This window comes from Streptomyces sp. NPDC037421 (assembly GCF_055602105.1).
Genome location: NZ_JBVJWV010000003.1, coordinates 392,867 through 437,992, shown reverse-complemented (window position 1 = coordinate 437,992; position 45,126 = coordinate 392,867). Strand labels below are relative to the sequence as shown.

The 45,126-nt window shown below is 72.9% G+C and carries 42 protein-coding genes; 16 read left to right on the top strand and 26 right to left on the bottom strand.

Annotated features, from left to right (window positions below; translation table 11 throughout):
• Nucleotides 1–321: 321 nt before the first annotated feature.
• Nucleotides 322–1,089 carry an NPP1 family protein gene (locus ACZ7IF_RS07480; protein WP_470964565.1) on the top strand — a complete coding sequence of 256 codons (768 nt, stop codon included), beginning with the start codon at nucleotides 322–324 and terminating at the stop codon, nucleotides 1,087–1,089.
• A gap of 3 nt (nucleotides 1,090–1,092) precedes the next feature.
• Here the strand turns inward: ACZ7IF_RS07480 and ACZ7IF_RS07475 are convergent, their stop codons facing one another.
• The 4 genes from ACZ7IF_RS07475 to ACZ7IF_RS07460 all read right to left on the bottom strand — a co-directional run bounded on the left by ACZ7IF_RS07475 (nucleotide 1,093) and on the right by ACZ7IF_RS07460 (nucleotide 3,567).
• Nucleotides 1,093–1,596, bottom strand: a complete 504-nt coding sequence (locus ACZ7IF_RS07475) for a GNAT family N-acetyltransferase (protein WP_470964562.1) — start codon at nucleotides 1,594–1,596, stop codon at nucleotides 1,093–1,095.
• A 128-nt stretch (nucleotides 1,597–1,724) separates the two neighbouring features.
• Nucleotides 1,725–2,159 carry an Rrf2 family transcriptional regulator gene (locus ACZ7IF_RS07470; RefSeq protein ID WP_470964559.1) on the bottom strand — a complete coding sequence of 145 codons (435 nt, stop codon included), beginning with the start codon at nucleotides 2,157–2,159 and terminating at the stop codon, nucleotides 1,725–1,727.
• A 106-nt stretch (nucleotides 2,160–2,265) separates the two neighbouring features.
• Nucleotides 2,266–2,574 (bottom strand): hypothetical protein, encoded by a 309-nt coding sequence (locus tag ACZ7IF_RS07465; protein WP_470964555.1) that lies wholly within the window; start codon nucleotides 2,572–2,574, stop codon nucleotides 2,266–2,268.
• 129 nt (nucleotides 2,575–2,703) lie between these two features.
• Entirely contained in the window at nucleotides 2,704–3,567 is an 864-nt protein-coding gene (locus tag ACZ7IF_RS07460; RefSeq protein WP_470964552.1) for a hypothetical protein, read from the bottom strand.
• A gap of 319 nt (nucleotides 3,568–3,886) precedes the next feature.
• Between ACZ7IF_RS07460 and ACZ7IF_RS07455 the strand changes: the two genes are divergently transcribed.
• The 4 genes from ACZ7IF_RS07455 (at nucleotide 3,887) to ACZ7IF_RS07440 (ending at nucleotide 8,466) form a co-directional block, all read left to right on the top strand.
• A complete protein-coding gene (locus tag ACZ7IF_RS07455; protein WP_470964549.1) occupies nucleotides 3,887–4,768 on the top strand; it encodes a DUF4436 family protein in 882 nt (293 codons plus the stop codon).
• A 184-nt stretch (nucleotides 4,769–4,952) separates the two neighbouring features.
• A complete protein-coding gene (locus ACZ7IF_RS07450; protein WP_470964547.1) occupies nucleotides 4,953–6,491 on the top strand; it encodes an SDR family oxidoreductase in 1,539 nt (512 codons plus the stop codon).
• 84 nt (nucleotides 6,492–6,575) lie between these two features.
• Nucleotides 6,576–6,713 carry a hypothetical protein gene (locus ACZ7IF_RS07445; RefSeq protein ID WP_470964544.1) on the top strand — a complete coding sequence of 46 codons (138 nt, stop codon included), beginning with the start codon at nucleotides 6,576–6,578 and terminating at the stop codon, nucleotides 6,711–6,713.
• A 124-nt stretch (nucleotides 6,714–6,837) separates the two neighbouring features.
• Complete coding sequence (locus tag ACZ7IF_RS07440; protein WP_470964541.1) at nucleotides 6,838–8,466, top strand: peptide ABC transporter substrate-binding protein; 1,629 nt, start codon at nucleotides 6,838–6,840, stop codon at nucleotides 8,464–8,466.
• Nucleotides 8,467–8,831: 365 nt separating this feature from the next.
• Here ACZ7IF_RS07440 and ACZ7IF_RS07435 read toward each other — a convergent pair whose 3' ends face one another.
• The 5 genes from ACZ7IF_RS07435 to ACZ7IF_RS07415 form a co-directional block, all read right to left on the bottom strand.
• Nucleotides 8,832–12,377 (bottom strand): NB-ARC domain-containing protein, encoded by a 3,546-nt coding sequence (locus tag ACZ7IF_RS07435; protein ID WP_470964538.1) that lies wholly within the window; start codon nucleotides 12,375–12,377, stop codon nucleotides 8,832–8,834.
• Nucleotides 12,374–12,811 carry a hypothetical protein gene (locus ACZ7IF_RS07430; protein ID WP_470964535.1) on the bottom strand — a complete coding sequence of 146 codons (438 nt, stop codon included), beginning with the start codon at nucleotides 12,809–12,811 and terminating at the stop codon, nucleotides 12,374–12,376. Before ACZ7IF_RS07430 ends, ACZ7IF_RS07435 begins: the two co-directional genes overlap by 4 nt.
• A 499-nt stretch (nucleotides 12,812–13,310) precedes the next feature.
• Entirely contained in the window at nucleotides 13,311–13,967 is a 657-nt protein-coding gene (locus ACZ7IF_RS07425) for a CE1759 family FMN reductase (RefSeq protein WP_470964532.1), read from the bottom strand.
• Nucleotides 13,964–15,064 carry an LLM class flavin-dependent oxidoreductase gene (locus ACZ7IF_RS07420; RefSeq protein WP_470964529.1) on the bottom strand — a complete coding sequence of 367 codons (1,101 nt, stop codon included), beginning with the start codon at nucleotides 15,062–15,064 and terminating at the stop codon, nucleotides 13,964–13,966. The genes ACZ7IF_RS07425 and ACZ7IF_RS07420 overlap by 4 nt, the downstream gene beginning before the upstream one ends.
• Nucleotides 15,065–15,200: 136 nt before the next feature.
• Nucleotides 15,201–16,355 (bottom strand): oxygenase MpaB family protein, encoded by a 1,155-nt coding sequence (locus ACZ7IF_RS07415; protein WP_470964526.1) that lies wholly within the window; start codon nucleotides 16,353–16,355, stop codon nucleotides 15,201–15,203.
• A 206-nt stretch (nucleotides 16,356–16,561) separates the two neighbouring features.
• On the opposite strand from ACZ7IF_RS07415, the gene ACZ7IF_RS07410 reads away from it, so the two are divergent.
• Nucleotides 16,562–17,644: a PI-PLC domain-containing protein gene (locus ACZ7IF_RS07410; protein WP_470964523.1), complete on the top strand. Its 1,083-nt coding sequence runs from the start codon at nucleotides 16,562–16,564 to the stop codon at nucleotides 17,642–17,644.
• A 68-nt stretch (nucleotides 17,645–17,712) separates the two neighbouring features.
• Here the strand turns inward: ACZ7IF_RS07410 and ACZ7IF_RS07405 are convergent, their stop codons facing one another.
• The 3 genes from ACZ7IF_RS07405 to ACZ7IF_RS07395 all read right to left on the bottom strand — a co-directional run bounded on the left by ACZ7IF_RS07405 (nucleotide 17,713) and on the right by ACZ7IF_RS07395 (nucleotide 20,822).
• Nucleotides 17,713–19,308, bottom strand: a complete 1,596-nt coding sequence (locus ACZ7IF_RS07405; protein WP_470964520.1) for an NAD(P)/FAD-dependent oxidoreductase — start codon at nucleotides 19,306–19,308, stop codon at nucleotides 17,713–17,715.
• Nucleotides 19,309–19,452: 144 nt separating this feature from the next.
• Nucleotides 19,453–19,992, bottom strand: a complete 540-nt coding sequence (locus ACZ7IF_RS07400) for an EF-hand domain-containing protein (protein ID WP_470964517.1) — start codon at nucleotides 19,990–19,992, stop codon at nucleotides 19,453–19,455.
• 143 nt (nucleotides 19,993–20,135) lie between these two features.
• A complete protein-coding gene (locus ACZ7IF_RS07395; protein ID WP_470964513.1) occupies nucleotides 20,136–20,822 on the bottom strand; it encodes a hypothetical protein in 687 nt (228 codons plus the stop codon).
• 224 nt (nucleotides 20,823–21,046) lie between these two features.
• Here ACZ7IF_RS07395 and ACZ7IF_RS07390 point away from each other — a divergent pair, with 224 nt between their 5' ends.
• Nucleotides 21,047–22,504 carry a TerD family protein gene (locus tag ACZ7IF_RS07390; RefSeq protein ID WP_470964510.1) on the top strand — a complete coding sequence of 486 codons (1,458 nt, stop codon included), beginning with the start codon at nucleotides 21,047–21,049 and terminating at the stop codon, nucleotides 22,502–22,504.
• A 507-nt stretch (nucleotides 22,505–23,011) separates the two neighbouring features.
• Here ACZ7IF_RS07390 and ACZ7IF_RS07385 read toward each other — a convergent pair.
• The 4 genes from ACZ7IF_RS07385 to ACZ7IF_RS07370 all read right to left on the bottom strand — a co-directional run bounded on the left by ACZ7IF_RS07385 (nucleotide 23,012) and on the right by ACZ7IF_RS07370 (nucleotide 27,726).
• On the bottom strand, nucleotides 23,012–24,439 hold the full coding sequence (locus tag ACZ7IF_RS07385; RefSeq protein ID WP_470964507.1) for an amino acid permease: 1,428 nt from the start codon (nucleotides 24,437–24,439) through the stop codon (nucleotides 23,012–23,014).
• Nucleotides 24,440–24,559: 120 nt separating this feature from the next.
• Complete coding sequence (gene sigJ, locus ACZ7IF_RS07380) at nucleotides 24,560–25,462, bottom strand: RNA polymerase sigma factor SigJ (RefSeq protein WP_470964504.1); 903 nt, start codon at nucleotides 25,460–25,462, stop codon at nucleotides 24,560–24,562.
• Nucleotides 25,463–25,546: 84 nt separating this feature from the next.
• Nucleotides 25,547–26,647, bottom strand: coding sequence for a serine hydrolase domain-containing protein (locus ACZ7IF_RS07375; protein ID WP_470964633.1), 1,101 nt, complete (start codon nucleotides 26,645–26,647; stop codon nucleotides 25,547–25,549).
• 182 nt (nucleotides 26,648–26,829) lie between these two features.
• Complete coding sequence (locus ACZ7IF_RS07370) at nucleotides 26,830–27,726, bottom strand: alpha/beta hydrolase (protein WP_470964501.1); 897 nt, start codon at nucleotides 27,724–27,726, stop codon at nucleotides 26,830–26,832.
• Between the two features lie 119 nt (nucleotides 27,727–27,845).
• Here ACZ7IF_RS07370 and ACZ7IF_RS07365 point away from each other — a divergent pair, with 119 nt between their 5' ends.
• On the top strand, nucleotides 27,846–28,904 hold the full coding sequence (locus ACZ7IF_RS07365) for a helix-turn-helix domain-containing protein (RefSeq protein ID WP_470964498.1): 1,059 nt from the start codon (nucleotides 27,846–27,848) through the stop codon (nucleotides 28,902–28,904).
• 47 nt (nucleotides 28,905–28,951) lie between these two features.
• Here ACZ7IF_RS07365 and ACZ7IF_RS07360 read toward each other — a convergent pair whose 3' ends face one another.
• Complete coding sequence (locus ACZ7IF_RS07360) at nucleotides 28,952–30,736, bottom strand: virginiamycin B lyase family protein (RefSeq protein ID WP_470964495.1); 1,785 nt, start codon at nucleotides 30,734–30,736, stop codon at nucleotides 28,952–28,954.
• Between the two features lie 212 nt (nucleotides 30,737–30,948).
• Between ACZ7IF_RS07360 and ACZ7IF_RS07355 the strand changes: the two genes are divergently transcribed.
• Complete coding sequence (locus ACZ7IF_RS07355; protein WP_470964492.1) at nucleotides 30,949–31,782, top strand: class I SAM-dependent methyltransferase; 834 nt, start codon at nucleotides 30,949–30,951, stop codon at nucleotides 31,780–31,782.
• Between the two features lie 111 nt (nucleotides 31,783–31,893).
• Nucleotides 31,894–32,727, top strand: coding sequence for a class I SAM-dependent methyltransferase (locus ACZ7IF_RS07350; protein ID WP_470964489.1), 834 nt, complete (start codon nucleotides 31,894–31,896; stop codon nucleotides 32,725–32,727).
• A gap of 150 nt (nucleotides 32,728–32,877) precedes the next feature.
• Here ACZ7IF_RS07350 and ACZ7IF_RS07345 read toward each other — a convergent pair whose 3' ends face one another.
• The 4 genes from ACZ7IF_RS07345 to ACZ7IF_RS07330 form a co-directional block, all read right to left on the bottom strand.
• Entirely contained in the window at nucleotides 32,878–33,114 is a 237-nt protein-coding gene (locus ACZ7IF_RS07345) for a hypothetical protein (protein ID WP_470964486.1), read from the bottom strand.
• Between the two features lie 112 nt (nucleotides 33,115–33,226).
• Nucleotides 33,227–34,051 (bottom strand): DUF1206 domain-containing protein, encoded by an 825-nt coding sequence (locus ACZ7IF_RS07340; RefSeq protein ID WP_470964484.1) that lies wholly within the window; start codon nucleotides 34,049–34,051, stop codon nucleotides 33,227–33,229.
• A 124-nt stretch (nucleotides 34,052–34,175) separates the two neighbouring features.
• Nucleotides 34,176–35,012: a hypothetical protein gene (locus ACZ7IF_RS07335; RefSeq protein ID WP_470964482.1), complete on the bottom strand. Its 837-nt coding sequence runs from the start codon at nucleotides 35,010–35,012 to the stop codon at nucleotides 34,176–34,178.
• A gap of 112 nt (nucleotides 35,013–35,124) precedes the next feature.
• Nucleotides 35,125–35,994, bottom strand: a complete 870-nt coding sequence (locus tag ACZ7IF_RS07330) for a DMT family transporter (RefSeq protein WP_470964480.1) — start codon at nucleotides 35,992–35,994, stop codon at nucleotides 35,125–35,127.
• Between the two features lie 164 nt (nucleotides 35,995–36,158).
• Here ACZ7IF_RS07330 and ACZ7IF_RS07325 point away from each other — a divergent pair, with 164 nt between their 5' ends.
• Complete coding sequence (locus tag ACZ7IF_RS07325) at nucleotides 36,159–36,974, top strand: SDR family oxidoreductase (protein WP_470964478.1); 816 nt, start codon at nucleotides 36,159–36,161, stop codon at nucleotides 36,972–36,974.
• A gap of 72 nt (nucleotides 36,975–37,046) precedes the next feature.
• On the opposite strand, the gene ACZ7IF_RS07320 is transcribed toward ACZ7IF_RS07325, so the two are convergent.
• Nucleotides 37,047–37,274, bottom strand: a complete 228-nt coding sequence (locus ACZ7IF_RS07320; RefSeq protein WP_470964475.1) for a hypothetical protein — start codon at nucleotides 37,272–37,274, stop codon at nucleotides 37,047–37,049.
• On the opposite strand from ACZ7IF_RS07320, the gene ACZ7IF_RS07315 reads away from it, so the two are divergent.
• A complete protein-coding gene (locus tag ACZ7IF_RS07315) occupies nucleotides 37,252–37,506 on the top strand; it encodes a TetR-like C-terminal domain-containing protein (protein ID WP_470964472.1) in 255 nt (84 codons plus the stop codon). The genes ACZ7IF_RS07320 and ACZ7IF_RS07315 overlap by 23 nt on opposite strands.
• 689 nt (nucleotides 37,507–38,195) lie before the next feature.
• On the top strand, nucleotides 38,196–38,753 hold the full coding sequence (locus tag ACZ7IF_RS07310) for a pyridoxamine 5'-phosphate oxidase family protein (RefSeq protein WP_470964469.1): 558 nt from the start codon (nucleotides 38,196–38,198) through the stop codon (nucleotides 38,751–38,753).
• 24 nt (nucleotides 38,754–38,777) lie between these two features.
• On the opposite strand, the gene ACZ7IF_RS07305 is transcribed toward ACZ7IF_RS07310, so the two are convergent.
• Nucleotides 38,778–39,860, bottom strand: a complete 1,083-nt coding sequence (locus ACZ7IF_RS07305) for a mechanosensitive ion channel family protein (protein WP_470964466.1) — start codon at nucleotides 39,858–39,860, stop codon at nucleotides 38,778–38,780.
• A 205-nt stretch (nucleotides 39,861–40,065) separates the two neighbouring features.
• Here ACZ7IF_RS07305 and ACZ7IF_RS07300 point away from each other — a divergent pair, with 205 nt between their 5' ends.
• Nucleotides 40,066–40,515, top strand: coding sequence for an SRPBCC family protein (locus tag ACZ7IF_RS07300; protein ID WP_470964462.1), 450 nt, complete (start codon nucleotides 40,066–40,068; stop codon nucleotides 40,513–40,515).
• A 25-nt stretch (nucleotides 40,516–40,540) separates the two neighbouring features.
• Here the strand turns inward: ACZ7IF_RS07300 and ACZ7IF_RS07295 are convergent, their stop codons facing one another.
• Complete coding sequence (locus ACZ7IF_RS07295; protein WP_470964459.1) at nucleotides 40,541–41,050, bottom strand: hypothetical protein; 510 nt, start codon at nucleotides 41,048–41,050, stop codon at nucleotides 40,541–40,543.
• Nucleotides 41,051–41,340: 290 nt separating this feature from the next.
• Nucleotides 41,341–42,228 carry a TIGR03619 family F420-dependent LLM class oxidoreductase gene (locus ACZ7IF_RS07290; RefSeq protein WP_470964456.1) on the bottom strand — a complete coding sequence of 296 codons (888 nt, stop codon included), beginning with the start codon at nucleotides 42,226–42,228 and terminating at the stop codon, nucleotides 41,341–41,343.
• 230 nt (nucleotides 42,229–42,458) lie between these two features.
• Here ACZ7IF_RS07290 and ACZ7IF_RS07285 point away from each other — a divergent pair, with 230 nt between their 5' ends.
• Both ACZ7IF_RS07285 and ACZ7IF_RS07280 read left to right on the top strand, forming a co-directional pair.
• Complete coding sequence (locus ACZ7IF_RS07285; protein WP_470964453.1) at nucleotides 42,459–42,695, top strand: chaplin; 237 nt, start codon at nucleotides 42,459–42,461, stop codon at nucleotides 42,693–42,695.
• Nucleotides 42,696–42,794: 99 nt separating this feature from the next.
• The gene (locus ACZ7IF_RS07280) at nucleotides 42,795–43,883 is read left to right on the top strand and encodes a DUF7847 domain-containing protein (protein ID WP_470964450.1); all 1,089 of its coding nucleotides are present in this window, start codon (nucleotides 42,795–42,797) and stop codon (nucleotides 43,881–43,883) included.
• Nucleotides 43,884–43,915: 32 nt separating this feature from the next.
• Here ACZ7IF_RS07280 and ACZ7IF_RS07275 read toward each other — a convergent pair whose 3' ends face one another.
• Entirely contained in the window at nucleotides 43,916–44,677 is a 762-nt protein-coding gene (locus tag ACZ7IF_RS07275) for a CAP domain-containing protein (protein ID WP_470964447.1), read from the bottom strand.
• Between the last annotated feature and the right edge of the window lie 449 nt (nucleotides 44,678–45,126).

Sequence of the window (45,126 nt, the reverse complement as noted above, 5' to 3'; positions counted from 1 at the left end):
AACCTACCCCCCTCCCCCCCCGCCTGGTGGTTCTTCCCCCCCCCCCCCCCCTTCTCCCTCCCCCCCCCCCCCCCCCCCCCCCCCCTCTCCCCTCCCCCCCCCCCCCCCCCCCCCCCCGCTCCGGCCGGCGCCGCGCGATCCGTCAGGGTTGCACCCCAACTGCGCCTGGATGCCCGGATGTTGCCCCTGGCGGCCGCCGGGTGAAGAGGCGGCGCCGCGGCTCTTGTCGTGCCGTCGGGGTTCGCGAATGATGCTTCCGGCGCGCCCGCCGGACCGGCCGGGCTCCGCGCCACGCCGAACCCCGACCAGCCGGAGGCTGCTTTGCGGACGAGTCATCACATCCGGAGGACATCGGTGGCCGTGGGCGCCGCCCTCGCACTGGTCGTCGCCGTACCGCAGGTGGCCTTCGCCGCTCCGCCCCCGGCCCTGCCGGTGAACGCCGAGGCCGTCGAGCTGACCTTCCAGCCCGCGTACGACTACGACACCGACGGCTGCTACCCGACGCCCGCCATAGGCCCGACCGGGGTTCTGAACGGCGGCCTGAACCCCACCGGCGCGCTGAACGGGAACTGCCACGACGCCTCGGACCTCGCCAACACCAACGGCTATTCCCGTTCGACCTGCAACAACGGCTGGTGCGCCGTGGTGTACGCGCTGTACTTCGAGAAGGACCAGGCCATCCCCGGCATCAGCCTCGGCGGCCACCGCCACGACTGGGAGCACGTGGTGGTGTGGATCCAGGGCGACGAGGCGAAGTACGTCTCCACCTCCGCCCACGGCGACTTCAACATCCACGCCCGTGACCAGATCCGCTGGGACGGCACCCACCCCAAGATCGTCTACCACAAGGACGGCGTCGGCACGCACTGCTTCCGTCCGGCCAACACCAATGACGAACCGCCCGAGAACCACCGGGGCACCTGGCAGTTCCCTGCGCTCGTCGGCTGGTCGGGCTATCCCGCGACGCTCCGGGACAAGCTCAGTCAGGCGGACTTCGGCAGCGCGCACTTCGGCCTGAAGGACGGCTCCTTCGCCTCCCACCTCGCGAAGGCCAAGCCGGCGGGAATCCCCTTCGACCCGAACCAGTAGCGGTCAGCGGGGCGGGAAGCCTTCCTGGGCCAGGGCGTAGACGGTGCAGGGGCGGTCCAGGACGGTGTCCTCGCGCAGGCGCGTGAAGCCGAGGCGCGAGGCCACCGCGGTGGAGGCGGTGTTGCCGTGATGGATCATGGCGGTGATCTGCTGGAGCCGCAGCGTCCCGAAGCCCCACGCGAGCACCGCCTCGGCCGCTTCGGTGGCATAGCCGCGCCCCCAGTGGGCGCGGGCGAAGGTCCACCCGATCTCGGTCTCGTCGAACTGCTCCCACCAGTTGAGGCCGCTGCGTCCGATCAACTCGCCGGTGCTGCGGAGTTCGACGGCGCACAGGCCGTGGCCGCGCCGGTCCCACTGGTCCTGGATGGCGCGCAGGCGGGCCGCGGCCTGCTCCCGGGTGTAGCCGCCGACGAACCGGTTGACCTCCTCGTCGGCGTGCAGGCCCACCCACCAGTCGGTGTCGGCTTCGGTGAGCGGGCGCAGTCGGAGGCGTTCCGTGGTGATCACTTTCGTACAGTCCTCGATGTCGATGGGATGGCCGGGGTCCGGGGATTGGGTTGTAACAGAAATGGTTACGACAGCGGCCGAAAGGGAGGCCGGTCCCGGTGGACCGGCCGGCGCGGATCGCGGGTCGCTCAGGTTCCGGGAACCGCCGCTCTCGCCACGTCGGCGACGGTGACGGCCGCCAGTTCGGCCCTCATCGACTCCTCCGCACGGTCGTAGACCTCTCGCAGCACGGCCGGGATGCCCCGCGCGACGGGACATTCCCGGTTGGGCGGCGAGGAGTGCAGGGCGATGAGCGGCTCCGGCTCGACGGCGAGGTGGACGTCCCTCAGCGTGATCGATTCCGGAGCGCGCGCCAGCCGCCAGCCCGCGCCGTGCCCGCGCTGCGACTCCACCAGCCCGGCGTCACGCAGGCTCCCGAGGGTGCGGCGGATGACCACGGGGTTGGTGTTGACGCTGGCGGCGATCTGCTCGGACGTCACGATGCCTCCGGGCCGCTTGGGGCAGACCCGCGCCATCCAGGTCAGCGTGTGCGTGGCCACGGTCATCCGGCTGCTCGCACTCATGTAACCTCCCGCCGCCCGAATGCCACGGACCCCTCTGTCGTAACCAATTCTGTTACGACAGAGGGGTGTATGTCCAGCCGTCACCGGCCGGCGACGCCCGTCGGGATCAGCCGGTGCGCTGGTGGTCCACGAGGTCGCAGTCGGTGTACGCGGTCGGCCGGGTCATCAGCGCCGACAGCGCCCGGGCCAGCTCGTTGGTCTCGGGCGCGTCGCTGTTCGCCATGGCCGCGTCGTGGGAGTCGAACTCCACCACGGCGAGGTAGCGGTTGGGGTTGGCGCGGTCCTTGAGCAGGGTGCGGGCAACCGGGGTACCGCTGCGCCCCTGTGAGCGGGCCTGCTCCTCGTAGGCGCGCAGCAGCTCGCGCACCTCGTCGATGCGTTCCGTCTCGAAGTCGATGATCTGCGCGAACTTCATGGTTCTGGTTCCTCCGTGGTGCTGGACGGCGCCCTTCGCGGGTGAGCCTTGCGCCCAGCAAACACCGTCACGCGCGGCGCATCCGGGTCACACGCTCGGCGGCGCCGCGATTCCACGGGATCGGCGGGATCAGCTCCCCGTCGGGGCCGGCTTCGGCGGGTTGAGCAGGCCCTCCGGGGGACCCAGGGTGACGGGGGCGCCGGCGGGCTTGAAGGTGTGCATGACCCGCACCTGGACGCCGGTGCCGCCGATGTGAGTGAGCTTCATGGTCGCCTCGTACCAGGTGATCCGCTTCTGCTCGTCCAGCCGCAGGTCGACGTTGACCTCCTGCGGACTGTGGTCCGGGAAGGCGCCGGTCAGCATGGCGTGGCCGGCCTGGGACATGCTCGCGGCGTTGACGGAGACGTGCAGTTCGCGCCCGTCGGGCCCGGAGCGGGCGAGGTCGTCGAGGGCTCCGGGGGTGAAGGCCGCCAGCAGCCCTGCCGTCATCAGCGGGTTCGCGGCGCGCGCCCGCCAGGCCACGACGCCCATCTCGTCGCCCTTCTGCGCGAGCTGCCCCTGCGACCTGGCCACCCAGGCCGGCTTGCCCGTCTGGTCGACGGCCTTCCAGTACCGGACGTAGGTCTGCCCGCCCGCGTACCGGGCGGCGTCGGTGTGTCCGTCCTCCGTGAACTGCATGTCGTAGGCACCGCCCACGGCGGCGTCCGCCGCGTCCCCCCGGTACCGGCCGGTGCCGGGAATCGGGCTCGGGCTGCCGCCGAGGAGGTCCTTCGGCGGCGTGAGCAGCACCTCGGACGCCAGGCCCGGGGAGTCCAGCAGGGCCCGTCCCGCGCCGCGCACGGTGTCCAGGTCCTTGACCTGCTCCGCCGTCAGGCAGGTCTTGACGCCCTCGGGCATCTTGCAGGTGGACTCGCCGGAGCAGGCGGTCAGCGTGGCGAGCGCCAGGACGGCCGCCGCCGCCCACGCCGAACGCCGGAAGAAGGCAGCAGACATGTGTGTTCCGGTCCCCGTGTGTGGTCGGTCCGGGGGAAGCCGAAGCAGCCTGGTCCCCCGGCCAGGCCCCGCCAGGCTACCCGACCGGCCGCCTGGCGCCGGCCGCGGACGGACACCGCTCCCTGCCGACCGGGGCGCCGGGGCCCGAGCCCCCGCGCGGACGCGCCCGGCGCCTCCGCCGCCCACGTGATGGCCCGCAAGCCGGGACCTTCGGCGCGCACCGGCGCCGACACGCCACGGCCGGATGCGGCGGATCGCCGGGCCGGTGGACGAGGATCACACCGCGGCCACCGCCCCTCCCCATCCCGTCGGAGTCACCATGGCCCCCACCTGGGACCCCCGTCGCCCCCGCCGTTCCGGAGCGTCGATCCTGCCGGTCCTGCTCCCCATCGCGGCCCTGATCGTGGTGGCGGTGGCGGTGGGGTCGTGGCTCCAGTTCAGGGAACGGCAGGCGCTCGACACGGTCCACACGGCCGGATCCGCGGCCGCCGACCGGGTGGACGTGGAAGCCACCGTGCAGCGCGTCGACGCCTCGTCCAGGGAGCTGGTCCTGCGGGTCCGGGTCACCCCGCGCGGGACCCTCGGCGAGGAGGGCGGGACAGCCCCGGTGGCCGATCTCAGCCTCCAGACCTCCGCGGCGACCCTCGGCGACCTGGCGTTCAAGGCGCACGAGCGGATCGCGACCAGGGACGTACAGGTCGCGATGGCGGGCGGGTCGATCAGCGACTACCCGTTCGACACGTACGGGACGGACGTCGAGTTCTGGGCACAGCTGGGCGGCAGGCAGGTGCCGGTGCGGATGCTGTTCTCCAACAACGACCCCCTCTTCTCGGTGTCCGTGACGCCCTCGGACGTCCGGCAGGAGGCCGTCCTGGGGCTGGAACTGGTCCGGTCGGGCAGCCTGCTCGTCTTCGCGGTCTTCATGATGGGCGTGATGTGGGCGCTGGCGGCGTCCGTGCTCATCGGGGCCTGGTACCTGACGACCTGCGGCGAGGGCCTGGTCTGGCCCGCCCTCGCCTGGATGGCCGCCACCCTCTTCGCCCTCGCCGCGTTCCGCAACACCGCGCCCGGCACGCCCCCCATCGGCTGCGTGCTGGACTGGTTCGCCTTCCTGTGGGCCGAGACCGTCATCGCCCTCTGCCTGCTCGCCGTGGTCATCACCGGCGTCCGCGCCGCCCTCCGCCCGGACGACACCGCGTAGTGCGGGCCCCGCGCCCCGGTCAGCGGATCCCGGGCGCCGCCCGGAACGGGCCGAGGCCCTTCGTCGCGGCTGCCCGGGCCGCGCGCGCGACCGATGCGTTTTGCGCCCGCCCCGCACCCGGTCCAGGCTCGGAACGTGGGGCCCGCGTGCCCCGCCGCGAGGAGCTGAGGGAAGGAGCGGGCCCATGGCAGGTGACGAGCGGGGACGAGCCCTGACGGGTGGCCTGTGCCTGGTCACCGGCGCCACCGGCTACATCGGCGGCCGACTGGTGCCCGAGCTCCTCGACGCCGGCTACCGGGTCCGGGCGCTGGCCCGCTCGCCGGAGCGGCTGCGCGACCACCCCTGGGCCGCCCGCGCCCAGGTGGTGCGCGGGGACGTCACCGATCCGGGCTCGCTGGACGCGGCGCTGCGCGGGGTGGACGTGGCCTACTACCTGGTGCACGGACTCAGCGCGGGTCCCGGCTTCGAGGAGCGCGACCGGGCCGCGGCCCGCCTCTTCGCCGAGCGGGCCCGGCTGGCCGGTGTACGGCGCATCGTCTACCTCGGCGGGCTCACCCCGGCGGGCCTGCCCCCCGAACGGCTCTCGCCGCACCTGCGTTCCCGGGCCGAGGTGGGCCGCATCCTGCTGGCCTCGGGCGTGCCCTGCACCGTGCTGAGGGCGGCGGTGGTCATCGGCTCCGGCTCGGCCTCCTTCGAGATGCTTCGCTACCTGACGGAACGGCTGCCCGTCATGATCACGCCGAGCTGGGTGGGCACCCGGGTACAGCCCATCGCCGTCCGCGACGTGCTCCGCTACCTCGTCGGCAGCGCGGGCATGCCCCCCGAGGTCAGCCGTGCCTTCGACATCGGCGGGCCGGACGTCCTCACCTACGAGGAGATGATGCACCGCTACGCCGCGGTCGCCGAGCTTCCGCACCGGCGCATCCTGCGCGTGCCCATGCTCAGTCCGGGGCTCTCCAGCCTCTGGATCGGCCTGGTCACCCCGGTGCCCCGGGCGCTGGCCCGGCCGCTCGCCGAGTCCCTGCGCCACGAGGTGGTGTGCACGGAGCACGACATCGCCCGCTGGGTGCCCGACCCGCCCGGCGCGCCCCTGGCCTTCGACCGGGCGCTGGCCTTCGCCCTACAGCGGGTCCGCGAGGCCCAGGTGACCACCCGGTGGTCCTCCGCGTCCCTGCCGGGCGCCCCCAGCGACCCGCTGCCCACCGACCCCGACTGGGCCGGCGGCAGCCTCTACACCGACCACCGCAGCACGGGGGTGGCGGCCCCGCCGGCGGCGCTGTGGCAGGTGGTGGAGGGCATCGGCGGCGAGCACGGCTGGTACTCCTTCCCGCTGGCGTGGGCCGTCCGGGGCTGGCTGGACCGGCTGGCGGGCGGCGCCGGCATCCGCCGCGGCCGCCGCGACGCCAGCCGGCTGCGGGTGGGCGACGCGCTCGACTTCTGGCGGGTCGAGGAGATCGAGCCGGGCCGGCTGCTGCGGCTGCGCGCCGAGATGCGGGTGCCGGGTCTGGCCTGGCTGGAGATGTACGCCGAACCCGACCCGGCGGACGAGCGCAGGTCACGCTACCGCCAGCGCGCCCTCTTCCACCCGCGCGGCCTGCTCGGCCACCTGTACTGGTGGGCCGTGAGCCCCTTCCACGCGGCGGTGTTCGGCGGCATGGCCCGCAACATCGCCCACGCCGCCGAACAGGCCCCGCCCTCCCCGGGGCCCGGCCTGACGACCTAGCCGTCTCTTCCGGATCCTTGTGGGAGAGCCCGAGTACGTCCAGTAATCGGGTCCTCCTCCGCCTTGCGATGCACGGCAGTGGACTTGAAATCGCAGATCCAGACCCTGGACCGGTCCCAGCCGGTCCTGCCGGTGATGCCAGGGGGCCCTGAGCGCGCCGCCCACGACCACGTCCACGCCGGCACGACCACCCTGTCCGCCGCACTCGCACTGCCTGGCTGACTCCTACGGGTGAAAGCCCGGGAGGCAGGGCCGCAAACAGTCCAACCGGAGGTGTGGCGGACTCCTCAGGGGGTGACGTTGGGCCCGGGATGAGTCTTGGGAGCCCGAGCCCGGGAGGTACTCGATGCATGGAGCCGGCCAGGCCAGGCGGGCCGCAGCTGTGGTGGTTGTCGCCCTCGCGGCGACGGCATGCGGCGGTGGGACTGGTGGGGACAGCGGCGACGGCACTGACATCGTCAGCTCCTCCTGGAGTGATGCGCAGAACCCCCTGGAACCGGGAAACACCAACGAGTCGCAAGGCGGCAAGGTACTGGACATGGTCTTCCGGGGTCTCAGGCGGTACGACCCGAAGACCGGCGAGGCCAAGAACGTGCTGGCCGAGAAGATCGAGACGGCGGACAGACAGAACTTCACCATCACCGTCAAGGACGGCTGGAAGTTCAGCAACGGTGACCCGGTGACATCGCGGTCGTTCGTCGACGCCTGGAACTACGCGGCCGACGTACGCAACAAGCAGAAGAACGGATCACACTTCTCGGACATCGTCGGCTACGACGATCTGCACCCGGCCACGGGCGAGCCCAAGGCCAAGACCATGTCCGGCCTCGTCGTCAAGGACGACAGGACCTTCACGGTCGCCCTCAAGAAGAAGTACGGCACCTGGCCGCAGACCCTCGGCCATCATACTTTCTTCCCGCTGCCCAAGGTCTTCTTCACGAACCACGCCGGATGGCTCGCCAAGCCCGTCGGCAACGGCCCGTACACGGTGGACTCGTACGCCAAGGGCACCGTGCTGAAGCTTCGCAAGTGGGACGGCTACCCGGGCGAGGACAAGGCGCTGAACAGCGGCGTGGACCTGAAGGTCTACAACGACAGCAACACCGCCTACACGGACCTGCTGGCCGGGAACCTCGACCTCGTCGACGACGTTCCCACGCAGCAGCTGAAGCAGGTCGGGAAAGACCTCGGCGCCCGGTACATCACCGGGCCGGCCCTCGCCATCACGACCCTCGTCTTCCCGATGTACGACCCCCAGTGGAGCAAGGAGGGCATGGAGAAGGTCCGCAAGGGCATCGCGATGGCGATCGATCGCGACGAGATCACCCGGCAGATCTTCCACGGCGCCCGCACCCCGGCCAAGGACTGGACCTCCCCGGCCCTGGGCGTCAAGGGCGGCTTTTCGGACGGCGCGTGCGGCGAGGTCTGTACGTACAACCCCGCCGAGGCCAAACGCCTCATCCAGGAGGGCGGTGGCCTGCCCGGCGGCAGGATGACGCTGACCTCGAACGTGGACGCCGGCTCGCACCGGGAATGGATGGACGCCGTCTGCAACGGCATCAACAACCTCCTCGGCGAGGGCCCGGTCTGCACCGTCAACCCGATCGGCACCTTCGTCGAGTTCCGCAACCAGGTCACCGAGCACAGGGTCTCCGGGCCCTTCCGGTCCAGCTGGCAGGGCGACTACCCGTACATCCAGGAGTTCCTGCAGCCCCTCTACTACACCGGAGCCGCTGACAACGACGGGAGGTTCAGCGACACTCGCTTCGACAGTCGCGTCGACGCGGCCCACGAGGCGGTCGATGTCGACCGGGCGACCCGCCTGTTCCTGGACGCCGAGAAGGTCCTCGCCGAGCAAGTGCCGGTAATCCCGCTCTGGTACCAGGGCGGAGCCGCAGGCTTCTCGAAGCGCCTCTCGAACGTGACACTCAACCAGTACGGCGCCCCGGTCTACGACCAGATCAAAGTCGGATGACACCCAGGACCGCGGCACCCCACCAGCCAACTCGCCGATTCGCGCCGGCGTCAGGCGGAAACACCACGGCCGGTCGCCGCTGCCCGAACGATGCACGCAAACCGGCGGCCTTCGATGTGGGGTGCGGAGGGGAAGTCCGTCCCGGTCACCCGGCACCACCGCAGAAACGGGTCCCCTCACCGACCCCGTCACAGGCGAACTCGCCGACCTGGTCGAGAGCATGATCAGGGATTTCGACGCCGGCGGATCGGTCTCGCGTCGACATCCAACCCAGTCGGCCCGGATCAGCGCACTTCAGAGAGTCGCACGACCCCTGGCTCGGTGCGGGCCGCGATCCATTGCGTCGCACAGCATCGAGGACGTGATCACCCGTCGGGATTACCGCAGTGGAACTCGTAGACGTACACGCCCCGTGTACCGCCGACGACGACGCTGCGACCGTCGGGAGTCCAGGCGCAGGCGTACAAGACCCCGTCAGTGCGCATCATGGTGACAGCTCGTCCCGACCTCGGGTCCCAGACCCGCACCGAGCCATCGTCGCCGGCGGTGGCAAGCCGGGCGCCGTCGGGTGAGACCGCGACCCTGGTGACCCGGCCAGTGTGTCCGATGAGGCGGGCGATCTCCTGGCCAGTGACCCGGTCCCAGATCCATACCGTCGCGTTGTAGCCGCCCGTGGTGGCGAACCACATGCCGTCCGGTGCGACCGCCACGACCTCCACCCAGCCGACGTGCCCGGTGACACGAACGGTTTCCCGACCGGTGGCCCGGTCCCAGACTCGCACCGTACCGCTATCGCTGATGGTCGAGAGCCAGGTGCCGTCCGGCGCAATCGCCACCCGCCCCGGGTAGCGGGTGGCTCCCGGGAAGCGGGCGGTCTCCTGGCCAGTGAGCGGGTCCCAGATCCGCACCGTCCCGTCCGTGCCGGTGGTGGCGAGCCAGGTACCATCCGTGGCGATCGTCACCCCGGCCACCCGGTCAGTGTGGCCAGCGAGACGGATGATCTCCTTGCCCGTGGCCGAGTCCCAGATCCGCGCCGTCCGGTCGCTTCCGGCGGTGGCGAGCCAGGTACCGTCCGACGCGATCGCCACGTCGTACACCGGCCCGTCGTGTCCGGTGAGGCGGGCGGTCTCCTGGCCGGTGGCCGGGTCCCAGATCCGCACTGTGTCGTAGTGGTAGGTGGCGAGCCAGGTGCCGTCCGGCGCCACGGCTCCCACCTTCCCCCATTCTCCGGTGAGATGGGCGGTCTCCTGGCCGGTGGCCGGGTCCCAGATCCGCACCTTTCCGTCATAGCCGCAGGTCGCGAGCCAGGCACCGTTCGGCGCGACCACCACCGCTTCCACAGGACGGGAGTATCCGGCTGGGCGGGCGGTTGCCTCGCCGACAGCCGGCTCCCAGATCCGTACCCCTCCACCGCCGCTGGCAGCGAGCCACATGCCGTCCGGCGAGACCACCACCCCGTTGACCGAGCTGACGTCTCCGGGGAGACGAGTGATCTCCTGGCCTGCGGCCGGATCCCAGATCCGCACCGTCCCGTCCCGGCCGGCGGTGGCGAGCCAGGCGCCGTCCGGCGCGATCGCCACGTCGATCCCTAGGTCGGTGTGTCCGGTCAGGCACGCGGTCACCTGCTCGGTGGCCACGTTCCAGACACGCACCGTCTTGTCGTCGCCGGTGGTGGCGAGCCAGGTGCCGTCCGGCGCGATCGCCACCCCCCTCACCGCGCCGGTGTGTCCGGCGAGGCGGACAGACTCCTGGCCGGTGACGACGTCCCAGATCCGCACCGTCCCGTCGCCACAGGCGATGGCGAGCCAGACGCCGTCCGGCGCGATCGCCATCCGGTGTACCAGGCGTGTGCGTCCGGTGAACCGGGCGGTCTCCTGGCCGGTGACGACGTCCCAGATCCGTACCCCTCCGTCGTCGCCGGCGGTGGCGAGCCAGGTTCCGTCCGGCGCGATGGCCACGGCGTGCACCGGCCCGGTGTGTCCGATGAGGCGGGCGGTCTCCTGGCCGGTGGCCGGGTCCCACATCCGCACCGTCCTGTCGCGGCTGGTGGTGGCGAGCCAGGTTCCGTCCGGCGCGATCGCCACCCCGCTCACCCAGTCGGTGTGTCCGGTGAGGCGGGCGGTCTCCTGGCCGGTGGCCGGGTCCCAGATCCGCACGGTCCCGTCGCCCACGCCGGCGACGAGCCAGGTGCCGTCCGGCGCGACCGCCACCCCCCTCACCATGCCGGTATCGACGGGGAGGGTGCGGAGGAGGGCCCGGTGGGGCACATCGGGTGGTGTCCACTGGTTGCAGAGAGCCGGGTGGGGCCATCGGCCCTGCCGGGCGGCGACCTGTTCACGCCAGGCCGGGAGCGGCTGGAGTCGGCTGTGCAGGATGGCGGTCAGTGCGTGGGCGGGCTCGGTCGCTCCGAGCAGATGCGCGGTGCTGGAGAGGTCGCGTGCCCGCTGCGCGGCGGTCGGTGTGGGAATCTGCGCGCAGTCCGTCCAGGGGGCAGTGGGCCCGCGGTGGTGCAGGCGGGTTTCGATCCAGCGCAGGTCGCAGGCAAGGGCTTCGGCCGGTGCGGTGCGGCGCGCGGCCAGGAGATGGGCGACGGCGTGGTCGAGTAGATAGTCGTCGGTCAGCTCCCACCATGCGGCAGGGGGGTGCGGCGCGGACGGCGTGAGGGGCTCCGCCGGCGGCAGGTCGGCCTGGACGGCGTCCACCAGCGTGGCGTTGTGTCCGGCGAGGCGATCGGGGCCGAGCTCGGCGCGCAGGTAGTCGCGGATGACGTCGTGCAGGCTCAGGTGCCCTCCGTCCGCGTCGTCCACGGTGAGCAGGGACAGGTCGTTCAGGTCCGCGCACAGATCCCGCGTCTGCCACTCGTCGAGGTTCGCTGTGGCCCGCCACAGCGTGGCTACTACGGGGATGGGCGCGGCCGCGCCGTGAGCGAAGATCCCCAGTTCGGCGAACCTCGCCCGGCTGTCGGCGCACAGGTCCGCGATCGAGGCTTCGACAGTCGCCCGTACTGTCGTTGCGCGCTGCTTGGGGTCGCCGAGGTCGGGGGCGGCGGTGGGCTTGTCCACCGCCGCCGGTCCTCGCTCCCGTAAGCTCCGCAGCAGATCCGCGGCGGCGGAGGCGGCGTCGGCTCCCGTCCTGACTCTCCGGTGGATCAGCCGGTTGGCCAGGCGCAGCAGCAAGGGCCACCCGCCGGTGACCTGCGCTAGGTCCTTGGTCACCTCTTCAGGCAGGCTGGACAGTTCACAGGTCAGCACCTGCAGCGCCTGTTCCTGGGACATCGCGTCGACCCGTACCGTCTTCGCGTCGGGCGGGAGGATCGCGGGGACGCGTGTGGTGACCAGTCGCACACAGCCGGCTCCGCCCGCGAGGAGGGGGGTGAGCTGCTCCTGCGTCCAAACGTCGTCAAAGATCAGCAAGGTGGGCTGGTCGGGGCGCTGGTCCAGGAGCTGGCCAAGGTACTCGCCCGCCCGATCCGGGCTGTCGAAGGACACGTCCCTGCCGGTGATGGCGAGTGTGACATCGTGCACCAGCTCGGTGACGGCTTGCGAGCTGTCCGCCTCTCGGCCGACGACGAAGAAGTACACGCCTCCCCGGAAGTGCTGCCGCACCCGGGGGCTGGCGCGCACGATCTGGGCCAGCGTCGTCTTCCCGAAACCGCCCGCGCCTTCGAGCGCCGTCGTGATCCCCACCGGCCCGCCGGCGGGTGAACACACGGTGGAGATGACTTGATCGGCCTCGTCGCGATCGACCACCCACCATCCGGGCACCTCCGGGGCGGCCGGCTGCGGAGGTGGTGGCTGGGTGCCGTGAAGGTGGAAGGTGTTGGTCTGCTGGTTGTGGTCGCCGATCTGCAGGGCGGCAGGGCCGTTGAATGTGTTGTCGAAGGAGCCGCCGCCGCCCGGCCTCGTGGTCACGCACCGTTCCCGAAGCGGTTGTCCTGCCGGTTGCCGTTGCCGACCTGCATGATGGTGGGACCGTTGAACGTGTTGCCCGACACCTCACCCCCGCCGGACTGTCCGGATGGAGTGTGCTCGGCGATCAAGGCGCGCAGTGCTGCGACCACCGAGTCGCGCTCCGCCGCGTCAACACTCTCCATCAGGACCTCGAACCGACCTTGCCACAGGGCCCCTTGATGGAACCGCACCTGTTCGGCATCCCCGCCCTCGGCCGCACTCACAGCGGCGGCCGTCCCGTCAAGGCGCTCCAGTGCAGTGCTCGCGCGCTCGTCATCACCGCGACCGAACAACCGGGCTATCGCCTGCCGGAAACCAGTCCACGCCTCTGTGCCCGCCGCCTGCACGACAGCGGATCCACCCGCCGCCGCCAAAGCCGATATCGCCTCATCCAACAACGCCGACACCTCCGTCGCACTTCGTCGCGCAGATCTTAGCCGTCGGCTGCCGACGCGCTCTGCGCTCAACCTCCGCGTAGCGCACGACACTCCGGGAACCGGAGGTTCCCCGTTCTGGGCACCGGCCCTGCCGTCGATGCGCCGAGACGATTGGCAGGCCCACCGCCGAACCGAGTCGGTGGTCATCCACCGAGTCGGCCACGGAATCGGCATGCGGGCAGCATTGGGTCGCCTTGACAGCGAAGTCAGTCCGTGCAGGTCAGCGAGCTCGATCGGACTGCCTTCATTGTCAACGGACACCAGCCCCATGCCCAGCGCGAGCCGGAACGCCGCGCCCGGACAGCCGGTCCTGCGGCAGGCCGGTCTCCACCGAGGTTCGCGAGGACGTCCGGACCAGGGACCTGCGACGGATCGCAGAGGAGAAGCGCCTGGCCGCGCACTGGGCCAGGAAACCAAATGAGATGGTTCTTGACCGGCAAGATCCGAAAGAGACGGCCTAAGGGCTGTCCCGTAGTGCGGCCAGCCGCTGTTCGAACGGCACCACCGTGAAGCCGTCCGCCGGGTCCACCGAGGTGATCGCCCCCGTCAGCGAGCGGGGCGCGACCGCCGCGGCGGTGTCGACGTCCGGGGCGGGCGCTCCGGCGGCGGGCGCCATGAAGCGTGCCAGCTCCGTGCCGGCCCGGGCGGTCCGCCGCTCCAGCCCCTCCCCGCCCCAGTCCTCCGAAGCCGCGTACACGGCGGTCGGCAGGGCGAGCGCGCGCAGGTGGGTGAAGAGTGGGCGCAGGGCGTGCTCGGTGACCAGGGAGTGCCGGGCGGTGCCGCCGGTCGCTCCGAGGAGCACCGGCTTCCCGGTCAGCGCGTCCTTGTCGATGAGGTCGAAGAACGACTTGAACAGGCCGCTGTAGGAGGCCGCGAACACCGGCGTCACGGCGATCAGGCCGTCCGCGGCGGCCACCGCGTCGAGTGCGGCGGCCAGCCGGGCGGGCGGGAACCCGGTGACGAAGTGCTGGGCGATCTCCGTCGCCAGGTCCCTCAGCTCGATCACCTCGGACTCGGCCGTCACGTGCCGGAGCGTCGCGGCCGCGAGGCGGTCGGCGAGCAGCCGGGTCGAGGAGGGCGAGCTCAGTCCCGCCGATACGACGACGAGCCTCATGCCCGCTCCTCCTGGGCCGCGGTGTTCCGGGCCTCCGCCACGCGGGCCCGGTGCGTCGGCGCGTCCGGCACGCCGGCCGGGCGCAGGTTCGCGAACTCCTTGCGCAGCACCGGCACGACCTCCTCGCCCAGCAGGTCGAGCTGCTCCAGGACGGTCTTGAGGGGCAGGCCCGCGTGGTCCAGCAGGAACAGCTGGCGCTGGTAGTCGCCGGCGTAGTCCCTGAAGGAGAGGGTCCGCTCGATGACCTGCTGCGGCGAGCCCACGGTCAGGGGTGTCTGGGAGGTGAACTCCTCCAGGGACGGCCCGTGGCCGTACACCGGCGCGTTGTCGAAGTACGGGCGGAACTCGCGCACCGCGTCCTGGGAGTTCTTGCGCATGAACACCTGGCCGCCGAGCCCGACGATGGCCTGCTCGGGGGTGCCGTGCCCGTAGTGGGCGTAGCGCTGGCGGTAGAGGTTCACCATCTGCTTGGTGTGGGAGGCCGGCCAGAAGATGTTGTTGTGGAAGAACCCGTCGCCGTAGTAGGCGGCCTGCTCGGCTATCTCCGGGGAGCGGATGGAGCCGTGCCACACGAAGGGCGCGACGCCGTCGAGCGGGCGCGGGGTCGAGGTGAAGGACTGGAGGGGCGTACGGAACTTGCCCTTCCAGGTGACCACGTCCTCGTCCCACAGGCGGCGCAGCAGCGCGTAGTTCTCGATGGCGAGGTCGATGCCGTCGCGGATGTCCTTGCCGAACCAGGGGTAGACCGGGCCGGTGTTCCCGCGTCCCGTCATCAGGTCGACGCGGCCGTCCGCGACGTGCTGGAGCATCGCGAAGTCCTCGGCTATCTTCACCGGGTCGTTCGTGGTGATCAGCGTCGTCGACGTGGACAGGATCAGGTTCTCGGTGCGCGCGGCGATGTAGCCGAGCATCGTCGTCGGCGAGGAGGGGACGAACGGCGGGTTGTGGTGCTCGCCGGTGGCGAAGACGTCGAGGCCGACCTCCTCGGCCTTCTGCGCGATCGCGAGCATCGCCTTGATCCGCTCGTGCTCGCCGGGCGCGCGTCCGGTCGCCGGATCGGGCGTGACGTCACCGACGGTGAAGATCCCGAACTGCATGGCTCCCCTTCCCAAGATTGTTTATGATTCAACCATACCTCGGAACGGAAGGCGCCGCCGCCGTATTCCCCGCGGCCACGGGCCGCCACCGCCCGTCCGGGTACCCGGACGGGCGGTGGCGGCACCGGCGGACCGGTCAGCGGTTGTCGTGGAGCTCCTGGTGCATCTGCGGCTGGTCGTCCTCGTTGTGCGTGAGGGCGAACTTCTGGACCTCGTTGAAGCCCTTGGAGGCGACGCCGACGATCTCCTTGTACGGGTTGACGCCGGTGGCCTTCTTCGCTCCCCCGCCCAGCAGCCCGCCGCCGATGCCGCTGACCACGTCGTGGCCGGCTGCGAGGGGGTTGGCGGCCGCGCCGAGGACGCTCTTGGGCAGCCCGGCCATGTCGGCGTACTTGTCGGACAGCGCGTGGCGGACCATCGCGATGAACGCGTCGTGGGTGGGGCCCGGGTAGAACTTCCTGTAGAAGTCGACGGCCTGCTTGGTCATGAAGACGCCGTCGTCGGTCTTCTTCCACTCCCTGTCGCGCTCCTGGTTCCACAGGGCCTCGACCAGGTCGGGGTCCTTGGGCAGCAGCCACTTGTCGGGGGTGCCGAGGTAGTGGTTGACGTAGTGCCAGGCGCACATGAAGCCCTTGGCGTCGTCCTTGGCGACGTCGATGCCCAGGCGGTCCATGGCCTGGACGATCTGGGTGGAGAAGACGCAGGCGGCGCCGGTGGTGTACTTCTGCGAGACCGGCTCGCCCCACTTGGCGTAGTCCCACTCGCCGCTCTTCTTGTGCAGCTGCCGCACCGAGGCGTGCACGAGGCGGACCTTGGTGACGTTGGCGGCCAGGGTGCCGTCCCGCATGGCGTTCTTGTTGCCCATGTCGATGAACAGGCGCGAGGACTGCGAAAGGCGCCGGCCGGGCCCCTGCACACCGCCGAGCCGGCCGGTGGAGCGGAGCGTGAACGCCCCGGTCGGGGAGAGGTACGTGCCGATCAGGCCGACGGTGCCCTGGAGCATGGACACCTCGCCGTGGTGGTGCGCGAAGAAGCTCTCCGCGGCCTTGACGTCCGCGTCCGACCAGTCCGGGGGCGGGGCCGCCGCCTCCTGGAGGAACTCGGCCAGCCTGACGGGCAGGGCGGATGTGTCCATCCCGGGCTTGAGCGTGCCGATGGTGCGGAACAGCGCGTTGACCCCGTCGATCTCCTTGTTGTCGATCAGGTCCGACACGAGTTCGTCCGCCTTCGGATCGCCGACCTTGCTCGCCGCTTCCAGCTCGGCGGCGATCGTCGCGGTCGTCAGAGCCACGTTGAACCACTTCCTTCCGGGGATGGGGCGGGCCGTACCCGCCGGTCAGCGGCATGCTCCCGCCGCCGGCGGGGGCTCCAGAACCCCTTGCCGGCGCCGGATCGTTTGCTCCTCACTCCAACGGCGGACTGCCTCGCCCCGACGGGAACCGGCCGAACGCGTCCGCGTGCGGGCGCATCACCGGGCGGAGCGCTACCCTCCCCGCCATGATTGACATGGACACGCCCTATCCGGCCCGGCGGGCCGGCCTCGCCGCCGCCCGACCGCGAAGAGCCGGCCTCCGCCTCCTCGTACGCCTCCTCCTGTGCCTCCTCCTGCCCGCCCTCCTCTGCGCACCGGGCGCCGCGGCCGCCCCGGCGGCACCCACAGGCCCCGCCGGCACCCCGTCGGCAGCGGACGCCGCCGCCCGCTGGGGCGACCTCCGCCTCGACGAGGCCTCCTTCCTGACCACCCACAACTCCTTCACCAACTACGAGGACTCCCGCTGGAGTTCGGTGAACCAGTCGGAGTCGGTGCGCGCCCAGCTCGACAGCGGTGTACGCGGCCTGAGCCTGGACACGCACTGGTACGAGCGCAGCACCTGGCTGTGCGTCATCAGCTTCGGCAGCGACTGCTACCCCAGCGACGTGTACCTGTGCCACGGCGACTGCAAGACCTTCGCCGGGGCCACGTACGCACTGCCCCGGCAGTCCTTCCACGGCACGATGCAGACCGTGGTGGACTTCCTCACCGCCCGTCCCCAGGAGGTCGTGACCGTCTTCCTGGAGGACTACGTCAGCGCCGAGCAGCTGCGGCAGTCCCTGAGCAGGGTCCGCGGGGTCGACGGGCTGCTGTTCCGGCCCGACGAATGGGACGTCCGGCAGAACGGATGGCCGAAGGTGGCCGATCTCGTCACCGCCGGCAAGCGGCTGCTGGTCTTCTCCGACCGCTCGGACCGGGAACACCTGGGCGTCATGTACGACAGGTCGTGGACGGTCGCCAACCACTGGAGCCTCGGCGACACGGGCGACGACCTCACGTGCGTCAGCCGCTGGCCCGATGTGCCCCTGGACCGGCAGGAGCCGGGATTCCGGCGGCTGTTCACGATGAGCCACCACCGCAACGTGCCGACCGTCCTCACCGCGGCCCTGGACAACGGCGCCAAGCTCAGAAACCGCATCGCCGGGCAGTGCCGGACCGCGACCGGGGGACGCGAGCCGAACTTCGTCTCCGTCGACTTCCACCGCCTGTCCGACAGCAGCGGCCACACCCCCGCCTCGGTCGTCGCGGAGCTGAACGCCGGCCCCTGACACCCGCCCGCCGGACACCCGGCCCCCGCCGGCGCCGCCCGGGCGTCGGCGGCAGGGGCCGGTGCCGGTCAGAAGCCGCAGGCCGCCCTCGCGTCCCGGAAGCGGCCGGGGTGCCGCCGCCGGTACTCGACCAGCGACTGCGCGACCGCGGCGCCTTCGCCCACGGCGGCGCCGACCCGCTTGACGGATCCGGACCGGACGTCGCCCACGGCGAACACCCCGGGCACGCTGGTCTCCATCTGGAGCGCGTCCGGGCCCGCCCCGCCGCTGCCGGTCAGGACGTACCCGCGGTCGTCGAGCTTCAGCGTGCCGCCGAGCCACTCGGTCGACGGGCGGCCGCCGATCAGGACGTAGAGGCAGTGCGCGCCGACGGTCCGCTCGCCGCCGTCGCGCCCGCGCAGCCTGAGCCCGGTGAGGGTGTCCCCGCCGAGGCATTCGGCGACCTCGGTGCCCAGCATGACCCGCAGGCCCGGAGTCCGCTCGATCCGCTGCACGAGGTAGCTCGACATGGACGCGCCGAGCTCGGTGCCCCGTACCAGCAGGGTGACGGAGCGGGCGTAGCGCGCGAAGTAGAGGGCGGCCTGTCCGGCGGAGTTGCCCGCGCCCACCATGTACACGTCCTCGCCGGCGGTCGAGGGGGCGTCGGACAGGCAGGATCCGTAGTACACACCGGAGTTGAGGAGCCGGTCGACCCCGGGGGCCGTCAGGCGGTTCCAGTCCACTCCGGTGGCGACCACCACGGCCGCCGCGGTCACCGAGGCCGTCTCCTCGGTGCCCGCCTTGACGAACTCGATGCTGTGGTCACCCGTCCCCGTGGGGGACACCCGGCTGGCCACCCGGGTGGGCTGCCACTCGACGCGGGCCCGGCGGGCCTGCTGGAGGGCGCGCTGGGCGAGATCGGCGCCGGTCAGGCCCACGGGGAAGCCGAGGTAGTTCTCGATCCGCGAGGTCGATCCCGCCTGTCCGCCGGGGGCGTCGTCCTCGATCACGACCACGCTCATGCCCTCGGCGGCGGCGTACACCGCCGCGGACAGGCCTCCGGGGCCGCCGCCGATCACGGCGACGTCGTAGTGGTCCTGCCCGGCCGGGCGGATGAGGCCGAGCCGTTCGGCCAGTTCGCTGACCGAGGGGTCCGCCATCTCGGTGCCGTCACCGAGCCGGACGGTCACCGGGGCGTCCCGCGCGTCCTCCCCGGGCAGCCAGCGGAAGATCACGCCGCTGCGGCCGAGGAAGTCGCGTACCGCGTAGGCGGCGGGTGAGAAGCGGCTGCCGCGCACCTCGGCGGTCGGCAGGCCGCCCCGGCAGTCGGCGTTCCAGGTGCACAGGGAGTCGTCGAGCGCGACCCGGAGGTGCTCGGCCGGGTGCTCCCCGCCGCGCAGAGCGCCGTCGGCGTCGGGCACGCCGTCGGAGCGCCGGGCCAGGGGCAGCCAGCGCACGCCGGGGGGCGCGGTACCGGGCTCGGGGGCTTCGTCGGCGAGCACGGCGGCGACGGGCACCTTCCGGTCGGCCAGCGAGTTCAGCGCCCGGACCGCCTCCGCGGGTCCACCGACCTGGAGCACCCGGAACGACGTCCGGTACCAGCTTCGCACCAGCTCGGCCGTCTCGTGCCGGCGGAGCGGATCAGGGTCGGACAGAACGATCACCGGCAGTGCGGCATCGGCCATCAAAGGGTCCTCCAACAAGTATCGAAAGATCGGCTTCCGCTCCGGTCAACGAGCGGGGAGGCGATACGAATCGGCTGCGGAGGGGTCGCTGCGGGCGGCGGGGCGGCAGCGGGCGCGGGCGCCCGCCACCACCCCGGGCGGTCCTCAGAGGCGGCCGAAGAACTGGTTCCCGCGGGCCGCGTGGTTCTCGCTCGTGTAGTACTCCTTCATCGCGGAGCTGATCTCCTCGCGGCTCAGCTGCCCGTCACCGTCGACGTCCAGCCGGTCGAACGCCTCGTCGAAGGTCTGGCGGGGCAGCCGGAACATGCCGTGGAGCAGGGAGGTGTACTCGTCACGGCTCAGCATGCCGTCGCCGTCGCGGTCGCCGAGCTCGGTCCAGGCGTTGCTCATGTTCCGGATCCGCTCCCAGATCCGGTTCTGGTCGGTGACGATCCGCGCCCGGAACGCCGCCCGGAACTCCTGCCGGTCGACTCCCCCGTCGTCGTCGCGGTCCATCCGCTGGAAGACGGTGTCCCAGAGCTCCGCCAGCGAATCCCGGAGCCCTGCCACGTCGTCCGGGGTGAGGCCGAGTGCCTCGGCGAGCCGGTCCGAGAGGCCGATGACGTCCGACTTGTCGAGCCGCCCGTCGCGGTCCGAGTCGAAGACGTCGAACGACCGGTCCAGCTTGATGTCCAGAACGCTCACGACAACACCCCTTCACTCCACGTATCCGCTCCGCCACGGTGCGGAGCGGGCCCAGGAAACCACACGACCCGGCCTCCCCGCACCGAAGGCCCGGGACGACTGGGCGTTCCGGGTGACGGGAACGGACGGGCGTCCGGTACCGGTCAGCGCGCGCCGGCCCCCGTACCCGAGCGCCGCTGGTGGCGCAGCCAGGCCGTCAGGGCGGCCTGGAGCTCGGCCACTTCGCGGTGGGTGAGGTCCTCGCCGCCCGGACCTGCGTGCAGGCGCACTCCCGCACCCGTGACGCTCCAGCCGGTGCCGCGCCCCGGACGGGAGGCGAGGGTCCGGCCTTCGGCGAGGGCGCCCAGCGCCTGCCGGACCGCCGGAGGTACCCCGGCCGGGCCGGGCGGGAGGGCGGCGGTGCGCGCCCGCGGGGTGAGGCCGATCTCGGCGTAGAAGGCGGTCAGGGCGTCGTCGAGCGTTCCGGGGCCGGAGGGGGCGGCGCCGGTGAATTCGGCGATCAGCTCCGGGTGCGCCCGGGGTGCGTGCTCGCCCCACGGGCGGGGGTGGAGGGGGCGTTCGTCGGTGTCGAGACGGACGCAGACCGGCGGGATCAGCTCCCGGCCGTAGCCCTGGTGGACCAGCCCCGCGTACACGCGGCGCAGGGTCGCGGCCTGACGCGGCACCGGGTGCGGATCCGGGCCCGCCGGGGCCTGTGGTCTGGCGGGGCGCGGCGCCAGGCCGAGGAGGCCGCTGCTGTGGTGCAGGACGCCCGCCTGGGTGAGCACCACCGTGGCCTGCCGGCCCTTCCTGTCCCAGCCGAGCCGGAACCCCACCACCGTGGTCCCCATCCGCCCGCTCCTCCCCTGGGCCGCACCCGGCCTTCCAGAGCACGTTAGCCAGAGCCGTGCGCGCCGGGGGCGGGCATGCCCGAGGTCCGCCCCGGGGCGGACCGAGTGTGCTAGGGGATGTCCGGCCCTGATCCGCCGGACGCCCCCCCCGGGGTGTCCGCCCGATCGTCCCACCGGAGAACAAAAGCTCGACTTGTGCCCAACTGGCCTGCGACGATGCCGTTATGACGCAGATCATCAAGGGGGGCAATCTGCCCATGTCCGGCGAGCCCATGCGGGTCGCCGTGGTCCGTCGCGCGGCCGGGCCCGGTGTGCCCGAGATCGACCCGGCGGCACTGCTGCTCGACGACAGCGGAAAGGTGAGGGGCCGCAGCGACCTGATCTTCTACAACCAGCGCTCGCACGCCACCAGCGCCGTGGAGCTCCTGGGCAACGCCCGGAGCGAGGACGGGCGGATGGCGGACTGGCTGGAGATCGACCCGGGCCGGGTCGAACCGGAGGTGGAGCGCATCGTCATCGCGGCCTCCTCCGAGGGCGCGGCCTTCGGGGAGATACCGGGGCTGTACCTGGAGGCCGTGAGCACGGTGACGGGACAGCGGATGGTGGTGTACGCGGTCGACGACGACGACGCGGCGACCGAAACCGCTTACGTGCTGGGCGAGTTCTACCGCCGCGACGGGGGCTGGAAGTTCCGCGCGGTCGGGCAGGGCTACGACTCCGGCCTTCCGGGGCTGGCCGAGGACTACGGGTTCACGGTGGAGGACGAGGCGGAGGCGGAGGAGCCGGATGCCGGCCCGCCGCCCGCACCCGCGCTGCCCGAGGCTCCGCCGCCCGCCCCGCCGCTCCCGGCGACGGCAACGGCAACGGCGACTGCGGCTCCGGCTCCGGCTCCGGCAGAGGTGGTTCCGGTTCCGGCGGTGTCCGTCCCGTCGGAGGCCGAGAACGAGGCGGCCGCCACGGCCTCCTCCGCCGCGCCCGCCGTACCCGCCGGCATCCCCGTCTCCAAATCCGGTGCCCCTCTGCTGGGCACCATCACCAGGCGGATCAACAGCCTTCCGACCGACTTCGGGCCGGACTTCCCCGTCTTCACCCAGGAGGGCAGGGGGGAGGAGATCGTCCGGGTGGAGGCGGCCACGGCGCCCGGCTTCGCGGTGGTCGACCTGGTCCGCCTTGGGGACGGCTACGTGGAGGTCCACGCGCTGAACCACCGCAACCGCGAGAGGACCCCCTCGGCCCTCAGCGGCTGGCACGAGGACTTCACCGGGCGCGGGATCGTGGACCACGAGGGGAACGGACCGCTGCGGCTGCGGGTGAAGGCGCGGGGCGAGTGGAAGATCACCGTGAGCCCGGTGTCGGTGCTGCGGGACGCCTCCGAGCGCGTCGAGGGCGTCGGCGCCGACGTCCTGGCGTACTCGGGGCCCGCCATCGACCTCGCCGTCAGGTACCGCAACAGCAAGGACGACGCCTGGTTCGAGCTGGAGTCCCTCCGGCGCAGCGCCTCGCGCCGGACCCTGCACAGCGGTGACCGGTGGCCGGGGCGGAGCACGGTGGCGCTGACGCGGGGGGCACGGCTGCTGATCGTCCGGTACGACAGCGCCTGGTCCCTCACCCCCCGCGAGGTCACCCCGCACCCCAACCGGCGGGAGGGCGAGGTCCCGCCCTTCTGGCGGCGCCTGCGCTGACCCGCGCGGGGGAGCGGCCGGACGCCCCGCGGACCGTTCATCGCGCGGCCACCGCCGTGACGAGCTCCTCCGGCAGGCCCAGCAGGCGCAGGGCGTCCGGTACGGAGCGGCCCAGGGCGGCCACGGCCGCGGCCACGCTGTCCTGGTACGTCGAGGCCCGCGGCGCGGTCGCCGCGGGCCCCGGCCGTCCGGCCGAGGCCGCCGAGGCAGCGCAGCCGGTTGCCGAGGCTCTTGACCCAGGGGGGGGCGATGCGGTCGAGGGCATCCGCGTAGACCCGCTCCGCCTCCTGGGGCCGTCCCGCCGGCAGGGCGATGTCGCCGGGGCCGCGCAGGGCGGCGGCCCCGGCGTAGTCCTCGCGGGCGGTGGCGGAGTCGAGGTCGGCGGAGTCCTCCACGGCGCCGAGTTCCCCGGTGGGGGTGAGGGCGCGGTCGGTCAGCCCGATGACCACCGGGTAGCGGCCCGGGCGGCCGCCCGGCCGGGCGGTGGCCAGCGCCTGGACCGGCGGCTCACGGGCCGGGGGGCGTGCGTCCGGCCAGCTTGGAGTTGCGGTACGAGTAGCCGAAGTAGATGGCCAGGCCGATGAGGAGCCAGATCACGAAGCGGAGCCACGTCTCCACGCGGAGGTAGGTGATGAGCCAGATCGACGCGATGACCCCGACGGCGGGGGTGAAGGGCATCAGCGGGGTGCGGAAGGTGCGGGGCAGGTCGGGGCGCTTGTAGCGGAGGACGATGACCGAGGTGCACACGACGGCGAAGGCGAGCAGGATGCCGATGTTGGTGAGCTCCGCCGCCTCGCCGATCGGCACGAACCCCGCGATGGCCGCCGACGCCACGCCGACGATCCAGGTGACGCGGGTCGGGACGTGCCGGGTGGGGTGGGTCTTGGCGAACCAGTGGGGCAGCAGTCCGTCACGGCTCATGGAGAACCACACGCGGGTCACGCCGAGCATGAAGGTGAACATGACGGTGAGGATGCCGATGATGGCCCCGACCGCGATGATGTCGGCGACCACGGGCAGCCCGGCCGCCTTGAAGGCGCTGGAGAAGCCGCTCTCCGGGTCGATCTCGGTGTACTTCTGCATGCCCGTCAGGACCAGGCAGGCCAGGACGTACAGCACCATGGCGATGGCGAGGGAGTAGAGGATCGCGCGGGGCATGTGCCGCTGCGCGTCCTTGGACTCCTCCGCCGCCGTGCTCATGGCGTCGTAGCCGAAGACCGCGAAGAAGACGGTGGCCGCGCCGGTGAAGGCGCCGCCCACCCCGAACGGGAAGAACGGCGTGTAGTTGTCGGACTTGATGTGGAAGAAGCCGACGACGACGACCAGCAGGACGACCAGCACCTTGAGGACGACCACGACCGTCTCGAAGCGTGCGGCGTTCTTGATGCCGAGGGTGAGCAGGTAGGCCGTGAACAGGCACAGGACCGCCGCGATGAGGTCGAAGCGGTGTCCTTCGCCCGTGCCGGGGGCGCCGAGCATCCAGGTGGGGAGGGAGGCGCCGGTCTCCTCCAGGAGGAAGTTGAAGTAGCCGGAGATGCCGATGGCGACGACCGCGACGATGGCCGTGTACTCCAGCAGCAGGTCCCAGCCGATGAACCAGCCGGCCAGCTCGCCGAGGACGGCGTACCCGTAGGTGTAGGCGGAGCCGGCCTTCGGGATCAGGCCGGCGAACTCGGCGTAGGAGAACGCCGCCGCGGCGCTGGCCACGCCGGCGATGAGGAAGGAGAGCAGCACCGCCGGTCCCGCGACGCCGTTGGCGACGGTCCCGGCGAGGGTGAAGATGCCGGCGCCGATGATGCCGCCGACACCGATCGCGGTGAGCTGCCAGAGGCCGAGGGTGCGGGTGAGCTGTTCGCTGGGCGCCCCTTCGGGCTCTTCGATGTGCTCGATCGGCTTGCGGCGCAGTACGCCCTGCCCTGACCACAAGCTGGTCATGCTGCGTTCCTTTCGGCCGGGGTGGCGGGCGCACATCATCTCGGAAGCGCCGACGTTGCGGAACTAGGCGCTCCGGTGGTGTGAGATCGTCTGGCCCAAACCCGTGGTCCCCCCTTCGGGTCAGTTCCAGATCCGCAGTTTCTCCGGGTTGCGCACCGCCCAGATGTGGCTGATCCGGTCGCCCGTCAGGCCGAACGCGGCCACCGTGACGGTGGTGCCGCCGAACTGGGCCACCAGGCCGGGGCGACCGTTGACCGACCGTTCCAGGAGGGTCAGGCCGGGTGTCGACTTCCCTCCGGTCTCGGTGATGTAGCGGGCGATCCGGTCCGCGCCCACGACCGGGCGCAGTACGGCGCCGACCAGGCCGCCGCCGTCGGCGGTCATCGTGGCGTCGGGGTCGAGGAGGCCGACGAGGGCCGCGACGTCCTTGGCCTCCCAGGCCCGCTTGAAGTCCCTGATGACGCGGGCCCGTCCGGCGGTCGGGCCCTGCTGGGGGCGCGCCGTGCCGATGCGGCGGCGGGCCGATGACGCCAGTTGGCGGCAGGCCGCCGGGGTGCGGCCGACGATGCCGGCCACTTCGGCGAAGGGGTAGCGGAAGACGTCGTGGAGGATGAACGCGACCCTTTCGGCAGGGGTCATCGCTTCGAGTACGACGAGGAAGGCCATGTCGACCGACTCGTCGAGGGTGACCCGGTCGGCCGGGTCGGCGCCGGCGTCGCCGCGGGCGTTCATCCACTCCGTACGGTCGGGCAGCGGTTCCGGAACCCACTGCCCGACGTAGTTCTCGCGCCGGGCCCGGGCGGAGCCGAGTACGTCGAGGCAGACGCGGCTCGCCACGGTCGTCAGCCAGGCGCCGGGCGACTCGATGGCCTCCCGCTGCTGCCGCGGCATGGCGTACCAGCGGGTGTAGGCCTCCTGCACCGCGTCCTCGGCCTCGGACAGGGAGCCGAGGAAGCGGTAGGCGAGGTTGGTCAGCCGGGTGCGCTCCCCCGTGATCGCACTCGGGCTCGGATCTGTGGTCATGGCCTCGGCGGCTCCCTCGTTCGGCTCTCTCCGGGGGCCATCCTCGGCCAAAGACCGTGGTGGAGGGCGAGTTGGTGCGTCACCTCACATCTGCGGTGGCGGGTGGGGCCCGTCGGTGTTCGTCCCGTCGCACATCGCTTCGCCGTACAGCTCGGTGAGGGCTTCGTCGACGGGGTGGGGCGGCCGGTTCCCCGCGGGGTCCGGTGCGCTCCAGCGCTGGAGGTTGACGGCCACCGACATCTGGCGCCTGCCGTCGGCCCGGGTCAGGGACAGGGTTCCGGCTCCCCAGGCCGAGCCGTCGTGGCCCCAGAAGGTGCCGCAGCCCGGGACGGTGACCTTGTGGAGGCCGAGGCCGTACTGGACCGTCGTGCCGTCCAGGGCGCGGACCGGGATGGTGCGCTGCATCTGCTCCAGGGAGGCGCGGCTGACGATCCTGCCGTCGAGGAGCTCCGCGTAGAAGCGGTTGAGGTCCGCCATGGTCGACACCAGGGCGGCTCCCGTCCCGGCCCAGGACATGTCGTAGACGCTGTAGTCGCGCGGCGGGTCGAGCAGGCCGAACGCGGCCTCGTACATGCGGGAGTGGGGTCCCTCGACGTACGGGCCGGCCGGGAACCCGGTGTGCCGCAGACCGGCGCGCCGGATGACGTTGCGGGTGATGTACTCCTGCGCCGGGGTGCCGGTGACCCGCTCCAGGAGCTCACCGAGCAGCAGGTAGTTGGTGTTGGAGTACACCCCGGTCGGGCCGCCGGGCTCGCCGGCGGGCGGTGCCGAGAGGCCCAGCTCGATCAGCTCTGCCGGGCGGAACCGCCGGAAGCGGTTGTCGTCGAGGCTTGCGGGCGAGCCGGCCTGGAGGGACGGGAAGGCGTAGGAGATGTAATCGGGGAGGCCGCTGGTGTGGTTGAGGAGCATCCGCACGGTGATCTTCCGGCCGCGCTCTCCCGGCACCAGGTCGGGGAGGTGGTCGCCGATCGGCGCGTCGAGCCGGATCCGGCCCCGCTCGACCTGCTGCATGACGGCGGCGGCGGTGAACGTCTTGGTGACGCTGCCGACGCGGTGGCGCATGTCCGGGCTGACGGGGCGTCCGGTCGTGACGTCGGCGACCCCGGAGGCGCCGCGCCAGGTCCGGCCGTCGACGCGTACCTCGCCGTACACCCCCGGTATGCCCGCCCGGTGGACGGCGTCCATGGCCGCCCGGAGCTCCGCGGGGGTCACGGGCGTGGTCCCGTGCGGTGCGGGGGCCGCCGCCGCGGGTACGGCGGTGGCGGTGGTGGCGGTGGCGAGTGCGGCCGCGCCCGCACACAGGGCGAGGCGGAACTTCGGTCGGATCGGCAAGGTTCTGTTCCTTTCAGGGGGCGGTGGGTTGTTGTTCAGCCGGCGAGGGCGCGGCGCAGGACGGCGCCGAGTTCGGCGTTCTGGCGCTGGGAGACCTCGGCGGACAGGAGGGCCTGCGAACCGTGGAAGGTGCCGGGCCACTGGTGGATCTCGACCGGCACGCCCGCCCGGAGCAGGCGCAGCCCGTAGTCGAGGCCCTCGTCGCGGTTCGGGTCGAACTCCGCGGTGGAGATGTAGGCCGGGGGCAGGCCGGACAGGTCGGTGGCCCGGGCCGGCGCGGCGTACGGGGTCGCGGGGCCGGGGCCCAGGTAGTGCCGCCAGCCCGCGGTGGCCTTGTCGCGGTAGAACCAGGGCGTGTCGGTGAAGTTGCGGGCCGACCAGCTGTCCTGCCGGTCGTCGAGCCCCGGCTGGTTGAGCAGCTGGAACCGGATCGCCGGCCCGTGGTGGTCACGGGCCCGCAGTGCGACCGCGGCCGCGAGGTTGGCGCCGGAGCTGTGGCCGCCGACCGCGATGCGGGCCGGGTCGATGCCGAGCCCGGCGGCGTTCCCGGCGGTCCAGGCGAGGACGGCGTACGCGTCGTCCAGGGCGGCGGGGAAGGGGTGTTCGGGGGCGAGGCGGTAGTCCACCGAGATCACCACCGCTCCGGAGCCGGCGGCGATGCGGCTGGCCCAGGGGTGCTCCGTGTCCAGGTCGCCCATGGTGAATCCGCCGCCGTGCATCCACACGACGGCGCCCTCGGCTCCGTGCGGGCGGTAGACGCGTACGGGCACGTCGGGGCCGGCGGCGACGGTGCGGTCCTCGACCTCCATGTCGGCGGCGTCCGGTGCCGGTACGGCGGAGGCCAGTTCGGCGAAGCTCTTGCGGGCGGCGACCGGGTCGCTCAGGTCGGTCCGGGGGAAGAACGGTACGAATGCTTCGAGTTCGGGGTCCATGGCGAACATCCTCACCGGGCCGGCCGGCCCGGGTCGTCCGCCGTCCGTCGGGGATCCCGGCCCGATCGCGCGCCGATCGGCGCCCCCTGCCGGCCGGTCCGGGCTTCTATGCTTGCGCCATGGAGGCACTCGCCGTACGGCTGTCGGGACTCGATCCGTACGTGGACGGGGCTCTGCGCATCGTCGCGTTCTACGACACGCTGATGCGCCGGCGGGTGGACCTCCCGGCGCTCGCCCGCGCCTCGGCGGGGCTGGCCGAGTGCGTCGCCGGGATCCGGCTGTACGGCACGGGGCGGACGATCCGTGTCTCGCCCGACGGTGTCCCGCCCGACGGCGACGACGCTTCGAAGGGGGCGTCGCCGGCGTCCGCGTCCGGCTCGGTGGCGGTGGTCCTCGACGAGGAGGAGATCGGCTCGGTGTGGCTGGAGCGGCCGGGCCCGGCCGGGCCGCTCGACGAGGTGCTGCTGGAGCGGCTCGCCATCGCCGTCGCGGCCGCCGTCGAACGGTACGGGCCGGCCCGGACCACGATGGCGGATCCGGCCCTCGTCGAGCTGGTGATCGGTGCCGGCACCGACGAGGCGGCCAGGGCCCGGGCGCTGCGGCTGCTGGGTTTCGCCGCCGGTCCGCCGGTCCGGGTGGCCGCCGTACGGTCGGAGCGGCTGCCGCTCGACCGGGTGGGCGGGCTCGTCTGTCCGGGGCGGCCGGTGAAGGGGGCGGTGGTCGCCGGTGTCGGGGTCATCCTGGCCGCGGCCGTGGAGCCGGACCGGTTTCCGGAGGGTGTGCGCGCGGGCATCGGCGCCTCCGAGAGGCCCGACGTGGCGTGGCGGGAGGCCCGTACCGCCCTGCGGTTCGCCACCGCGCGCGAACCCGTGGTCCGCTACGCGGCGCTGGGCGCGCTGGCGCTCCTGGCGGAGGTGCCGCGGGACGCCCTGTGCGGCAACGCCGACGTCGCGGCGCTGGCCCGGCTGGCCGGCAGCCCGGAGGACCTGGAGACGCTGGACGCCTACTGCGCCACGGGGTCGCTGCGCCGGGCGGCCGACCTGCTCCACCTGCACCACAGCAGCGTGGCCCGCAGGATCGAGCAGATCGGCCGGACCCTGGACCTCGACCTGACCGGGGCGCCGGGGCTGTCCCGGGCCGGGCTGGCGCTGGCCGCGTGGCGGCTGATCGAAGGGTGAGGGCGTGCGGGGTGCCGGCCCCTGGGGAGCGCCGGCACCCGTCGGGGTCACGGGCAGCCGGGGCCCGTGGAGGGGTTGGCGCAGACGTCGGTGCCGGGTCCGCCGTTGTTGCCGTTCGTGCCCGGGCCGCCGTCGAGGTTGTCGTTGCCGGCCTCGCCGAAGAGGGAGTCGTCACCGTCTCCACCGGTCACGGTGTCGTCGCCCGGGGAGCCGCGCAGGGTGTCGTTGCCCGCGCCGCCGGCGATCCGGTCGGCGCCGGGGCCCCCGGTGACCGAGTCCGCCCCGGGGCCGGCGCAGACGAGGTCGTCGCCCGCGCCGCCGTTGACGGTGTCGTTGCCGCCACGGGCGAGGATGACGTCGCGGGCGGGCGTTCCGGTGATCTGGTCGTCGCCGGGGGTGCCGGTGATGGTCGGCTGCTCGCCGAAGCAGGTGGTCGCGTCGACGGTGGTGGTCTCCTGCGCGACGTCGTTGGCGGGTGAGGGGTCGGAGACCGCGCCGGCCACGCCCGCCGTGTCGGTGAGGACGTCCTCGGCCGTGGCCAGCGCCGTGATGGTCCGCGCGGCGCTCGCTCCGGCGGTGAGCGTGCCGATGTCACAGGTCACGACGTCCGGCGTGGAACCGGCCGCGGTGCACCCGGCGGAGGCGGAGACGAACTGGAGTCCGGCGGGCAGGGTGTCCTTGAGGACGACCCCCTCGGCGGTCTGCGGGCCGTTGTTGGCCGCGGTGAGCGTGTACGTCACGTTCTGGCCCTCCACGACGGGGTCGGAGCCCGTGTCGGACTTCGTGACGGCGAGATCGGCTTCGGTCAGGGCGATGCGCCCGATGAAGCCGGCGGTCTCGGCGAACCAGATGTTGTCGTCCGGGCCCTTGGTGATGCCCCAGGGGCCGCGCTCCGAGGAGGGCAGGGGGAACTCGGCGATGACGCCCGCGGTGCTGATCCGCCCGATCCGTCCGCTGTTGCGTTCGGTGAACCACAGGCTGTCGTCCGGGCCGGCCACGATGTCCTGGGGCTGCGGCGAGGCTCCGTCCGACGGGACGTCGTACTGGGTGATCACGCCGGCCGGGGTGATCCGGCCGATCCGGTTGCCGCCGAACACGGTGAACCAGAGGTTCCCGTCGGGGCCGGTGGTGATGTCGGTCGGGCCCCCGCCGTCGGGGACCGGGAACTCGGTGACGACGCCGGACGGGGTCATGCGGCCGATCAGGTTGTCGCCGATCTCGGTGAACCAGAGGTTCCCGTCCGGCCCGGTGGTGATGTAGGAGGGCTGGCCGGAGCCGGCGGGCAGGGGGAACTCGGTGAGGGCGCCGGTCGTGGTGATCCGGGCGATCCGGTGGGCGTTCTGCTCGGTGAACCACAGGGCGCCGTCCGGGCCCGCGGTGATGCCGGTGGGCTCGACGAACTGTTCGGGCAGGGGGTACACGGTGACCGTGCCGTCCATGTCGATCTTCCCGACCCTGGAGTCGAAGGTCTGCATGGTGAACCAGACGTTCCCGTCGGGTCCGGTGGTGATGTCGTGCAGGGTGCTGAACGGAGGCACGGAGTACTCGGCGATGAGGGTGCCCGTCGGGCTCATCCGGCCGATCTTGTCGGCGACCGCCTCGGTGAACCAGAGGTTGCCGTCCGGGCCGGTGGTGATGCCGACCGGGGTGCTCGGGTTGGTGACGGGGTATTCGGCGAGGTTCACGGCCGCCTGGACCTGGGGCGCACCGGTGGCCAGCGGCAGGACGGCGGCGAGCAGGGCGCCGGAGAGCAGCGCCGCGAGGCGGCCGCGGCGGCGGGGCCGGGGCGGCCTGGGGGCCGCCGGTTCCGGCACGTTGCGGGTGGAGGGCATGGGCGGGCACCTTTCGGTCGAACGGGAACGCGCCCGTCGTACCAAGGCCAGATCGTTTCTGCGGATGCGGCGGCGCCCGCGCCGCGCCGGGCCTTCACCCGGATTCCACCCGAACGGAGTCACGGCGGTCCCGCCGGGCCGCGCGCCCGCCGGGTTCCTATGCTCGAAGGGGGAGGGCCATCGGCACCGTACGGAAGAGGGAGGCGGGTGGCATGACCGAAACGGCGGACGCGCGCGAGGCCGACCGTGCGCTCAAGGCGAAGCACCGGACGATGTGGGCGCTCGGCGATTACCCCGCGGTCGCCACGCAGGTCGTGGCGGCGCTCGGGCCCGCACTGGTGGAGGCCTGCGGGGTGAAGGACGGGGACCGGGTGCTGGACGTCGCCGCGGGGTCGGGCAACGCCTCGATCCCGGCCGCGCTCGCCGGCGGCGACGTGGTGGCCTCCGACCTCACGCCCGAGCTGCTGGCCGTGGGGCGCAAGGAGGCCGAGGCGCGCGGTGCCGTGCTGAGCTGGCAGGAGGCGGACGCGGAGGCCCTGCCGTTCGAGGACGGGGCCTTCGACACGGTGATGTCCTGCGTCGGGGTCATGTTCGCCCCGCACCACCAGGCCGCCGCCGACGAGCTGGTGCGGGTCTGCCGGGGCGGCGGCACGATCGGGCTGCTCAGCTGGACCCCGGAGGGGTTCATCGGGCAGATGTTCGCCACCATGAAGCCGTACGCGCCGCCGCCCCCGCCGGGAGCGCAGCCGCCGCCGCTGTGGGGGCGGGAGGAGCACGTACGGACGCTGCTCGGCGACCGCGTCACCGGTGTCGAGGCGCGCCGGCGGGCGATCCGCGTGGACACCTTCCGGGAGCCGGAGGACTTCCGGGAGTTCTTCAAGGCCGCCTACGGGCCGACGATCGCGGTCTACCGGAACATCGCCGACGATCCCGAGCGGACCGCCGCCCTGGACGGTGCCCTCGCCGGTCTGGCGGCCGGGGCCATGCGGGACGGGGTCATGGAGTGGGAGTACCTGCTGCTCACCGCGGAGCGGAGCACCGCCTGAGCGGGGTGACGGCGGGGCGCGCCGCCGACCGGCCCAATGCCGGTGTCCCGGCGCCCGGCGGGCGATCCTGTCCGCCGGGCGGTACGGGGCCGTCCGGCGGAAGGAGTCGTGGTGGCAGCTGTATCCCCCGAGGAGCGCCCGGTGCACGCGGGACGGTACGGCGAGGCGCTGTTCCGGCCCGAGGCGCCCGGTGAGGGCGAGCGCATCGACCACGCCGCCCTCGTCTACGACCCGCTCACCCGGCAGCGGCTGCGCGCGCTCGGTGTCGGTCCCGGCTGGCGCTGCCTGGAGGTGGGTGCGGGTACGGGCACGGTCGCCCGCTGGCTCGCCGAGGAAGCCGGCGTGGACGAGGTCGTCGCCCTGGACCGCGACACCAGCCGGCTGACGCCGCTCGCGGGACCCCGGCTCCGGGTGCTCACCGACGACCTGACCCGGCTGGACGACGAGGCGGAGCTCGGCTCCTTCGACCTGGTCCACGCCCGGTTCGTCCTGATGCACCTCCCCGAACGCCGTGCCCTCGTCGACCGCCTCGCGAAGCGCCTGCGGCCCGGCGGGTACCTCGTCCTCAGCGACGCGGCGGACGTACCCGACCCCGCCGACGCGCGCTCGGCGTACCGGCGCACCCTGGACGCCATGTGGCGCACTCTCTCGGAGACCATCGGCACGGACATCGCGGCGGTGCTCGACTACCCGCACGCGCTGCGCGCGGCCGGTCTGGCCGAGGTCGCCGCGGAGCTGGTCTGCCCGCCCCTGACGCCGGGCACTGCGCTCGCCGCCTTCTGGCGCGAGACCTGGCAGCGGATGCGGACGGACCTGCTCGCGCCGGGCCGGCTCGAACCGGTCGTCTTCGACGAGGCCCTCGCCTATCTGGACTCCCCCGGCCTGGCCGAACTCGGCCCCGGCATGCTCACGGCGTGGGGCCGCCGCCCGGTGCCGCGCGCCTGACCGCCCCTCCCGGGCCGGGCCGCACGGCGATGTTCCGGCCCGTTCCCCGCCGGCCGGGGGAACGGGCCGGCACCGGAGCCACCTGACCGCCGCCCCTCCGGCCACGGGCCGGGGGCACTGCCGTGCGGTGCACGGCGGCCGGCGGGCCCGTCAGTGCGGGGTCCAGGTGAACTTGCCGCCCCCGACCCACCGGACCTCGTCGAGGTCGTCGAGGTCGTGGATGGTGATCCCCGCCTCCGCGGCGACCAGCAGCACGTCCGTCATCGACTCCGCCCGGCCGACGAACTCCCCGTCGAGCTCGATGATCCGGAAGGGCGGGTTACCGGGTTGGACGCCCAGGACGGTGATGCGCGCCGGGGAGAGGTGAGGTGTCAGGCCTTCGGTCATGGGGAGACGGTTGCACGCCGTGACCGGTGACGGACGCGGCGACACGGCCCGGGAAGCCGATCGGCGGCGTACGGGCGACCGCGCGCCGTGGGGCGGGGCGCCCGCGGCGGTGTCAGACCCGTCGCCAGGCGGCCATCGCCCACGAGAACAGGCCGAACAGGACCAGGCCCGCCGCCACCGCCACCAGAAGCCACGGTCCCGCCGGGGTGTCGGCGAAGGCGCGCAGGGTGTCGTCGACGCCCTTGGCCTGGGCCGGGTCGTACGCCAGCGCCGCGTAGAGCGCGCAGCCGCCCGCCGCCGCGAACAGGGCGCCCCGGGCGAGGCCGCCCGCCACGCCGAGCACGTCGACGGCACCGCTCAGCCACCCCGGCCAGGAGGGCAGCGCCAGGTCGTCGCGGAACTTCCGCCGTACCGCCGACACCGCGATCACGGCTCCGCCCACCGCCACGCCGAGTCCCGCCAGGGCCACCAGCCAGCGGCCGCCGGGCCACTCCAGGACGCTCGCGGTGGCGTCGCGCGACTGCTCGTCGCTGGACCTGCCGCCGCCCTGCCCGGCCGCGAAGGCGATGACGGACGCGGCGACCACGGCGTAGAACACCGCCCGGCAGGCCGCCGCCAGCCGTTTGCCGGTCTTGCGCCCGTCGGGCCCGGCGCCACCGAAGGCCGCCTCGGACAGCCGCCACAGGGTCATCGCGACCAGGCCGATCCCGACGGCCCAGATCAGCACCCTGCCCAGGGGGACGCCCGCCAGCCCGGCGAGTGCGCCCTGCCGGTCCGCCTGCCGTCCGGGGTCGTCGCCGAAGGCGATGCGCAGGGCGATCGCGCCGACGAGGACGTACAGCACCCCCCGCGTGGCCAGTCCCGCCCGGGCCGCCACCACGATCCCGGTGCGCGGCGCGCCGTCCTGGGCCCGGGTCCCACCAGAAGTCGACTGCATGGCCACCTCTCCGGTCCCGGAGCGCCGGTGCGCTCCCTGCCGGGCGTCTGCCCCGTATCGCGCGGTTGTCCCGGGCTGCCGCAGGGGTGACGCTGCGTGGAGGGCGGCTCGACGGCCGGTGGGGTCAGCGGCCCAGCGCGCCGCGCAGGGTGATCCCGTACCGGCTGCGCAGGCGCCACACCTCCCAGACGGAGAGCGCGGTCACCGAGAGGGGGCCGCCGAGGAGGAAGGTGTAGAGCACCTCCGGGGGCGCGGCGACGTCGGGGCCGTTGAAGACCTGGAAGGCGAACAGCGACCACACCAGCAGCGGCGAGAGCAGTGCCGGGAGCAGCTGGTGGACGTCCGAGGCACGGAAGCAGGAGGCCACGCAGACGTAGGCGGCGAGGATCGTGTACGGGATCGAGGCGATCAGCAGGACGAGGGCGACCAGCCAGCCGACGGCCGCGACGATGAAGCTGACCAGGGAGCAGAGGATGCCGCGGCCGAAGATCCCGGAGAAGAAGTCCACCACGTCGCTCTCGCTGAGGAGGTCGCCCTTGACGGTGGTGAGGGACAGCCAGATCAGCGCGGGGCCCAGGGCGAGCGCCAGCATGTACGCGAGCGGCCCGATCAGGCGCCGGACGAAGGTGCGGCGCCGGTCGGGGGTGCCTGCGATGAGGAAGGCAGTGATGCCGACGATGCTTCCCGCCAGCAGGACGGCACAGGCGAGGCCGAGTTCGGCGAGCTTGCCGAGGACGAAGTCCTGCCGGCCCGAACTCAGCGGATAGGCCAGGACGATCCACACGGCGGCGCCCATGCCGAGGAGTGTGCGGATGACCTGCAGGTTGCCGATGAGCCGGTCGTCCGGTCGTTCGTCCAGTCCGGGGGCGTGCTCTCCCATGCAGGTGCGGAAGAACTCGTTCACCACGGCGAAGGGCCCTATGGCCTCGTTGTCGTCCACCTGCGGCCTGGTCGTGCTCACTTCTCGTCCCCCGGGTCCCCGCGCGTGCTTCCCGCGGCGGGCGCACCCCGCCGCGAACATCGAACACCCTAGCGGATCTTGAACTGTTGGCCGATCCGGGTCGGACGGCGGCTCATCGGGGCGCGGACGGTTCCGCCGGGTCCTCGGTCCCGGCCAGGGCCAGCACCCCGGCGCAGATCAGGGCCAGGCCCAGGAGCTGCGGGAGCAGCCACCAGTGGGCCCGCAGGTGTTCCTCGTACAGCAGGACGCCCAGCGCGATGCTGACGCCGGCGTCGCCGAGGGTCAGCGCGGGCTGGGAGGCGACCAGCGGCCCGCCCTGCATGGCGTGTTCGAGGAGCAGCAGGGCGCAGATGCCGCTCGCGCCGAAGGCGTAGGTCTCCCAGGCCGTCAGGAACGCGCCGATGCCGCCGCCCTGGAGTACGTGCACGGCGGACTTCATCAGAGCGGCCGTGAGCGCGTAGCAGACGGCGGTGGCCGCGCCGAGGCATCCGGCCCGCATCCGGCCGGGCGGCCGCCGCAGCCCGGTCGCGGCCAGTACGGCCACCGCCGCCGCGCAGGCCGCCAGGGCCAGGACCCAGCGGTCGAACGGGACGTGGGTACGGTTCCCGGCGGGCGCGGCGGCCACCAGCACGATCCCGAGTCCGGCCACGACCCCCGCCACGGCGAGCCAGAGCGCGCCCGGCAGGGGGCTGCGGGCCAGGAGCGAGGCGATCAGCAGGCAGAGCGGCAGTTCCAGGACGAACAGGGGCTGCACGAGGGCCAGCGCGCCCGTGGCCAGCGCGAGGGCCTGGCCGACGCCGGCCGCGATCACGGCCAGGATCCCGCCGATCCACAGCGGCCGCCGCAGGAGGTCGAGGACGAGCCCGAACCGGAAGCCGTCGCTCTGCGGCACGGTGAGCGAGGCCCGCCGCTGGAGGACCGTCGCGAGCGCGTTGCTGAACGCCGCGGACAGCGCGAAGAGGACCGGCAGGAGGAAGCCCATGCCCCGATCCTCACCGCGCGGGAGCCACCCCGCGCCGCCCGTTCGCCCGTACGGGTCCGCGGCCGCCGGTCATGACAGTCAGTTGTCCGACTGACTATGGACACGGCACCGCGGAGTGGGTTAACTTTTTCTCAGTCAGCCAACTAACTCTCTCAGGAGCTCTCATGATCGTCGTAACGGGTGCCACGGGGAACGTCGGCCAGGAGCTCGTGCGGATCCTCGTCGAGTCCGGCGAGCGGGTCACCGCCGTCTCCCGGCGGCCGGGGCAGCTGCCCGGCGGCGTGCGGCACGTACGCGCCGACCTGGGTGACCCGCAGGCCCTGGGCCCCGCCCTCGCCGGGGCCGAGGCGCTGTTCCTGCTCGTCGCCGGGGAGGATCCGCAGGGCATCCTCGACCTCGCCGCGGCCGCCGGCGTACGGCGCGTCGTGCTCCTCTCCTCGCAGGGCGCCGGGACACGTCCGGAGGTCTACCGCCATCCCGCGGCCTTCGAGGAGGCCGTACGGGGCTCCGGCCTCGAATGGACGGTCCTGCGGTCGGGCGGGCTGAACTCGAACGCCTTCGCCTGGGCCGGGACGGTCCGGGCGGAGCGGACGGCCTCCGCGCCGTTCGGCGACGTCGGACTGCCCATGGTCGACCCGGCGGACGTCGCCGAGGTCGCGGCGGTGGTACTGCGCCGCGGCGGCCACGCGGGCCGTACGTACGACCTCACCGGCCCCGCCCCGGTCACCCCGCGCGAGCGGGCCGCGGCGATCGGCGACGCCCTCGGCGCGCCCGTGCGGTTCATCGAGCAGACCCGCGCCGAGGCCCGCGCGCAGATGCTGGCCTTCATGCCCGAGCCGGTGGTGGAGGGCACCCTCGCCATCCTCGGCCGGCCGCTGCCCGCCGAACTCGAAACGAGCCCGGATGTCGAGCGGGTCCTGGGCCGGGCGCCGCGCACCTTCGCGCAGTGGGCCGCCCGCACCGCCCCCGCCTTCCGCTGAACCCCGGCGGGCCGCCTTCGCCGCGCTGCCGTCCTCGCCCATGCGGGGGATCCGGGCGCCGGTCATCCAGCCCTACAGACAGGTGACGCCGGTCAGCTGTTCCGAGAGGGCCCACAGCCGGCGGGCGGTGGCGGGGTCCTGGAGGGCGCGTTCCCGGCCGCGGAGGACGGGTTCGCCGCGGAGCTGGAAGGGCCCGTCGGGGACGACGTAGCTGCCTCCGGGCAGGCCGGGGACGGTCGCGGCGCTGCTGACGACCGCCCTCTCGGACGCCGTCCGGATGCCCCAGCTCGCCGAGATCAAGCGCGCGCTCTTCGAGGACCGCTTCCGGCGGGCGGAGCCCGTCGTCGCCAAAGCCGTCCGACGCGGCGAACTGCCCGCCGGGACCGACCCCGCCGAACTCCTCAAGGCCCTGGTCGCGCCGGTCTACTTCCGCCTCGTGTTCACCGGCGAACCGGTCGACGAGACGACCGCGGACCGGGCGGTGGACGTCGCACTGGCCGCGGCACGCGCCCGCGTACTGACGGCGCCGTGAGCCGGGCCCGGTGATGGTACGTCAACACCCTGCCGGGGGACGCGAAATGGGCGGGCCTCAGAGACCGGTCGCCGCCGGCGGGGGTCGTCGGCGATGCCGTAGCCGCACAGCGGCACCCCTCGCGTCCCCTCACCACCGGCGTCCGGGGAGATCCATGGCCGACACCGTCAACTCACTGGCCGCCCGTCTCCCCAAGCTGCTGGTGGCGCACCTGACCGAGAGTGCCGCCGCGGTGGTGCCGGGGCCGGACGTCCTCTCCTCGTTCGGGAGCGGGTTCCTCGGCGTCCCGCAGCGCGTCGACGTCGCCGCGGGGCTCCGGGGCGCCATCGGCTGCTCCCCCAGGCCCCCTTGCCCACCCGGGAACCGAACACCCTCGGCGTGCCGATCACCCGCGCCGAACTCGCCGCGACCCAGACCGCACTCCAACAGGCCGCCGTGAAGGCGGAGTTCCAGCGAAGCTCCGGCAACACCGCCCTCAGCCTCGTCGGCGACTCCTGGGACTGCTCCCGCGCCAGGCGCGACGCCCGGCACGCCGACGACCCGGACCCCCGGCGCCGGCACCCCGCTCGTCCCCTGCCCGCCGCTCGGCTCCCTCACCTGCCCGGTCCGAGTCCGGGCGGGCCGGCGCGCGTGGCACCCGGCCGTGCGCGCCACCGGCCGTCATCATGGGGAGGGAAAGGAGCTCCGCCATGCCGACACAGGGATCCGCGAAGCAGCCCACGACCGAACTCGACGCCCGCTACAGCTCCGCCCTCAACCCGCGCCCGGGTGCCGCGGACGCGACCGCCACCGAGTGGACCGAGGCCCTGCGGCAGCTGGCGGCCGCCGAGATCTTCTGGGTCTCGACGGTACGGCCCGACGGGCGACTGCACGTCACCCCCGTGATCGCCGCCTGGCACGATGGGGTGCTGTACTTCTCGACCGGGCCGGGGGAACAGAAGGCGAAGAACCTCGCCCATGACGGTCACTGCGCGCTGACCACCGGCGGGAACTCGCTCACTGCCGGACTCGACCTCGTGGTGGAGGGCACGGCCGTGCGGGTCGCCGATCCGGCGGCGCTGGAGGAGGTGATCGCGGCGTACGAGTCGAAGTACGGGGCGCACATCACCTCGCCCGAGGGCACCTTCCACGGGATCGGCGACGCGCTCCGCAAGGGTGACGCCGTGCTCTTCGCGGTGGCCCCGGACACCGCCTACGGCTTCGGCCGGGACGACGGGGTCTACACCCATACGCGGTGGACGTTCTGAGCGGACCGGGCCCTGGAGGCGGGCTCAGGCCCCTGCTGACGGGGTGGGTCCCGTCCCGCGGAAGCCCGGGCCGCCCGGCGGCGGCGCGAGGAGGACGCGGGGCAGGGCCTCCGGGTGCTTCTCCGAGAGCCAGGCGATCAGCTGCTCCCGTACCGCGCAGCGGACCGTCCACAGGTCGTCGGCGTCCTTGGCCGTGACGATCGCGCGCACGACCATGGCCGAGGGCGTCGTCTCGGTGACGGCGACGTCCCAGCCTCGCCCGTCCCACTGCGGACACCCGCCCAGGATCTCGTGCACCTTGCCGCGTATGAGGTCCACGGGGGCGCCGTGGTCGCAGTGGAGGAGGACGGTGCCGGTCATCTGGACGCCGCCCCGGGACCAGTTCTCGAAGGGGCGGGTGGTGAAGTACGAGACGGGCATGGTGATCCGGCGCTCGTCCCAGGTCCGGACGGCGAGGAACGTCAGCGTGATGTCCTCCACCACGCCCCATTCGCCCGCGACCACGACGGTGTCCCCGATGCGCACCATGTCGCCGAAGGCGATCTGGAACCCCGCGAAGAGGTTCCCCAGCGTCGACTGCGCGGCGACGCCCGCGACGATCCCGATGATCCCGGCGGAGGCGAGCACGGAGGTGCCCAGTGCGCGGAAGCTCGGGAAGGTCAGGAGCATCGCCGCGGCCGCGACGACGGCGACGACGGCGGTCACGACCCTCGTGATCAGGGACACCTGGGTGCGGACGCGGCGGACCCGGGCCGGGTCGCGGGCGCCGGTCGCGTAGCGGGCGTACCCGGATTCGACGACGGCGGAGGCCACTCCCACCACGAGCCAGGCACCCGCCCCGATCAGGGCGAGCGAGAGGGTCCGGCCGACGGCGGCCTCGTTCTCCTGGAGCGGCCGCCACGCGGTCTGCCGGTGGGCCCCTCTGAGCAGCGCGGCCAGCAGGACGATCTGGAGGGCCGGCCGGCAGCGGCGCAGCGAGTTCCACAGCGGTGTCTCGGGGTGGCGCGCGTCGGCCCGGCGCAGCAGCAGGTCGACGGCCCAGCCGGCCGCGCCGGTCAGCAGTATCGCGGCTCCCAGGAGGGTCAGCGGGCGGACGGCGGCGTTCATTCGGCTCCTCGGTGGTGCGGACGGGCGGACGGAGACGCCCCGGACCCCCACGCGCCTGCCCCGACGAGGAGCGCCGACACCCTCCCGCTGCCGGCCCGGAGACGGTGCATGGGTACCGCGAAGGCGGGTACCCGGGCCGTGAACGTCCTGACGGAGCGACCGGCACCGAGGGGTGCGGGGCTGCCGGGACACGGAAGGGGTGCACATGTCGCACGTCGAGGAGTACGTCGAGGTCAACGTCCCCGTGCGTACGGCCTACAACCAGTGGACGCAGTTCGAGGACTTCCCGGCCTTCATGGAGGGCGTCGAACGCGTCGAGCAGCGGACGGACACCCTCACCCACTGGGTGACGAACGTCAACGGTGTGCAGCGCGAGTTCGACGCGCGGATCACCGAGCAGCTCCCGGACCGGCGTGTCGCGTGGATGACCGTGGACGGGGAGGCCCGCCAGGCCGGGCTGGTCACCTTCCAGCCGATCGACGCGAGCACCACCAAGGTCGTACTGCACATGAACTGGGTGCCCGACGGACTGGCCGAGACCGCCGCCGACAAGCTCGGCTTCGTCAAGCGCCAGGTGGCCGGCGACCTGAAGCGGTTCAAGCTGTTCATCGAGGCGCGCGGATTCGAGACGGGCGCCTGGCGGGGCGAGGTCTGACCGTGACCGGGGGGATGGCCCCGGCTCAGTGCCCGGCGGCGCCGAGCAGGATCTCGCGTTCGTCGTCGCGCAATGGATCCCCCGCCGGCAGGCCGTCGTCGTCCAGCAGCCGCAGCACCCACGCTCGCTCGGCGGCGAACACCGCCCGGCACAGGGCCCGTTCGGGGTGGTCCTCTTCGCGGCCGTTGACCGCCAGGCTCCACTCGCTCGCCGGGTCGGCCGGCTCGGAGAAGGCCGCGGCCATCAGCACCAGGTCGAAGATCCTGCCCCGGACGGGCACGGCGGGGTCGGCCGCCAGGCGCAACAGGAACGGCAGTACCGCCGGCGTCGCGGCGCTGATGTGCATGGGCCCCGCGAGCACCAGCAGGCCGAGCGCCCGGTCGGCGGCTTCGGCCGCGTCGGGGTCCAGCAGGCCGCGCAGCACAGCCGGGACGTGTTCGGGGCAGCCCGGGATCGCCGACCAGGCCACGTCCTCACATCCCGCCAGCGCGGGGTGCGGGGAGGAGTCCCCGGCCAGCCGCGGATGCGCCGCCATCAGCTTCCCGACAGCGCTCGCTGCCGCCGCCCCGTGATCCACCCGGCACACCGGCACACCCTCCTCGGTCCGCCATCCGCAAGAAGGCCCCGGTCTCCGTGAGGAGGCCGGGGCCTTCGGTCGAGCGCTGGGCAGGCCTTGCACCTGCATTCCCCCACGGGAAGTGGGGTGTCTTTCCTTGGACCACCAACGCCGGTCCCGCCACCGTGTCTTACGGCGGCGAGCTCGAGATCAACTATACGGCACGCGGCCGGGCGGTACGGACCGCCGGCCGCGTGCCCGGACGCCCCCTAGCCGGCGCGTACGAGGTCCAGGACCTTGATGCCGAGCTCCAGCGCCTCGTCCGGTTCGCGCACGCACTGCTGGAGGTCCACGAAGCAGCTGTCGGCTCCCGTGTCCCGGATGCCGGCGAGGACCGCCGCGATCTCCTCGTACGGCGTACCCGGCTTGGCGTTGAAGCGGATGTTGCGGCGCAGGGCGTCGGGGTCGCGGCCGGCCTCCTCGGCGGCCTGCCGGGCGACGGCCCAGAGTCCGGCGAGGGCCGCGGGCGGCAGGACGGCGCCGACCCAGCCGTCCGCGCGGCGGCCCACCCGGCGCATCGCCGCAGGTGAGAAGCCGCCCAAGTAGAGGGGCGGGTGCGGCCGCTGGGCCGGGCGCAGGCCGACGTGGGCGCGCGGGATGCGCCAGTGCGGGCCGTCGTGCTCGAACTCCTCCCGGGTCCAGATGCCCCGGAGGATGTCGAGGATCTCGTCGAGGCGTTCGCCGCGCCGGCCGAAGTCGGCGTTGACGGCGGTGTATTCGTCGCGCAGCCAGCCGATCCCGAAGCCGGCGTCCAGCCTGCCGCCGCTCACCTGGTCCAGCGAGGTGAGGCTGCGCGCGAGCAACAGGGGCGGGTACCAAGGCGCGTTGAGGGTGCTCGTACCGAGGCGGGCGCGGTGTGTCGCGGTGGCGGCGACGGTCAGGACGGTGAGCGGGTCGAGGAAGGTCCGGTACTCGGCCGGGTACGGGTTCTCGGGCGTGTGGCCCGGGTAGATGTCGCTGGGCTCGACCGGGGTCAGCGAGCGGTCCCCCACCCAGAGCGAGTCGAACCCGGCGTGCTCCGCGTCGCGCGCGAAGCCGGCGATGCGGGCGGCCTGCGCGTGAGTGCCGTACTGGGGCAGTGCGATCCCTATCTCCATGGCCCCATCGTGGGCGCGGTGCGGCCGCGGAATCCAAGGGCGCCACACGTGACACGTGCCACAACGGCCTGGGCCGCCGGTGGCCGTCCCCCGCCGCCACGGCACCCGATCGGGCGGCCCCGGTCACCCTGGGCGCCGGAACACGCCGTTGGTCAGGTGAATGCCGGGCCGGAAGCCCCCGGAGGCGGTGTGATCCTGCTTCGACGTTCCGTCATCGACTTTGGAGTGACATGCGTATTCGAACTGCGATCGCCGCCACCGTCCTGGCCGCGGCCGGCATCCTCGGCGCCGGCGGTTCCGCCGTCGCCGACGCCAACGCCGAGGGTTTCGCCATCGGCTCCCCGGGCGTGCTGTCCGGCAACGTCGTCCAGGTGCCGGTCCACATTCCGATCAACGTGTGCGGCAACACCATCAACATCATCGGGCTGGTCAACCCGGCGGTCGGCAACACCTGCATCAACACCTGACCGCGGCGCGGCCCCGGCCGCGTACGGACGGGCCCCTCGCACTCCGTTCCGGGGTGCGAGGGGATACCGTGTTCCTCCAGGTCAAGAGGGGGAAGAGTGATGTCTCACAACGCGGGATGGGGACAGTACCCGCAGCAGCCCGCACCTCAGTGGGCAGGCGGCTGGATCCAGCCGCCTCCGCAGCCGGGGGTCATACCCCTGCGGCCGCTCGGCACGGGCGAGATGATCGGCGGCGCCTTCAAGGCCTTCCGCCAGTACTGGAAGCCGCTGGTCGGCGTCATGCTCGCGGTACAGGGCGCCGGATTCCTGCTGGTGACAGCGGCGATCGTCATCGGCGTCACGGCGGCGAGCAGCAGTTTCTCCGAGGTCTTCGACCTCGACCCGGAGTCACCCGCCGACAGCGCGGACGTGGCGAACGTGATCCTGGCCCTGCTGCCCGGGGGCGTGATCCTGCTGCTGGTGATGCTGCTGGGCACCGCGGCGATCGGCGCCCTGTGCCCCGCGGTGGTGCAGGAGGCCGTGCTCGGCCGCTCCGCGACCTTCCGTGACATGTGGCGCCGCAGCTGGTCCCGGCTGCCTTCGGTGCTCGGCACCGTTTCGCTGATCGGACTGACAACGGGCGGGCCGGCCGTCCTGATCTACGCGATCTGCTTCCCGCTGGTTATCCGCTCGGGCTCGCCGGCCGGCGCGTTCCTGCTGGTCGCGGGGGTCCTGGCATGGATGCCCGTGGCGATCTGGCTCGCGACCCGGTTCAGCCTCGCGCCCGCCGCGGCGGTGTTCGAGGACCTCCGCCCCGTGGCCGCGCTGCGGCGGTCGTCCCGCCTGGTCAGCGGCAGCTGGTGGCGCGTTTTCGGGATCACGCTGCTCGCGTACGGCGTGGGGATGGTCGGCGGTTACGCCATCCAGCTGCCGTTCGGCTTCGTCGGCGTCCTCGCGCTCCTCCCCGCGATGCTGGAATCCGGCGCGGGCGGCTCGGCGCCCGCCACGATGATCTTCGGTTTCGTCGCGTACGCGGTCTGCCTGTTGGCCGGCGTCGTGGTCAGCGCGCTGTTCCAGCTGGGCTACCCGCAGCTGGTGGTCTCCCTGCTGTACGTCGACCAGCGGATGCGCGGCGAGAACCTCGCGCCGGCCCTGATCGCCGCCGCCTACCCCGCCCAGACGCCGGGCCAGGACTCCGCGTCACCCTGACGGGCGCCCCGGGCCGGCGGCGTGTGAGCCGGTCAGCGCGCCGCGCCGAAGTCCTGCGTCCAGTACTGGCCCGGCTGGGCGAGGCCGATGCCGATCTCCTTGTACGAGCAGTCGAGGATGTTCCGCTTGTGGCCGGGGCTGTTCATCCAGCCCTCCATGACCTGCTCGGGGGTGCTGTACCCATAGGCGACGTTCTCGCCGTACGTCCGCCACTGGTACCCCGCGCGGGTGATGCGCTGGCCGGCGTCGGAACCGTCGGACCCGGTGTGGGACATGTTGCGGTGCGCGGCCATGTCGGCGCTGTGGTCCTGCGCGGCCTTCGTGAGCTTCGCGTTGACGGTGAGTGCCGGGCAGCCGGCCGCGGCACGCGCCTGGTTGACGAGTTCGAGGACCTTGGTCTGCGCGTCGGAGGGCGCTCCGGAGGCCTGCGGCGCGGCGGGCTCGGCGGGCGCGGCGGAGGGCTCCACCGGCTCCGGCCGGGGCTGCTGCGGCTGCGGGCGCGCGGGCGGCGCGGCCTCGACGACCGGCTCGGCGGGCTGTTCTGCGGCGGGCTGTGCGGGCGCCGCCGCGTCGGCACCGGGCGCGGGCGCGTCGTCCAGGACGGGGGCCTGCGCCGGGAGCGGGGCCTCGGACGCGTCGAAGGGGACGTCCAGCTGCGCCGCGGCGGGCCGTGCGCGGCCGGTGTCCTGGGTGTCCAGGCAGGCCATGGCGGCGGTGGGGACACCCACGACGGCCAGCGCGCCGACGGCGACGGCTATTTTCCTGTAGTGCGTCTTCTTACGGTGCTTCTTCATGCGGGACCTCACTCGGTGATCGCGAAGCTCCCGGCGCCGGACCGCTGGGGCGCCGGAGGAGTCGCCATTCTTAGAAGGCCCGCAGGGGCATGGCAAGCCGGTGCCGGCCGGCCTCGCGGGAGCCCCGGGCTCCGGCTTGAAAGGGCGTGAAGATCGTGCATGGCCCCCGCACGGGCCCGCCCCGGCGCAGCTGACGCGCCGCTAGAACCACCTCTCATCAGGAACGTTGGGGGAGGTGAAATGAGAGTCTCCGATTCCGTTTCTGGCGGAGTGCGGCATGTCAACGCCAAACAGGGACAAATGACGAAATGTGTACCTGTTGGTGATCCCCGTGGGGCCCGCTGGGTCGGCGAGGGCAGTGTGTCGCATGTCACGAAACCGCGGAGCCCCGCACACCGTCGGCCGACGGTGTGCGGGGCTCCGCGGTTTCGTGACATGCGACACACTGC

Excerpts from the sequence above, each read along its gene's own strand:
- ACZ7IF_RS07470 (WP_470964559.1), bottom strand. The coding sequence starts at position 2,159 with ATGAGTGCGAGCAGCCGGATGACCGTGGCCACGCACACGCTGACCTGG.
- ACZ7IF_RS07465 (WP_470964555.1), bottom strand. The coding sequence starts at position 2,574 with ATGAAGTTCGCGCAGATCATCGACTTCGAGACGGAACGCATCGACGAG.
- ACZ7IF_RS07460 (WP_470964552.1), bottom strand. The coding sequence starts at position 3,567 with ATGTCTGCTGCCTTCTTCCGGCGTTCGGCGTGGGCGGCGGCGGCCGTC.
- ACZ7IF_RS07455 (WP_470964549.1), top strand. The coding sequence starts at position 3,887 with ATGGCCCCCACCTGGGACCCCCGTCGCCCCCGCCGTTCCGGAGCGTCG.
- ACZ7IF_RS07450 (WP_470964547.1), top strand. The coding sequence starts at position 4,953 with ATGGCAGGTGACGAGCGGGGACGAGCCCTGACGGGTGGCCTGTGCCTG.
- ACZ7IF_RS07440 (WP_470964541.1), top strand. The coding sequence starts at position 6,838 with ATGCATGGAGCCGGCCAGGCCAGGCGGGCCGCAGCTGTGGTGGTTGTC.
- ACZ7IF_RS07425 (WP_470964532.1), bottom strand. The coding sequence starts at position 13,967 with ATGAGGCTCGTCGTCGTATCGGCGGGACTGAGCTCGCCCTCCTCGACC.
- ACZ7IF_RS07420 (WP_470964529.1), bottom strand. The coding sequence starts at position 15,064 with ATGCAGTTCGGGATCTTCACCGTCGGTGACGTCACGCCCGATCCGGCG.
- ACZ7IF_RS07410 (WP_470964523.1), top strand. The coding sequence starts at position 16,562 with ATGATTGACATGGACACGCCCTATCCGGCCCGGCGGGCCGGCCTCGCC.
- ACZ7IF_RS07405 (WP_470964520.1), bottom strand. The coding sequence starts at position 19,308 with ATGGCCGATGCCGCACTGCCGGTGATCGTTCTGTCCGACCCTGATCCG.
- ACZ7IF_RS07395 (WP_470964513.1), bottom strand. The coding sequence starts at position 20,822 with ATGGGGACCACGGTGGTGGGGTTCCGGCTCGGCTGGGACAGGAAGGGC.
- ACZ7IF_RS07390 (WP_470964510.1), top strand. The coding sequence starts at position 21,047 with ATGACGCAGATCATCAAGGGGGGCAATCTGCCCATGTCCGGCGAGCCC.
- ACZ7IF_RS07385 (WP_470964507.1), bottom strand. The coding sequence starts at position 24,439 with ATGACCAGCTTGTGGTCAGGGCAGGGCGTACTGCGCCGCAAGCCGATC.
- sigJ (WP_470964504.1), bottom strand. The coding sequence starts at position 25,462 with ATGACCACAGATCCGAGCCCGAGTGCGATCACGGGGGAGCGCACCCGG.
- ACZ7IF_RS07375 (WP_470964633.1), bottom strand. The coding sequence starts at position 26,647 with ATGGACGCCGTCCACCGGGCGGGCATACCGGGGGTGTACGGCGAGGTA.
- ACZ7IF_RS07370 (WP_470964501.1), bottom strand. The coding sequence starts at position 27,726 with ATGGACCCCGAACTCGAAGCATTCGTACCGTTCTTCCCCCGGACCGAC.
- ACZ7IF_RS07365 (WP_470964498.1), top strand. The coding sequence starts at position 27,846 with ATGGAGGCACTCGCCGTACGGCTGTCGGGACTCGATCCGTACGTGGAC.
- ACZ7IF_RS07360 (WP_470964495.1), bottom strand. The coding sequence starts at position 30,736 with ATGCCCTCCACCCGCAACGTGCCGGAACCGGCGGCCCCCAGGCCGCCC.
- ACZ7IF_RS07355 (WP_470964492.1), top strand. The coding sequence starts at position 30,949 with ATGACCGAAACGGCGGACGCGCGCGAGGCCGACCGTGCGCTCAAGGCG.
- ACZ7IF_RS07345 (WP_470964486.1), bottom strand. The coding sequence starts at position 33,114 with ATGACCGAAGGCCTGACACCTCACCTCTCCCCGGCGCGCATCACCGTC.
- ACZ7IF_RS07340 (WP_470964484.1), bottom strand. The coding sequence starts at position 34,051 with ATGCAGTCGACTTCTGGTGGGACCCGGGCCCAGGACGGCGCGCCGCGC.
- ACZ7IF_RS07330 (WP_470964480.1), bottom strand. The coding sequence starts at position 35,994 with ATGGGCTTCCTCCTGCCGGTCCTCTTCGCGCTGTCCGCGGCGTTCAGC.
- ACZ7IF_RS07325 (WP_470964478.1), top strand. The coding sequence starts at position 36,159 with ATGATCGTCGTAACGGGTGCCACGGGGAACGTCGGCCAGGAGCTCGTG.
- ACZ7IF_RS07315 (WP_470964472.1), top strand. The coding sequence starts at position 37,252 with ATGCCCCAGCTCGCCGAGATCAAGCGCGCGCTCTTCGAGGACCGCTTC.
- ACZ7IF_RS07310 (WP_470964469.1), top strand. The coding sequence starts at position 38,196 with ATGCCGACACAGGGATCCGCGAAGCAGCCCACGACCGAACTCGACGCC.
- ACZ7IF_RS07305 (WP_470964466.1), bottom strand. The coding sequence starts at position 39,860 with ATGAACGCCGCCGTCCGCCCGCTGACCCTCCTGGGAGCCGCGATACTG.
- ACZ7IF_RS07300 (WP_470964462.1), top strand. The coding sequence starts at position 40,066 with ATGTCGCACGTCGAGGAGTACGTCGAGGTCAACGTCCCCGTGCGTACG.
- ACZ7IF_RS07295 (WP_470964459.1), bottom strand. The coding sequence starts at position 41,050 with ATGGCGGCGCATCCGCGGCTGGCCGGGGACTCCTCCCCGCACCCCGCG.
- ACZ7IF_RS07290 (WP_470964456.1), bottom strand. The coding sequence starts at position 42,228 with ATGGAGATAGGGATCGCACTGCCCCAGTACGGCACTCACGCGCAGGCC.
- ACZ7IF_RS07285 (WP_470964453.1), top strand. The coding sequence starts at position 42,459 with ATGCGTATTCGAACTGCGATCGCCGCCACCGTCCTGGCCGCGGCCGGC.
- ACZ7IF_RS07280 (WP_470964450.1), top strand. The coding sequence starts at position 42,795 with ATGTCTCACAACGCGGGATGGGGACAGTACCCGCAGCAGCCCGCACCT.
- ACZ7IF_RS07275 (WP_470964447.1), bottom strand. The coding sequence starts at position 44,677 with ATGAAGAAGCACCGTAAGAAGACGCACTACAGGAAAATAGCCGTCGCC.